General features: G+C 35.1%; 62 protein-coding genes, 3 pseudogenes and 1 riboswitch (2 of these 66 cut by a window edge). Of the genes and pseudogenes, 49 read left to right on the forward strand and 16 right to left on the reverse strand.

Features of this window, described 5'->3' with window-relative positions:
- Together Q0371_RS17295 and Q0371_RS17300 are read right to left on the reverse strand one after the other, a co-directional pair.
- Positions 1-262, reverse strand: the 5' portion of a protein-coding gene (locus Q0371_RS17295) for a glutathione peroxidase (protein ID WP_298473414.1). Its footprint begins 290 nt before the window's first position; 262 of the gene's 552 nt are visible here — the first part of the coding sequence; it begins with the start codon at positions 260-262; the stop codon falls past the left edge of the window.
- Between the two features lie 299 nt (positions 263-561).
- Positions 562-747, reverse strand: coding sequence for a hypothetical protein (locus Q0371_RS17300; RefSeq protein ID WP_298473417.1), 186 nt, complete (start codon positions 745-747; stop codon positions 562-564).
- Between the two features lie 149 nt (positions 748-896).
- On the opposite strand from Q0371_RS17300, the gene Q0371_RS17305 reads away from it, so the two are divergent.
- From Q0371_RS17305 to Q0371_RS17340, 8 genes are all read left to right on the forward strand, one after another.
- Positions 897-1,337, forward strand: coding sequence for a VOC family protein (locus Q0371_RS17305; protein ID WP_298473421.1), 441 nt, complete (start codon positions 897-899; stop codon positions 1,335-1,337).
- 61 nt (positions 1,338-1,398) lie between these two features.
- Positions 1,399-1,914, forward strand: a complete 516-nt coding sequence (locus Q0371_RS17310; protein ID WP_298473424.1) for a shikimate kinase — start codon at positions 1,399-1,401, stop codon at positions 1,912-1,914.
- 20 nt (positions 1,915-1,934) lie between these two features.
- Entirely contained in the window at positions 1,935-2,366 is a 432-nt protein-coding gene (locus Q0371_RS17315; protein WP_298473428.1) for a GNAT family N-acetyltransferase, read from the forward strand.
- Between the two features lie 17 nt (positions 2,367-2,383).
- A complete protein-coding gene (locus tag Q0371_RS17320) occupies positions 2,384-3,208 on the forward strand; it encodes a sugar nucleotide-binding protein (protein ID WP_298473430.1) in 825 nt (274 codons plus the stop codon).
- Between the two features lie 223 nt (positions 3,209-3,431).
- Positions 3,432-4,889 (forward strand): D-alanyl-D-alanine carboxypeptidase/D-alanyl-D-alanine-endopeptidase, encoded by a 1,458-nt coding sequence (gene dacB / locus Q0371_RS17325; RefSeq protein ID WP_298473433.1) that lies wholly within the window; start codon positions 3,432-3,434, stop codon positions 4,887-4,889.
- A 271-nt stretch (positions 4,890-5,160) separates the two neighbouring features.
- The gene (locus Q0371_RS17330; protein WP_298473436.1) at positions 5,161-6,855 is read left to right on the forward strand and encodes a peptide ABC transporter substrate-binding protein; all 1,695 of its coding nucleotides are present in this window, start codon (positions 5,161-5,163) and stop codon (positions 6,853-6,855) included.
- 125 nt (positions 6,856-6,980) lie between these two features.
- A complete protein-coding gene (locus tag Q0371_RS17335; protein ID WP_298473439.1) occupies positions 6,981-7,445 on the forward strand; it encodes a hypothetical protein in 465 nt (154 codons plus the stop codon).
- Between the two features lie 83 nt (positions 7,446-7,528).
- Positions 7,529-8,284 (forward strand): SDR family oxidoreductase, encoded by a 756-nt coding sequence (locus Q0371_RS17340; RefSeq protein ID WP_298473441.1) that lies wholly within the window; start codon positions 7,529-7,531, stop codon positions 8,282-8,284.
- A 464-nt stretch (positions 8,285-8,748) separates the two neighbouring features.
- On the opposite strand, the gene Q0371_RS17345 is transcribed toward Q0371_RS17340, so the two are convergent.
- Complete coding sequence (locus Q0371_RS17345; RefSeq protein ID WP_298473443.1) at positions 8,749-9,642, reverse strand: 3-hydroxyacyl-CoA dehydrogenase; 894 nt, start codon at positions 9,640-9,642, stop codon at positions 8,749-8,751.
- A gap of 221 nt (positions 9,643-9,863) precedes the next feature.
- Between Q0371_RS17345 and Q0371_RS17350 the strand changes: the two genes are divergently transcribed.
- From Q0371_RS17350 to Q0371_RS17360, 3 genes are read left to right on the forward strand one after another with little or no spacing between them, the layout of a single operon-like run.
- On the forward strand, positions 9,864-10,337 hold the full coding sequence (locus Q0371_RS17350) for an Imm30 family immunity protein (protein ID WP_298473446.1): 474 nt from the start codon (positions 9,864-9,866) through the stop codon (positions 10,335-10,337).
- Positions 10,338-10,351: 14 nt separating this feature from the next.
- Complete coding sequence (locus Q0371_RS17355; protein WP_298473449.1) at positions 10,352-10,780, forward strand: GNAT family N-acetyltransferase; 429 nt, start codon at positions 10,352-10,354, stop codon at positions 10,778-10,780.
- 19 nt (positions 10,781-10,799) lie between these two features.
- A complete protein-coding gene (locus Q0371_RS17360; protein WP_298473452.1) occupies positions 10,800-11,582 on the forward strand; it encodes a GNAT family N-acetyltransferase in 783 nt (260 codons plus the stop codon).
- Between the two features lie 309 nt (positions 11,583-11,891).
- Here Q0371_RS17360 and Q0371_RS17365 read toward each other — a convergent pair whose 3' ends face one another.
- Positions 11,892-12,275 carry a hypothetical protein gene (locus Q0371_RS17365; protein WP_298473454.1) on the reverse strand — a complete coding sequence of 128 codons (384 nt, stop codon included), beginning with the start codon at positions 12,273-12,275 and terminating at the stop codon, positions 11,892-11,894.
- Positions 12,276-12,401: 126 nt separating this feature from the next.
- Between Q0371_RS17365 and Q0371_RS17370 the strand changes: the two genes are divergently transcribed.
- The 11 genes from Q0371_RS17370 to Q0371_RS17420 all read left to right on the forward strand — a co-directional run bounded on the left by Q0371_RS17370 (position 12,402) and on the right by Q0371_RS17420 (position 21,277).
- Complete coding sequence (locus tag Q0371_RS17370) at positions 12,402-12,542, forward strand: hypothetical protein (protein WP_298473457.1); 141 nt, start codon at positions 12,402-12,404, stop codon at positions 12,540-12,542.
- Between the two features lie 144 nt (positions 12,543-12,686).
- Positions 12,687-13,463 carry an NUDIX domain-containing protein gene (locus Q0371_RS17375; RefSeq protein WP_298473460.1) on the forward strand — a complete coding sequence of 259 codons (777 nt, stop codon included), beginning with the start codon at positions 12,687-12,689 and terminating at the stop codon, positions 13,461-13,463.
- 54 nt (positions 13,464-13,517) lie between these two features.
- Positions 13,518-14,069, forward strand: coding sequence for an isochorismatase family cysteine hydrolase (locus Q0371_RS17380; RefSeq protein WP_298473464.1), 552 nt, complete (start codon positions 13,518-13,520; stop codon positions 14,067-14,069).
- Between the two features lie 28 nt (positions 14,070-14,097).
- A complete protein-coding gene (locus tag Q0371_RS17385; protein ID WP_251552835.1) occupies positions 14,098-15,570 on the forward strand; it encodes a nicotinate phosphoribosyltransferase in 1,473 nt (490 codons plus the stop codon).
- 18 nt (positions 15,571-15,588) lie between these two features.
- A complete protein-coding gene (nadD, locus tag Q0371_RS17390; RefSeq protein WP_298473467.1) occupies positions 15,589-16,203 on the forward strand; it encodes a nicotinate (nicotinamide) nucleotide adenylyltransferase in 615 nt (204 codons plus the stop codon).
- A gap of 85 nt (positions 16,204-16,288) precedes the next feature.
- The gene (locus tag Q0371_RS17395; protein ID WP_298473469.1) at positions 16,289-16,702 is read left to right on the forward strand and encodes a hypothetical protein; all 414 of its coding nucleotides are present in this window, start codon (positions 16,289-16,291) and stop codon (positions 16,700-16,702) included.
- 343 nt (positions 16,703-17,045) lie between these two features.
- On the forward strand, positions 17,046-17,864 hold the full coding sequence (locus tag Q0371_RS17400) for a hypothetical protein (RefSeq protein WP_298473471.1): 819 nt from the start codon (positions 17,046-17,048) through the stop codon (positions 17,862-17,864).
- 241 nt (positions 17,865-18,105) lie between these two features.
- Positions 18,106-19,659: a histidine kinase N-terminal 7TM domain-containing protein gene (locus Q0371_RS17405; protein WP_298473475.1), complete on the forward strand. Its 1,554-nt coding sequence runs from the start codon at positions 18,106-18,108 to the stop codon at positions 19,657-19,659.
- A 250-nt stretch (positions 19,660-19,909) separates the two neighbouring features.
- A complete protein-coding gene (locus Q0371_RS17410) occupies positions 19,910-20,248 on the forward strand; it encodes a hypothetical protein (protein ID WP_298473477.1) in 339 nt (112 codons plus the stop codon).
- 198 nt (positions 20,249-20,446) lie between these two features.
- Entirely contained in the window at positions 20,447-20,752 is a 306-nt protein-coding gene (locus Q0371_RS17415; protein WP_298473479.1) for a hypothetical protein, read from the forward strand.
- Between the two features lie 168 nt (positions 20,753-20,920).
- A complete protein-coding gene (locus Q0371_RS17420) occupies positions 20,921-21,277 on the forward strand; it encodes a thioredoxin family protein (protein WP_366518621.1) in 357 nt (118 codons plus the stop codon).
- Positions 21,278-21,354: 77 nt separating this feature from the next.
- On the opposite strand, the gene cyoE is transcribed toward Q0371_RS17420, so the two are convergent.
- The 6 genes and pseudogenes from cyoE to Q0371_RS17450 form a co-directional block, all read right to left on the reverse strand.
- Positions 21,355-22,251: a heme o synthase gene (cyoE, locus tag Q0371_RS17425; RefSeq protein ID WP_298473482.1), complete on the reverse strand. Its 897-nt coding sequence runs from the start codon at positions 22,249-22,251 to the stop codon at positions 21,355-21,357.
- A 531-nt stretch (positions 22,252-22,782) separates the two neighbouring features.
- Complete coding sequence (locus Q0371_RS17430) at positions 22,783-24,507, reverse strand: GMC family oxidoreductase (protein ID WP_298473485.1); 1,725 nt, start codon at positions 24,505-24,507, stop codon at positions 22,783-22,785.
- A gap of 24 nt (positions 24,508-24,531) precedes the next feature.
- The gene (locus tag Q0371_RS17435) at positions 24,532-25,299 is read right to left on the reverse strand and encodes a gluconate 2-dehydrogenase subunit 3 family protein (protein WP_298473488.1); all 768 of its coding nucleotides are present in this window, start codon (positions 25,297-25,299) and stop codon (positions 24,532-24,534) included.
- 62 nt (positions 25,300-25,361) lie between these two features.
- The gene (locus Q0371_RS17440) at positions 25,362-25,619 is read right to left on the reverse strand and encodes a hypothetical protein (RefSeq protein ID WP_298473492.1); all 258 of its coding nucleotides are present in this window, start codon (positions 25,617-25,619) and stop codon (positions 25,362-25,364) included.
- Between the two features lie 330 nt (positions 25,620-25,949).
- The gene (locus tag Q0371_RS17445; protein ID WP_298473494.1) at positions 25,950-26,588 is read right to left on the reverse strand and encodes a GntR family transcriptional regulator; all 639 of its coding nucleotides are present in this window, start codon (positions 26,586-26,588) and stop codon (positions 25,950-25,952) included.
- Between the two features lie 298 nt (positions 26,589-26,886).
- Positions 26,887-27,217, reverse strand: a pseudogene (locus Q0371_RS17450) (RidA family protein).
- Positions 27,218-27,330: 113 nt separating this feature from the next.
- Between Q0371_RS17450 and Q0371_RS17455 the strand changes: the two are divergent.
- The 9 genes and pseudogenes from Q0371_RS17455 to Q0371_RS17495 all read left to right on the forward strand — a co-directional run bounded on the left by Q0371_RS17455 (position 27,331) and on the right by Q0371_RS17495 (position 36,351).
- Positions 27,331-27,639 (forward strand): annotated as a pseudogene (locus tag Q0371_RS17455) (helix-turn-helix domain-containing protein).
- Positions 27,640-27,654: 15 nt separating this feature from the next.
- On the forward strand, positions 27,655-28,545 hold the full coding sequence (locus Q0371_RS17460) for a hypothetical protein (RefSeq protein WP_298473497.1): 891 nt from the start codon (positions 27,655-27,657) through the stop codon (positions 28,543-28,545).
- A gap of 227 nt (positions 28,546-28,772) precedes the next feature.
- Positions 28,773-29,297: a hypothetical protein gene (locus tag Q0371_RS17465; protein ID WP_298473500.1), complete on the forward strand. Its 525-nt coding sequence runs from the start codon at positions 28,773-28,775 to the stop codon at positions 29,295-29,297.
- Positions 29,298-29,758: 461 nt separating this feature from the next.
- Positions 29,759-31,057 (forward strand): extracellular solute-binding protein, encoded by a 1,299-nt coding sequence (locus Q0371_RS17470; RefSeq protein ID WP_298473503.1) that lies wholly within the window; start codon positions 29,759-29,761, stop codon positions 31,055-31,057.
- An 81-nt stretch (positions 31,058-31,138) separates the two neighbouring features.
- On the forward strand, positions 31,139-32,083 hold the full coding sequence (locus Q0371_RS17475; RefSeq protein ID WP_251556770.1) for a sugar ABC transporter permease: 945 nt from the start codon (positions 31,139-31,141) through the stop codon (positions 32,081-32,083).
- A complete protein-coding gene (locus Q0371_RS17480; RefSeq protein WP_251556771.1) occupies positions 32,083-32,925 on the forward strand; it encodes a carbohydrate ABC transporter permease in 843 nt (280 codons plus the stop codon). Before Q0371_RS17475 ends, Q0371_RS17480 begins: the two co-directional genes overlap by 1 nt.
- A gap of 27 nt (positions 32,926-32,952) precedes the next feature.
- Positions 32,953-33,981 (forward strand): LacI family DNA-binding transcriptional regulator, encoded by a 1,029-nt coding sequence (locus Q0371_RS17485; protein WP_298473509.1) that lies wholly within the window; start codon positions 32,953-32,955, stop codon positions 33,979-33,981.
- Positions 33,982-33,985: 4 nt separating this feature from the next.
- Entirely contained in the window at positions 33,986-34,894 is a 909-nt protein-coding gene (locus tag Q0371_RS17490) for an ROK family protein (protein WP_298473512.1), read from the forward strand.
- 17 nt (positions 34,895-34,911) lie between these two features.
- On the forward strand, positions 34,912-36,351 hold the full coding sequence (locus Q0371_RS17495; RefSeq protein ID WP_298473515.1) for a glycoside hydrolase family 1 protein: 1,440 nt from the start codon (positions 34,912-34,914) through the stop codon (positions 36,349-36,351).
- 236 nt (positions 36,352-36,587) lie between these two features.
- Here the strand turns inward: Q0371_RS17495 and Q0371_RS17500 are convergent, their stop codons facing one another.
- Positions 36,588-37,265, reverse strand: a complete 678-nt coding sequence (locus Q0371_RS17500) for an ABC transporter ATP-binding protein (protein WP_298473518.1) — start codon at positions 37,263-37,265, stop codon at positions 36,588-36,590.
- Entirely contained in the window at positions 37,266-38,387 is a 1,122-nt protein-coding gene (locus tag Q0371_RS17505) for an ABC transporter permease (RefSeq protein WP_298473521.1), read from the reverse strand.
- Positions 38,388-38,876: 489 nt separating this feature from the next.
- Positions 38,877-38,978, forward strand: a riboswitch (purine riboswitch).
- Between the two features lie 153 nt (positions 38,979-39,131).
- On the opposite strand from Q0371_RS17505, the gene Q0371_RS17510 reads away from it, so the two are divergent.
- From Q0371_RS17510 to Q0371_RS17520, 3 genes are all read left to right on the forward strand, one after another.
- Entirely contained in the window at positions 39,132-40,427 is a 1,296-nt protein-coding gene (locus Q0371_RS17510) for an NCS2 family permease (RefSeq protein WP_298473523.1), read from the forward strand.
- A 280-nt stretch (positions 40,428-40,707) separates the two neighbouring features.
- The gene (locus Q0371_RS17515; RefSeq protein ID WP_298473526.1) at positions 40,708-41,277 is read left to right on the forward strand and encodes a hypothetical protein; all 570 of its coding nucleotides are present in this window, start codon (positions 40,708-40,710) and stop codon (positions 41,275-41,277) included.
- Positions 41,278-41,561: 284 nt separating this feature from the next.
- Entirely contained in the window at positions 41,562-42,500 is a 939-nt protein-coding gene (locus Q0371_RS17520) for a DNA/RNA non-specific endonuclease (RefSeq protein WP_298473529.1), read from the forward strand.
- A gap of 444 nt (positions 42,501-42,944) precedes the next feature.
- Here the strand turns inward: Q0371_RS17520 and Q0371_RS17525 are convergent, their stop codons facing one another.
- From Q0371_RS17525 to Q0371_RS17535, 3 genes are all read right to left on the reverse strand, one after another.
- Positions 42,945-43,298, reverse strand: a complete 354-nt coding sequence (locus Q0371_RS17525; RefSeq protein WP_298473532.1) for a VOC family protein — start codon at positions 43,296-43,298, stop codon at positions 42,945-42,947.
- A 176-nt stretch (positions 43,299-43,474) separates the two neighbouring features.
- The gene (locus tag Q0371_RS17530; protein ID WP_298473535.1) at positions 43,475-43,717 is read right to left on the reverse strand and encodes a hypothetical protein; all 243 of its coding nucleotides are present in this window, start codon (positions 43,715-43,717) and stop codon (positions 43,475-43,477) included.
- Between the two features lie 177 nt (positions 43,718-43,894).
- The gene (locus Q0371_RS17535) at positions 43,895-44,158 is read right to left on the reverse strand and encodes a translation initiation factor 2 (RefSeq protein ID WP_298473538.1); all 264 of its coding nucleotides are present in this window, start codon (positions 44,156-44,158) and stop codon (positions 43,895-43,897) included.
- Positions 44,159-44,511: 353 nt separating this feature from the next.
- Between Q0371_RS17535 and Q0371_RS17540 the strand changes: the two genes are divergently transcribed.
- The 14 genes and pseudogenes from Q0371_RS17540 to Q0371_RS17605 all read left to right on the forward strand — a co-directional run bounded on the left by Q0371_RS17540 (position 44,512) and on the right by Q0371_RS17605 (position 56,744).
- On the forward strand, positions 44,512-44,937 hold the full coding sequence (locus Q0371_RS17540; RefSeq protein ID WP_298473541.1) for a hypothetical protein: 426 nt from the start codon (positions 44,512-44,514) through the stop codon (positions 44,935-44,937).
- Between the two features lie 137 nt (positions 44,938-45,074).
- Positions 45,075-46,358 carry a S41 family peptidase gene (locus Q0371_RS17545; RefSeq protein ID WP_298473544.1) on the forward strand — a complete coding sequence of 428 codons (1,284 nt, stop codon included), beginning with the start codon at positions 45,075-45,077 and terminating at the stop codon, positions 46,356-46,358.
- Between the two features lie 361 nt (positions 46,359-46,719).
- Positions 46,720-47,136 carry an immunity 70 family protein gene (locus tag Q0371_RS17550; protein ID WP_251556786.1) on the forward strand — a complete coding sequence of 139 codons (417 nt, stop codon included), beginning with the start codon at positions 46,720-46,722 and terminating at the stop codon, positions 47,134-47,136.
- A 167-nt stretch (positions 47,137-47,303) separates the two neighbouring features.
- Complete coding sequence (locus Q0371_RS17555; RefSeq protein WP_251556787.1) at positions 47,304-47,915, forward strand: pentapeptide repeat-containing protein; 612 nt, start codon at positions 47,304-47,306, stop codon at positions 47,913-47,915.
- Between the two features lie 278 nt (positions 47,916-48,193).
- The gene (locus Q0371_RS17560; RefSeq protein WP_298473551.1) at positions 48,194-48,652 is read left to right on the forward strand and encodes a hypothetical protein; all 459 of its coding nucleotides are present in this window, start codon (positions 48,194-48,196) and stop codon (positions 48,650-48,652) included.
- A gap of 437 nt (positions 48,653-49,089) precedes the next feature.
- The gene (locus Q0371_RS17565; RefSeq protein WP_298473554.1) at positions 49,090-49,395 is read left to right on the forward strand and encodes a hypothetical protein; all 306 of its coding nucleotides are present in this window, start codon (positions 49,090-49,092) and stop codon (positions 49,393-49,395) included.
- A gap of 86 nt (positions 49,396-49,481) precedes the next feature.
- Positions 49,482-49,673, forward strand: a complete 192-nt coding sequence (locus Q0371_RS17570) for a hypothetical protein (protein WP_298473557.1) — start codon at positions 49,482-49,484, stop codon at positions 49,671-49,673.
- A gap of 696 nt (positions 49,674-50,369) precedes the next feature.
- Positions 50,370-52,352, forward strand: a complete 1,983-nt coding sequence (locus tag Q0371_RS17575) for an LXG domain-containing protein (protein WP_298473560.1) — start codon at positions 50,370-50,372, stop codon at positions 52,350-52,352.
- A 6-nt stretch (positions 52,353-52,358) separates the two neighbouring features.
- The gene (locus Q0371_RS17580) at positions 52,359-52,610 is read left to right on the forward strand and encodes a hypothetical protein (RefSeq protein ID WP_298473563.1); all 252 of its coding nucleotides are present in this window, start codon (positions 52,359-52,361) and stop codon (positions 52,608-52,610) included.
- A 535-nt stretch (positions 52,611-53,145) separates the two neighbouring features.
- Positions 53,146-54,723, forward strand: coding sequence for a T7SS effector LXG polymorphic toxin (locus Q0371_RS17585; protein WP_298473618.1), 1,578 nt, complete (start codon positions 53,146-53,148; stop codon positions 54,721-54,723).
- Between the two features lie 3 nt (positions 54,724-54,726).
- Positions 54,727-55,206 carry a DUF2247 family protein gene (locus Q0371_RS17590; protein WP_298473566.1) on the forward strand — a complete coding sequence of 160 codons (480 nt, stop codon included), beginning with the start codon at positions 54,727-54,729 and terminating at the stop codon, positions 55,204-55,206.
- 312 nt (positions 55,207-55,518) lie between these two features.
- A pseudogene (locus Q0371_RS19255) lies at positions 55,519-55,832 on the forward strand (polymorphic toxin type 50 domain-containing protein); the annotation flags it as partial.
- A gap of 14 nt (positions 55,833-55,846) precedes the next feature.
- The gene (locus tag Q0371_RS17600) at positions 55,847-56,161 is read left to right on the forward strand and encodes a hypothetical protein (protein ID WP_298473571.1); all 315 of its coding nucleotides are present in this window, start codon (positions 55,847-55,849) and stop codon (positions 56,159-56,161) included.
- A 454-nt stretch (positions 56,162-56,615) separates the two neighbouring features.
- The gene (locus Q0371_RS17605) at positions 56,616-56,744 is read left to right on the forward strand and encodes a RusA family crossover junction endodeoxyribonuclease (RefSeq protein ID WP_298473621.1); all 129 of its coding nucleotides are present in this window, start codon (positions 56,616-56,618) and stop codon (positions 56,742-56,744) included.
- Between the two features lie 148 nt (positions 56,745-56,892).
- Here Q0371_RS17605 and Q0371_RS17610 read toward each other — a convergent pair whose 3' ends face one another.
- Positions 56,893-57,333, reverse strand: coding sequence for a YkvA family protein (locus Q0371_RS17610; RefSeq protein WP_298473574.1), 441 nt, complete (start codon positions 57,331-57,333; stop codon positions 56,893-56,895).
- Between the two features lie 172 nt (positions 57,334-57,505).
- Between Q0371_RS17610 and Q0371_RS17615 the strand changes: the two genes are divergently transcribed.
- Positions 57,506-57,671, forward strand: partial view of an XtrA/YqaO family protein gene (locus tag Q0371_RS17615; RefSeq protein WP_298473577.1) — the 5' portion only. The gene runs 35 nt beyond the window's last position; only the first 166 of its 201 coding nucleotides appear in the window; its start codon is at positions 57,506-57,508; its stop codon lies beyond the right edge, outside the window.

Raw genomic sequence — 57,671 nt, forward strand, 5'->3', positions numbered from 1 at the left:
CAAAATTTATCTTACAAAACTGATTAATGTCTGAATTACTACCAGGCTCCTGGTCATCGAAATGATTAGATGGGAATCCTAGGACTACAAATCCCTGCTCCTTATACCGAGCATATAATTTTTGCAAATCTTCATATTGGTATGTAAAGCCACACTTGCTTGCAGTATTGACGATCAACACTACATTCCCCTTAAATTTTTCTAATGAAACCAAGTTACCACTGATATCCGGTAATTTAAAATCAAAATCATAGATACTCATCTTTTCTCCCCTATCCTCAAATAAAAACTTATAATAAGAGTCCTTAGACCTAATTCGTTAGACTCATATAATTGATTGTATTATAGTTCTTAAATAATTGCCAAATTATTGCTTGGTATGTTTATAGAATGATTTAAATCTATATATTTTAACTGCTAACTTACAAAAGGAGGAAGTGGAAGGAGGAAAGAAAAATCTTTTGTAGTATTTATAATAAGACAGTTTCTTGAGTCCCAATTTACTTAGGAAAAATCCATAAAAAAATACTAGAAAGAGATACCATCTAGTATTTGAAAAAATTATAAATTTTCGTTTTGTTGTTTGATCTCGTCGCCAGTTAGAATGATATTGGCCTCTTCGAGTGCTTTATGTTTATCAACAGAGTCACCAGGAACATGGTTACCGTTTGGATAGGTAGATCCGTTTTCAATCGTTATTTTTTCATTTTTAGGTGCTTTTGTATTAAAGTCATCCTGCTTTTTCATTTTTTCACTCCTTGTTTGTTATTAGTATCGTTTACCAATGTACAATTTCTGCTTTACTATTATGGACATCCTTTTAATAGACATACATTTGGCTCAATGAAAGATGGAATATCTCCACAATCTCGAAACTATACCTAGGAGGAATTACAATGAATCGCATAAATATTATTACACTTGGGACAAAGGATATCGTCCGTGCACATGAGTTTTACAAGAAACTAGGATTCGCTACTGCTGTAAGAGGACCAGAATCAAGTCCGCATATTATCTTCTTTAAAAATGAAGGTACTAAAATAGCTTTATATCCATTGGAAGACCTTTCTAAGGACATAGATTCAGCTAATCCACCCACGGTAGCCAATGGATTTACAGGCTTCACACTTGCTTATAATGCAAAAACTAAAGAAGAAGTGGATGAATTAATGAAAAAAGCTCATGTTGCAGGTGCAACTATTCAAAAAACAGCCAAAGCAACCGATTGGGGTGGTTACGGTGGCTACTTTACTGACCTTGACGGCTATTTTTGGGAGGTTACCCACGCAGATTCCTGGGAGTTTGATGAAAATAATATGTTAATTATTGAAGATTAGCAGATAGGAGACTAAAATGGATAAGTTTGTTTTTATATTTGGACCCTAAGCAGTGGGCAAGATGACAGTTGGACAGGAGCTTGCGAGGGAAACAGGTCTAAAGCTGTTTCACAACCATATGACAATAGATTTGCTAGAGCCACTTTTTGGCTTTAGTGAGGAAATGTGGAGACTGACTCACCAGTTTCGAATGGAGATATTTCATTCATTTTTGAAAAGTAATCAGGATGGAATGATCTTTACGAAGATATGGTATTTTGACAAACAAGAGGATTGGGATGATATAGAGAATATCTGTAAAATGATGTCCTCCAAAGGTGTTTCCATTTATTTTATTGAGTTAGAAGCGAATGTAGAAGAAAGGCTCCAGAGAAACAAGGCGCCAAGTCGTTTAGAATGTAAACCAACAAAAAGAAACGTGAAGCTATCTGAACATCATTTACTAACGACAATGGGAAACAATAGATTGAATTCACTGCCTGGGGAAATAGATAGAGAAAATTATATAAGAATCGATAATACTTTTTTGAGTCCAAGTGAAGTGGCACAAATTATAAGAGCTAAGTTTAATTTATAATAAGAAAATGAGGGAACATAATGTTAGAAACAGTAGAAGAGCTAAGTACAAGAGATCAGTGGTCAGAAGCTTTTCCTTTAATGAATCAGCTGAGAACGGATTTAACCTTGGAAACATACATAGATTTATTGCAAGAAATGCAGAAGGATGGGTACAAGTTGTGTGCCCTCTATGTCCAAGAAAAAATGGTTTCTTTAATCGGATATAGCTGGCGAACGAACTTTTACAATAAACGTCATATATTTGTTTACGATTTAATAACTGATACCTCACAACGTTCAGGCGGCTACGGGGAGAAATTATTAAAATACATACATGAATATGCTAAAGAAAATGGAGCAGAGTACGTAGCCTTAGAGTCAGGCCTACAAAGAAAAGAAGCCCACCGTTTTTATGAAAATAAATTTGAATACGACAAATGGTGCTATTCATTTAGAAAAACGTTGAACTAAACAAAAGGAGCAATAAAATGAAAGTACTTATTCTTGGAGCCACTGGTTTTTTAGGATCCACCTTATTTCAAAAGGCTCTTGAGGACGAGTCGCTAACCGTTGTTGGAACATCTAGGTTGTCAAACGTGGCAAAAAAAATCATTCCTTTAGATGTAATGGACAAGCATTTAGTTGCAGAGACAATAGAAAGCATAAAGCCAGATGTCGTCATTTGGTGTCTTATGAGCATGGAGAACGAGGATCAGCTTATTGAAATTGGACTGAAAAATGTCGTAATACATTTGAGTGAGGTCACCAAATTCATATTCATATCTACTGATGCGGTGTTCGTGGATGGTAGGGGTGATTACGATGAGCTTGATCCCACTGGTTTGCTACCTTCCGAAGCTCGTCTTGCTATTTACGTAAATGCAAAAAATGCCGGAGAACAATATTTGATGAAGAACCATCCAAATTATGTGATTGTACGGACAGGACCATTATATGGGGACAATCATTATATAGAAAAACGTACGCTCCAAATCATTGAACATATAAAAGAAAATAAGCAGTATAACGCGTGGGAAAATGTATTTAGGTCTTTTGTGAATGTCCATAATCTATCAGAAGCCTTGATAGAGCTAAGTAAAAATAACGTCATAGGCATTCTTCATGCAGGTCCACCACAAAAAGAAAGCTATTATACTTTTAATAAAAAGAGAGTGGAGCAGCTTGGATTCGACAGTACCTTCATTTGCCCAGTGATTGTTACAAAAGAAGAGAATCCCTACATATCTCTAGATACATCCTTAAGGACAGATAAGATTTCTGAATTGCTGCCAACCGTATTTAGGAATATATAAATTACGGAAAATCGATACATGCAGAGACAATGAATGTTCGACTAAAACAGCAAATACTCTCTCATACTAATTCAATAGACATAATTATCATAGGAATATTGATAGATGCTTTCCTTACCATACCACTCCGAAAATCCTCTTTTTTACTTGTTGGAAGGAAATTTCTTCTTTAAGTGGAATATGTCCCTAAACTATTATTACAAATTGATATGGGGGGAAGATTATGAGGAAAAGGTGGGCAAGCCTTTTGATGGCTTGGGTCTTATTTGTGAGCATGTTTGGAATGGGGCAATTAGCTCAAGCAGAGGTAACAACAGAGGATGCTTTAAGTGAATCCATTTCGACAATCGTTCAAGAAAAACTGTCAGGTGCAAAAGTAAGTATTGCGATTATGGACCGGATGACTGGTGAAGTGGTGTATGACTATAATGGTGATACACCTATTAAACCTGCCTCCAATATGAAGCTGATCACAACTGCTGCAGCACTAGATGTTCTAGGAGAAGATTATCGTTTTAAAACAAGTCTTTATACGAGCGGTAAGCTATCTAATGGAGTATTAAAAGGAGATGTCTATCTACAGGGACAAGGCGACCCAACCTTAATGGAGGAAGATTTACGACAATTTGCTCAAACACTGAAGGCTAAAGGTATTCAAACGATTGATGGAAGAATTGTCGGAGATGACAAGTGGTTTGATGATGATTTGTTAACACCTGGTATATGGGCAAACGATGAATCGTATTACTATGCTGCGCCTATTTCGGCATTGACTACTTCGCCAAATGCTGACTATGATTCTGGAACCATTATTATAGATGTAAATGGTTCTGCAATCGGGAATGCTCCTACCGTAAAGGCAACTCCTCATCTAGGAGATTTAGAGATTGTCAATCAAGCACAAACCGTTGCGGCTGGCCAAAGTAATACAATTACCATTGAAAGATCTTATCGAACAAATCAAGTTGTCATAAGTGGCAATCTACCAATCGATAAGACCAAAAGAGAGTGGGTAACGATGCTTCACCCAACTACTCATACATTAACGATGTTTCAAGCGGTTTTAGAAGATGTTGGGATCGAATATAAGAAACACAAATTCTTTAGAGCAGCTACTCCTAAAAGCGCTGAACTAATATCAGTAAAAGAATCTATGCCACTAAGAGAACTACTCATTCCTTATATGAAGCTAAGTAATAATGGTATTGCGGATATATTGGTTAAGACAATGGGCAAGGTCAAGGGCAATCATGGAAGCACGAAGGCCGGCTTAAAGGTGATGGAGCAGTACGGTAATTCCATTAACTTAGATATGTCTGATTGGAAATTCGAGGATGGCTCTGGTATGTCTCACGCAAACTCCGTGTCCGGCTTGGCTATGAATGATTTACTTCTTAAGATACAACAGGAAGATTGGTTTGACACTTATTTTAATAGTCTACCAGTAGCTGCTCACCCTGACAGAATGGTAGGAGGCACACTAAGAAACCGTCTAAAAGATCCACTTACTTCAGGTAACGTTTTTGCCAAAACCGGTTCATTAACTGGTGTTAGTACGCTAAGTGGTTATATAGAAGGAAGTAGCGGGGAACAATATATTTTTAGTGTGTTGGTACAAGATAAGTCAGGTACAGTAAGCGTGATTGACGAAATTGTGAAGGTGATGGCTAGAGGACTATAAAATATTTAATAACTAATAGAAAGGCCGGTAAACGAAAGTTTACTGGCTATTTCTTGTACTATTGTCAAAATGAAAGTAAAAAGTATCAAGTTAGAGAAGTGGCGCTTAATGAAATATATGGTTTTGATTAATCAAAAGTTATGCTAACATACATATTTATGACGAAGAATGATGAGATAATTCTAAAAAATCTAATTTTTATTTGATTTATTGCGATTAGTGAAATATATTAATAGAGCGCTTAATGTGTTAAAAAAAGGGGATGAATGAAGTGAAAAAGAAATTATTATGGGTGTTTCTACTTATCTTAAGTATTTTGCTAGTTGCTTGCAATGAGGACAAAAATACTGAAGAGAGTTCAACGAAAGAGCCAGAAACTACTGAGGGGAAGGATTCTGCTGAACTTGATGAAATACAAGAATTAAATCTTGTTGCGGGTGCAGAGATTCCATCAATGGACTCAGTTTTGGCCGACGATGCTGTGTCATTTAATTACCTTAATAACGTAATGGAAGGGCTCTATCGATTAAATCAAGAAAACATTCCTGTGCCTGCAATGGCAGAAGGTGAACCAGAAGTTTCAGAAGATGGATTAACCTATACATTCAAATTACGAGATGCTAACTGGTCCAATGGCACTCCAGTAACAGCAAAAGATTTTGTATTTTCTTGGAGAAGAGCAATTGACCCTGAGACAGGTAGTTCCTATGGACCTTATATGATGCAAGGGTTAATAAAAAATGCAACTCAAATTTCAATGGGAGAAATGGCAAAAGAAGAATTGGGCGTTGAAGCCGTGGATGATAAAACATTAAAGGTGACGCTAGAAAGACCAGTTCCTTATTTTATGTCCCTCATGTCATTTGGTACCTTCTATCCTCAAAATGAGGAATATGTAGCTGAAAAAAGTAATTCATATGCATCTAACTCAGATAACCTTATCTACAATGGACCATTTGTGCTAACTGAATGGGACGGGACTGGCTTATCCTGGTCACTAGAAAAAAATGCAACCTACTGGGATGCTGAAGTTGTCCAGTTGGATAAGGTTAATGTGGACGTAGTGAAGGAAACAGCTACATCTGTTAACCTCTATGAGAATGGGGAAAAAGATCGTGTAGGATTATCTGGAGAATTTGCACTTCAATATGCAAATCATGAAGAAGTAATAAAAGAATTAAAACCTACTATCTACTATTTAAAGTTAAACCAAGAACGTGATGGTAAAAAAACAGCCCTTTCAAATGTGAAAATTCGTAAAGCAATTGCTATGTCCTTCAACAAAGAGGATTTGGCATCAGCTATACTGGCAAACGGTTCAATACCAGGTGATTTTCTAGTGCCTAAAGGATTGACATTCGATGAAAATAAAAAAGATTTTCGTGATATCAATGGAGACATGGCGAAGTATAACGCTGAAGAGGCAGCAAAACTATTTCAAGAAGGAATGGAAGAAGAAGGACTGACTGAATTAGAGCTAGAATTAGTTGGCAATGACAGTGAGCTTGCTAAAAATATGGATGAATATTTAAAAGCTCAGATGGAAGGAAATCTTAAAGGGCTTACTATTAAACTGATACCAGTTACATTCAATGTGAAATTGGACAAGGATGCAGCGCAGGATTACGATATACAAAGCACTGGCTGGGCACCTGACTTCCAAGATCCAATTACCTTCCTAGAATTATTTGTTACAGGTTCACCGCAAAATAATATGTCTTATTCAAACCCGGAGTTGGATAAACTGATTGACCAAGCAAAAAATGAACTTGCATTGGAGCCTGAGGCACGCTGGGAAGCACTAGCAAAAGCTGAAAAAATCATTATGGAGGAAGATGCTTCCGTCGCATCGATGTATCAGTCAGGACTCATGTCACTACAAAAACCATATGTTCACGGAATTATCTCTCATCCGTTTACAGGTGATTATAGCTACAAATGGGCTTATATTTCAGGAAAAGAATAATTCATAAATGATTAGTGTATATCCATTAATGGATATACACTTTTTATTTCAGCCATTTTAGACTGCATATTTATTACAAGGGTGGAAAGTATAATAGTATTCGATTAAAGGAGGCCATACATACTTTGAAGCAAGAAAATAATGAAAGTGCTAAATCAGGAAAAAAAGACTTTGCCACGAATACTGCTTATGGAGATCCTATTAAATCTACCAAACCCTCTATAAATCAAGAATATAAGCAAGGTTCCTCCCAAATTGCAGATAGTACACAAAAGCCAATTATGAATGACTATGGAAAACAGAATACTTCCAAGGAATATACAACGGATCGGTCATACGGAGACCCTTTAAGATCAGATGCACCACCTATAAATCATACACACAAAGCAGCAAGCTCTACTATTGCAGAGAGTACGGAGAAGACTAGTACAAAAAAAGCGAAAGAGAAGAAAGACCCCACTAGTTTCACTGCATACGGAGACCCAGTGGTTTCTTCTAGCGAATCTATAAATGAAAACTATAAAAATGCGTCTGCGATTATTGCAAAAGGTACAGAGGATACTGGGCATGATGGGGCTAGAACCAAATAGTATAAATATATAACAGCTTTTAAATTGAGATATAAAGGATTAAGGGGTAGGATGAAATAGAAAAGAGTTAAGGAGGTAATATTATGGACAGACTTAAGGATAAGGTTGTTATTGTTACAGGAGGAGCAGGAGGCATTGGGCTAGGTATGTCCAAGGCGATGGCTAAAGAAGGAGCAATAATAGCAATTGTTGATGTGAACGAAGAAGCTGGTCAAGCAAGTCTAAAAGTACTTCAGGAAATATCACCTAAATCGATGTTTTTAAAGGCAGACTTAATGGATAGAGACAAGCTTCCTACAATTATCACTACAGTAGCAGAAGCGTACGGAAAAATTGATGTTTTAGTCAATAATGCACATGCATCTAAACAGGTGACGATTGAAGAAACAACACAAGCAGATTTAGATTTGTCATTCGGCACAGGATTTTACCCAACCTTCTATTTGATGCAGGCAGCACTTCCATATTTAAAAGAAACAAAAGGGAATGTGATTAACTTTGCATCAGGCGCTGGATTAGCTGGCCACGAAACACAAGGGGCGTACGCTGCAGCAAAAGAAGCAATTCGAGGAATTTCCCGTGTGGCAGCCAATGAATGGGGTCGTTTCGGTATTAACGTAAACATTATTTCTCCTATTGCCGACTCTGAAGGCGTACAAGCATGGGCAAAAGCACAGCCTGAATATTACGAAAATGTTCGCAGCAAAATCCCACTGGGACGTTTCGGTGATGTGGAAGAAGATATCGGTCGTGTAGCTGTTTTCTTAGCAAGCGAGGATTCTAAGTATATAACTGGTCAAACAATCATGGCAGACGGCGGATCAATAATGCTTCGATAAATATATGAAAAAGTCAGGGTGAGTTATTTATCACTCTGACTTTTTAAGTGATTATATTTATTATTCACCGCAAAGTACCACTCCTTTATGCTATTTCGTAAATAAACTAAATACTTTAGACTTACTAGGTGCACTAGACTATGGTAAATCTCCATCTGAACTAACAGTTCCATTTGAATTGTAGTAATTCATCGTGTGATTGTCGTAAAGTAAAGCAACATTGTAGTAAACGAGGACTAGAATGTCGTAAATTTCTTTCCAAATTAACAGTTTGATATGGATTGTAGTAATTCATCGTGGGATTGTCGTAAAGTAGAGCAGCATTGTAGTAAACGAACACTAGATTGTCGTAATTCCCTAGGTAATTGTCGTAAAGCAAAGCATTAATGTAGTAAATGAGCGCTATACCCAGTAGAGATGAAGATGAACAAAAAGAAGACTAATAAATAGCCTTCTTCAGATAGTTATTTCAAGAACTTAGGATCCTCATATTTTGGATTTGGATAATCATAAAATCCTTTTCCGTTTTGGATACCCAATCGTCCTTTGTCGATTAGCTCTGTTTTAAAGTATTCTGCTATTTTTGCCTTTTGCTCATTTCCTGATTTTGCTTTTTCAAGCGCAATGTTATATGGGGTGTTTAGTCCTATAATATCTAGCACTCCGAAGGGACCTCTGTTTACGCCCATACCTGCCATCCATGTTTTATCCACTGTCTCAGGATCCGCAATTCCATTTGCGACTAAATTTTGAGCGGCATCTAAAAATGGTACTAATAAGGAATTTAAAATATAGCCAGGCTGTTCCTTGTGGATAGGTAAAGCAATCATATTAATTGCTTTAGCAAATTCAATTACCTCTTCGAATACCTTGGGATCCGTTCCTTCATGTTTCATAATTTCAGCCGTGTTATTGACCCAAATTCTATTTGCAAAGTGCAAATGTAAGAATTTCTCAGGACGACCGGTAAACTCTACAAGCTGACTGGGAATCATAGTGGAGGAGTTAGATGCAAAAATCGTGTTCTGTGGAGCAACCTTCGACAAATTTTCATAAAATGCTTTCTTAATATCGATCACTTCCGGAACTGCTTCAATTACTAAATCCACATCCTTAACAGCCTCAGCTAAGTCGGTATATAAGGATAAACGATCATAAGCGGTATCTACTGCTTCTTGAGTTGCTCCTAAGTCTTCTTGATAATTTGCTTTCAAACCAGTAAGTCTTTCCTTAGCCTTCTCTAACGCCTCTTCATTAATATCGTATACGGATACTTTAAATCCGTAAAAAGCTGTTTGAAAAGCTATTTGACTTCCCAAAACTCCACTACCAGCTACCAGTACCTTATTAATATCCAAAATAGTTCACTCCTCTATGCTCTAATAACTATTAGTTATTATCTATTTTTTCATTATTATGTATTCAGAAATAAGAAATTTAATTGCAGAATAGCTAGCAATTTAGAGAAAGTTGAACTGACGGGAAATTTCAATTACTAATTGAAAAATAAAGGAAAAAAATTAAATACATGTTAAAATTGAACAAGAAGCACAAATATCTAGTTTTAGAGAGGACGCTAATGGACTATACAGATGTAATTCATAGGTTGAAAGATAATCGCTTGATGCATTCTGAGCAAGAAATTATTTTGTTCGAAGAGGCATTGGAGGAAGTAGCAAATACAAATGATGATCACTTAATCGGTCAGCTGATGGACGTGTTAGACGATGAAACCGAACAGGAAGAAGTCATGTGGGGTCTTATACATATACATACAATAGAATACTTAAGTGGGTTTTCTCCTAAGAGAGGCTTGAAACAAATGATTGCTGCTGTTCCAATGAATATTGAAAAAAGTAGAGAGTGGATGGTGATTCTTCATTATAGAATTTTAAATCATGATGATTATAGAAATTTATTTATTGAAGCACTGAAAGAGGCTGACATAATATGCAAAAGCGTAGTATTGAATCTACTAGAAGATATAAAGGATGATAATCCAAGTGATTTTACAGATAAAGTAGAAGAGGTAAAAAAAGGATTATGCACATAGAAAGGAAGAAAAAAGTGGATTTGAGAATAATACGAGAAGATACCGATGAATCTAAAAAAAATGTTAATGAACGATTGTATTATTTTAATCTGGCACACTTTCCTGAGGACTTGAGAGGGAGATATGAGGAAGTTAACTTATTTATAAAGGATGAAAAGGATCAAGTGTTAGGAGGGATAATGGGTGAAGTATGCTGGAATTGGCTAGAAATTCATGTTTTGATAATGGATGAATCGCTGCGTAAGAACGGGTATGGTTCAAAGTTATTGATGGAGGCAGAGGAAATAGCCAAGGAAAGAAAATGTGATTTCATTAAACTGGATACTTTAAGCTTTCAGGCATTAGAGTTTTATAAAAAACATGGGTATGAAGTGTATGGAACTCTGCCTTACGTTGGTAGGGACTTTGACCATTATTATATGAAAAAAGATTTAATGTATTAAAATAGATAGGGGTAATTTAATGAACATGCAAACTATACATATGCTAGATATAGCATACTGTGAAACATTTACTAGAAGAATTGATACATCATGGGGGATTCTATTTTGTAACGAGAATCAGCCTGACTACTATGATGCTAATCATGCAAGGATAATGACTGCTTGCGACAATTCACATGAGGTAGCTGAAGAAGTCATAAACTTTTTTCAATCCAAAAATATTGTACCGAGGTTCTACATTTATGACCTAGAAAACCAGCAAAACTTACTGACCGAACTAAAATCTAGAAAGTTTAAATATGAAGAATTGATAAGCCCGGTACAACTATGGGATAACAACATCATTAGTATTCCCACTGATCCTATGGTGAAGATTGAAAAAGTGACAAAAGAAAACTACCGAGAAGCGATTGAAATAGAGGGTAGTATCAAAGAGTTCGGTGGCCTGGAAGTAATGGAAAAGGTCTTTGAGGAGCAATTTAATCACCCAGCATTCACTCATTATCTCCTTCGTTATGATGGGGTAGCCTGCTCTACGGCTTGTATTTTTGAAGATGGCAATCAAGCTAGAATGGAAAGTGTAGCAACATTAGAAGCATTTAGAGGAAAAGGATTAATTGGACAAATCATTCATTATATTCAGCAAGAAGTTACAAAAAAGAGAATTGAAAAGCTATGGGTTTTCCCTATAAATGAAGCCATCGAAAAGGTCTATCAAAAATATGGTTTTGAGACAGTACATAAAGCAGTAGCGGGTCACGCATTTCTAAGCGGGAAGAGTATTAAAGAAATTCAAAGTTAATTTTCATAATAGCTTGGTTCGTATTAATCGAACTAAGCTTTTATTTATAAATCTCTTCATCTTTGTAGATTCAATTTATAGCTAGCTATATACCCATAACATTATATAAGTAAAAGAGGTTATTAAAATGAAATATGCCCGATTTTTATATTTTAGTATAGTATTTATATTTATGGTTTTATTTATAAATCTATATATCCTTGCTGAACCATTCCACCATATCGTTTTTATGATTGTCGGTATAACTTTTATTATATCTACCTTTGTATATTATAAATATCAAGAAAAGAGTTAAAATGGCTTAATTAGCTATTCTTCATTTAATTCCTTAAAATAATTCTCTATTGCTTCGGGGAGCACTTCTGCCCGAAGGATCGATAGTTTATTCGTCCCAGGGCTGGTTTCTATAAGAACTGATTCTGTACCATCATCATACTGAATAACAGTGAATTGCCGAATCATTGACGGGCTACCTTTCTCGCTTTTTAATACGTCATATGCCTCTTCAGAAAAATAATTCTCGTAGCCCGGCTCCAACAAATGGTGAACACTCGTGAATTCTTTTGAGAATCTTAACTCTTGATAAAGTTCCAAGGAATCTTCCGGCTTCATGTAGTAGTCATATAACAAGGGACCAAAAGAAATCACAACTATTAATAATATTACGGTTACTTGAATAATTGGTTTCCTCATATCACCTATCCCCCTCTAATTCAGAATTGCTAAAAGAAACACAGTTTGTAGATGTAAATTTATATGATTATACCATGTGAACTATAAGTGGGGTATATTTCCCAAAAAAAGAAGCAGTCGGAATTTGTGGGGATGTATAAGCAAGGAATGGTTTCCATTTTGCTTGGTAATATCAAAAACAAGAGCTTGTTAGATGGGAACGTCGATGTAAGTTATGATGAGGATGCCAAGCGGCGGGAGTTGGAATTCGTAATTACTACTAGGTAGAATAAAAGTAATAAACGATTTGCATTTATTTTGACTTTTCGTTTGACTTTTTTAATTCCAAATATTACAATCAAGTTAAGGTTAACAAAGTGTTAATCAAAATACCTTTGAAAAAGAATTTTTTCTTCAGAAGGAGTGATACACATGTCTAACGAAGAAGCATTAAAGCAGTATGATATCAGAAAATATAAAACACCGGACGGCTATACATCAGATATCGCAGTTTTTACAATAGTTGCAGAGAACAAGGAAGAGCATAAACCACCTATCATGTCTCTGAAGCTAATGCTGATCCAGCGGGCTTTACTAAACGCGGAAGGCGATACAAATATAGAGGCAGGAAAATGGGCGCTACCAGGAGGTTTTGTCCAAGAGGATGAAACAGCATTGGAAGCCGCTAAGAGAGAGCTTGAGGAAGAAACAGGCGTTGAAAATGTGCTGATCAAACATTTCGGAGTGTATGACACACCTGGTAGAGATCCCCGAGGATGGATAATTACGAATGCACATTACGCTATTGTTCCGATGGATTACCTTTCTAAAAGAAAAGCTGCAGATGATGCAGCAGAAGTGGAGTTATTCTCTATTGAGGAAGTATTAAATCTTCCATTAGCATTCGACCATCGGGAAATTATTACAGATGCTATTCACATGATTACAAATGATTTGCTCCAAACGACTGTTGCTAAAAACTTCTTGCCAAAACATTTCACTTATTCAGAGCTGCAAGCAGTGTTAGCAACTGTAACTAATGAACCAGGTATCCTTAGCGAGCAATCCTTTGCTAGGAAAATAAAAACGCTGCCGTTTATTCAAAAAGTTCCGGGAAAGAAAACGCAAAGAACATCTAAGTCTCCTGCTGCATTATACGAATTTTTGGAAATGGATATTGTAAAGTCTATTTACACGGCTAGATATTAATTTTTTATTTTTATTGATTAACAATTTGTTTATTAAAATAATATATAGGAGGAAATGAAAATGAAAGCACTTATTAACATTGATTACACGAATGACTTCGTTGCAACGGATGGTGCATTGACATGCGGAAAGCCCGGGCAAGACATTGAGCAAGAGATCACTCGACTAACAGAATCTTTTATCAAGGAAAATCAGTACGTAGTGTTTGCAATAGACGTCCATCATTTAAATGATCCGTATCATCCAGAAACTAAATTGTTCCCTGCTCACAATTTAGAAGGAACAGAAGGTCGTAAATTATACGGTAGCTTGCAGGAGATATATGAATCGCATAAAGAGAGTAAGCAAGTGTATTGGATGGACAAAACAAGATACTCAGCTTTCGCGGGAACCGATTTAGAGATAAAACTACGCGAAAGAGGAATTAACGAGGTTCATTTAGTTGGAGTATGTACGGATATTTGTGTGCTTCATACTGCAGTGGATGCTTACAATAAAGGTTTTAAGGTCATTGTGCACAAGGATGCAGTCGCAAGTTTCAATCAAGTAGGACATGACTGGGCTCTAGGGCATTTCCAAGGCTCTATAGGGGCAGAGGTTATTTAATCGAAATTTAGACTGGGAGGTTTGTTCAATGGAACGATTATATAAAGACGATAGCTTAGCTCTTCATACGGACCTGTATCAAATTAATATGGCCCAAACGTATTGGAGAGACGGATTTCATAATCAAAAATCGGTGTTCGAAGTTTATTTTCGTAAGCTGCCATTTGGGAATGGCTATGCTATTTTTGCAGGTCTGGAGAGAGTGATCGAATTTATCAACAACTTCCATTTCTCTGAAACGGATATCGATTATTTAAGAGACCAAGGCTATGAAGAGGAATACTTAGATTACTTGAAGGGTATTCGATTTACTGGTACATTACGCAGCCTTAAAGAAGGCGAGCTAGTTTTCCCGAATGAGCCAATTATGCGTATAGAGGCTCCACTAGCAGAGGCACAGCTGATTGAAACACCTATCTTAAATATCATCAACTTCCAAACACTTATTGCTACCAAGGCAGCACGGATCAAACAAGTAGTTGGTGATGATACAACATTGGAATTTGGTACTCGCCGAGCACAAGAAATGGATGCGGCTATTTGGGGTACAAGAGCTGCTTATATTGCAGGGTTCGATGGAACTTCGAATGTGAGAGCTGGAAAACTGTTTGGAATTCCAATTGCAGGCACCCACGCACATTCGTTGGTTCAGGCTTATATCGACGAATATACAGCGTTCACCAAGTATGCAGAGAGCCACAAGGACTGCGTGTTTTTAGTGGATACGTACGACACATTAAGATCTGGTGTGCCCAATGCGATACGAGTAGCGAAGGAGCAAGGAGATAAGATTAATTTTAAGGGTATCCGATTGGATAGCGGAGATTTGGCCTACTTATCTAAAGAGGCTAGAAAGATGCTGGACGAAGCAGGATTTAAAGACACGAAAATATCTGCCTCTAACGATTTAGATGAGGCAACAATTTTAAACCTGAAGGCGCAAGGGGCCAAAATCGATACATGGGGAATCGGGACCAAACTAATAACGGCATTTGACCAACCGGCACTAGGAGCGGTCTACAAAATAGTATCTATTGAAGGAACGGACGGAGAAATGGTAGACACCATCAAAATAAGTGCAAATCCTGAAAAGGTTTCGACACCTGGTTTGAAAAGAGTCTACCGAATCATAAATCGCAACAATGGAAAATCAGAAGGGGACTACATTGCTTTAGAAACCGAAGAGCCACAAAAAGAAGAGCGATTAAAGATGTTCCACCCGGTTCATACATTCATAAGTAAGTTCGTGACCAATTTTGAGGCAAGAGAGCTGCATCATACAATTTTTGAAAACGGCAAGCTTACGTACAAAACTCCTTCTATATTAGAGATTCGAGAAAATGTTCAAGAAAATCTAGAGCTACTATGGGATGAATATAAGCGCCCGTTAAATCCAGAAGAGTATCCGGTCGATCTGAGCCAAAAATGCTGGGATAATAAAATGAATCGCATCGCAGAAATCAAAGAAAAAACGCAGCAAATGATGAAACAGAAAAAATAGTTTGTAGGGGGAGTAAATATGGCTAGGATCGGAATCTATGGATCGTCCTTTGATCCCATTACGAATGTCCATCTGTGGACAGCAAGTACGATTGGGCGCAGATGTCGTTTAGATAAAGTAATCTTTTTACCTTGTTCGCACAAAAGAAGAGATAAAGAGATGAATGTTGCTGACAACCATCGTTGGAATATGATTTTACTCGCAATCGAAAACAATGAAAAATTCGAGGCAGATGATTATGAGATGAATCAGGAAGCCTGGAATGCAAATACGTATCAAACTATGAAGCATTTCAAAGAAAAATACCCGAATGATGAAGTATTCTTCATAATGGGAGCAGATTTACTAGTTGATATAGGTGCAGGTAAATGGAAAAACGGTGAAGATTTAGTGAAGGAAAATAAATTTATTGTCATGGCAAGGGACGGAATTGATATGCTAAAGGTAATCAGCAAGTCCCCTATCTTAAGAAACAACGATGAAGGATTTCATCTCATAGACAAGGGCCTAGCAATGGAAATCAGTTCCTCCTATATTAGAGATGAATTTGCAATGGGTGGAGAGCCGAGATATCTTCTTCCAGATAAATGTTATGAGTACATCCTAGCAAATGCACTTTATCAAAGAAAATAAACGAAGGCGCCTAGTTTAGTACTTAAACATAGGCGCTTCTTTAAACTACTGCTAAGCATTTTGTTGAATGTAAGTGTAGATTGAAATGGTAAAAATGGTATTTATTCATTTAAGTAGTTTAAGTAATTTATCCGAACAGTTGAAAGGAGAACAAGGAATGCGCTCTCATGAGGAATTAGAGGAGCAACTAATAGCATTTATCAAGCAAATGCCAACTATGAAGAATAAAGCAGAATTAATAGAAGCAATAGAAAGTATTTATAATATAGATATAAACACTTTTCAAAATCTACTAGAAAAGAGCTATAAGGAGTTTGAGGATTGGTTAAATACACTGTTAAGTAAAGAAAAAATACCAAAAGAAATAGTAGCTATTAATTTCGGGATATTTGATAAAAAAGAAAGCTTTCAGCTTTATATTTCGGGCTCCACGGAATGGGATGGGCATGATGATGACTGGGCAAGTAATAATGATTATTTTACAAGGCAGATATGCTGAAATAACAGCTTATAAAACGTTGTACCATTTATACGAAGAGCAGTTCTACTTAGGTTTATTTTTAACTCTTGCTTCTACAATCATTTTTACAAATACATATTTACAATCTAATATTTCAAATTTCCCAAGAAACATAGTGTTTGCGACTGGATTTGATGATGGTGATCTATACAATTTTTGTGGAAAACATGATAGTACCATGGTTCCTCTCATTTTTCGGTAAATAAAGATGGAGACATATTTCTCCATCTTTTCTTAGAGAGTTTAAAATACTATGTAAAAGATATTAGGGACCTTATAGTGTTACAAATTATAAACTTATAAAATTAGGAGAAATGAACTCATGATAAGAATGCATAATTTACCTGAAAACATTAAAGAGGCCTTAAAACCTTACTATAATAAAAAGGAAAAACCAGATGTTTTTCCTGCGAAGTTTTCATTTAAAGGAGAGCTTTATTACTATTTTACATTCGCTCCTGCAGCTGAACAGGTGATTTTACGCAACGATGGAAGCGCTCCTTACTTCGAAGAGATAAAGGAAGAAGCGCTACTAGCAAACAATTTTAATGTTTGTATTGAGAAGTTTGTACATATTGGAGCTGGATGGGCAACTGCAAACAGGCTAGGTAACTATGAAAACTATAAAAACATACTTACCCAAATTAAAAGGAAATTAGGTCCATTCCCGGAGGATGTACAAAAAGCATATGATGTAGTCAAGCATGTCCCCGATATAATTATAGAAAATCAACATCAAATAGTAGATGCCGTGAAAAAGGCGGATGAGTTGTGGAAAGTAGCAAGTGATAAAGAGCTGGTTACCGATCAGGATGAAGAAAAAATGGAGTCCTATTTAGTTGAAATGATTCAGGCACAGGTTAGACAAAATGATATTCAAATGAAAACAGATGAGGAAAGAAGGATAATTAGTGAATTTGTTTCCTTAAAAAAATGGGTTAACTTACACGCATTTATATTATCCATCAGGCTAAGACCCTTTGATAAATACATGTTTAGTCGAAATCATGAGGATGCGGGCGAATGGGCTGAGCTTAGAGACATGGCGCTATATAGTAATCGAAAAGCAGAGGAAGTAAAGGATCATCATTTGATTTTCGATAGCCTAAGAAATCCTAGATTAAAGAGTGAAGGTATTTAGATGAGAGGATAATTTGAAAAATTGTGACGTCACCCTATCGTCCTTAGCGTTTTAAACACGTTAAGAACGATAGGGTTTTTTTAACGTTTACAGAGCAACATTGATGGAAGATAAAGTGATTATTCTCGTGCCAGAAATGTGTATTCATGACACAAAATAGCAAAACAGTCTCTAGTACAGGATAATCTACTGCTATATAATATAGGATGCATGAAAGATAAATTGGAACGGAGAAAAATTATTGACGCACATTCTAGTAGTAACATTAGCGGGCATAATAAGCTTGTTTCTTAGTTTATATATACGAGTTAAAGCGAAAGATGCTCCGGGAGTAAAGCCGTATATTTTAGTTACCATATTGTCATCGATTTTCACATTTGCTTATGCCTTTGAATTAGCAAGCTCGACCTTAAAAGAAATGAAGTTTTGGCTTGGAGTTGAGTACCTTGCCATGCCATTCATTCCTGTATTTGTTCTATTTATGTGTATGGAGTATGTAGGACGCAAGATTAAAACATGGAACTATGCTATTTTCATCATTCCCATCACTACGATATTTATGATGCAAACGAATGATCTTCATCATCTTTATTATAAATCGATGAAAATAAATAGAGATGGTCCATTCCCGTTATTAGAGCTAGAATGGGGCCCATGGTTTAATGTTCATGCTATCTTTTTATTTTTATGCTTAACTATATCTGTCTTCCTATTGCTTAAGGAATACCGTAAATCTCTGTTTTTGTTTCGTATGCAAACTTTATTGATGGTGGCAGGTTTTATTACGCCTATCATAGCTAATTATTTTTATTTAAATGATTGGAGTGAAGGGATAGATCTTGGTCCGATTTCTTTAAGTATTGCTTTTACGTTCCACGGGATAGCTCTTATATCCTTGCAAATGTTCAATGTCGCTCCCATTGCTAGGGATAGTGTATTTGAAAGCATGAAGGAGGGAGTGCTTGTTTTAAATCAAAACAAGGTGATCGTTGATTATAATAAAGCAGCACTAATTGTAATTCCGACTTTAAGTAGTCATCATATTGGTAAAGCGATTGCAGAGGTTCTTGATGAAAATCCTAAACTTAAAGAGAGGTTAGATGAAGAAATAGAGTCTGATTATACTAGCTTACTAGATGAGCAAGTTATACACTTCCGAATAAATTTTACAGAAGTGATGAATAAAAGTGGGTTACAGGTCGGTAAAATTATTACCTTTATAAATGTTACGGAAAAAGTACAGATGGAAGAAAAATTAAAACAATTGGCAAGCATAGATGGGCTTACCCAGGTATTAAACCGTACATTCTTTATGAATAAAACGGAAGTAGTATTTGATGATATATCGATAGATGGAGGAAGTATCTCCATAGTAATGTTTGACATTGATCATTTTAAAAGGGTTAATGACACGTATGGGCACGAGGCAGGAGATATAATATTGACCCGTATTACAAGCATAGTAAAGGAAAAATTACGATTTGAAGACTACATGGGTCGCTACGGAGGGGAAGAGTTCATTATTTGTATGCCAGATACTTCTTTGATGGAGGCTGCTAATAGAGCAAATATCATTCGACAAGCAGTTGCAGAAAGCTTAGTCGTTTTTAATAAAGAAGAAATAGAAGTAACATCAAGTTTCGGGATATCTCACGCTCTTCTGGAAGTAGGAGAGGATAGATATTCCATTCAACAGCTAATTAGAGAAGCTGACCAAGCGTTATATGCTGCAAAAAATAAAGGGAGGAACTGTGTGGCATTATATAATGCTGACGAACTATTGCTTCAAATCTAATGGATATCTCTAAAAATAAAGGCAAGTGAGTAAACAGGTGTTCTGTTTACTCTTTTTTTATAAATAAGGATAAAGTCTTAGGTTTACTTAATACAATAGACTTTATTAATCTGGATATTAGTAATCCTTATGAATTGTTTTAATGGTTAAATCCATGTTCATGGAAGGGAGTTATTATGCTAGTACAAGAAGTAACCCTGGTGTGGATGTTCTTACTGGTCTATATGATATATATGGAGGAAATTAATCTATGAGAGAAGAAAAAAGAAAGAATAATACTGTGTGGTATAGGTATGGAGAATACTCATTTAAAGTTAATATATTGGATAGTGGTAATGCTGTAGTTTGGGTTAACTTTAAAGGGTTCAATATAGCTTTTCCAATAATTATAAGAGAATTTTTATATGTTTTAGTAGAATTTAATTTAGATGTAATAGTCAATTCTGAATGGAACGGTCATAAAGGTTTTGAAGTAAGGCAAGAGGAAGTAGATTTTTTAATTGGTGAAATACTAAATTTTTGCCTTGAAAATAATCTTAATACTATGGATTTGGTTGAAGAATATTCAGCCAATGAGTGGTATGAATAATACTAAGTCTTCTGGTAAAAGTAACATATTGAAAAATGTGTAAAGCAAATTAATAAGCAGATGAGTGATTTAACTAAACAAACTAAGGAATCTTTTTTTAATGATCAAGATGGCGCAAAAGATATTTTAAGTTAATGTGGACGAGCTGTCTTAATACTCCATAACCAGGTGGTTTTAGTAAATAGAGGAGGAAAGTGAATGTACGAAAAAATAGATGCAGTATTATCTAAAAATAGCTCAGATAATTATAAAATTAGATTGGCCTACTGTATAGGTGGAGATAACGGGGTATATGGATTTAATATATTATTAGATTTACTTAATGAGAGTGATGAAGTGGCTGAATATGCAATAGATTCTTTACGTTCTTTTGATGGAGAAGAATATAAAAAAATAATTGCTTCGAATAAGCAAATAAAGCCCAAAGTAGAAAAATTAATAAAAAATGCTAGTTTACCTATTGAAAGGATTTTAGAAGCATTTTTACAACAAAACAAATTATAAAAATTCGCATATATTATTAAAGCTAAAAATGTTACAAAATCACTTGATTTCCTAAAATTTAGAGGGAAGAAAGTATATAAACTAAGGATAGGATATTACATCATTACTGAATGTAATGTCCAATGAAAGAAGTATAAATGCTTAACAAATAATTATACATTGAAAAGAGTGATTAAGATTAGAATTTTTGAAGAGTTTCTTACAATTGAGGAAGTTGATCGTTTTATTTCCAGCAATCCATTAAGCTTTATTTACGTATCCCATAGAGAATGCACGGTTTGTCATGCTCTTTTGCCGCAAGTGAAGGTACTTATGGAAAAGTTTCCTGATATACAGCTCGCACACGTTGATTCGGCTGAAGTAGAAGAGGTTGCAGAAAGGTTTATTGTTTTTTCAGTCCCTGCTATGCTTCTGTTCATTGAGGGAAAAGAATATTTGCGGGAAGCACGCATGGTCCATATGAGTCTTTTCGAAGAGAAATTACAAAAAATTTATGAAGGATATAAAAATGAAAGGCTATTCTAGCATGAGCTAGGAATAGCCTTTCATTTTTATCTAATAGGGAAATAAAATTGTTTCGCTGCAAGATAAACAACTCATCATTATAAAGCGTCTAAGAGCAAACCCATACTAGCATATATAATCACCGTAAAGTAAATCACAATCATATGGATTAATGAGAATTTAAACATTTTATTTGCCCAGTCTTTCATATCCATTTTGCGTGTTCCAAATAAGCTTAATCCCAACCAAAATAGACCTAAAACAAGTGAAACTAAAGTGAGACCTAAGCTAAGTGGGTAAAACAAAAAGCTAGATAGCACTAATAAAATTAAATAGAAATTTGTTTGGATATATGTGCGTCTTCCTGCTTTAACAACGGGAAGCATTGGAATGTTTGCAGCAGCATAATCATCCTTTTTTCGAATGGCAATCGCGTAAAAGTGAGGCATTTGCCATATGACCATGATTAAAAACAATGCCCAACATGCTGGGTGCCAAATGTCCGGAGCAACAGCTGCCCAACCGATTAAAGGAGGCATTGCACCTGATATGCTTCCAACTTCCGTATTCCAAATCGTATGGCGTTTCGTCCACATGGTATAAGGAACTACGTAAAAAAATACTCCCAAAAATCCAAGTAGGCTTGCTAATGGCGATGCTAAATATAATAAAATTAATCCAATTACTAATAATAAAATCGCGACTATTAAAACTTTCTTAATCGATATAGCGCCTGTTACGGTTGGACGTACCTTCGTACGAGCCATAATAGCATCGATATCACGATCATAAATGTTATTAAACGAACCAGCGGCAGCAATAACGGCTGCTGTTCCTAAAAATGCAAAAACTACATTCCAAATATTATCTACAAAGCTGTACTCATAAGTATATAAAGCAAGCATTAAACCAGCAATCATTGGAATAAGATTAGACTTAATGATTCCTGTTTTAACTACTTGAGCCCATAACGTTTTTTGTGATTGTTTAGTCATCGTATTTCATAGCTCCTTATTTATCCACTTGAACTAATATAACCTATATGATTAGCTAAAATCTATATATTAACTCTTTTTTATAATCATATTTGAACAATTTAGGTCTATTTCTACATATATAACAAAGGGGACTAGTATTAGACCATCTTTTAAAAAGCCTTATCATTTCGTAAAGAGGTATAAGAGGAGCGGGTGAGTTGATATTTTTATTCATATATAGGGAGTTATTAGAAGAACTACTAAAAAACCATACCAGATCACAAGAGATTTAAACTGTAAAAGGGTTTTCTCCCTTGTTATATAACTCAAGCTAATGTTTAAGGTAATCCATTCAATAAAATAAATTAGACTTATACGTCTCTAGAAAAGATAGTAGTAAAATAAAAGTGATCTGCTGTACATTTTAGGGGATTTTTTGAATAGAAGATAAATAAAAAAGAAGAGGGAGGTTCCGTTAAAGTTTTAAGAAAAAAGCTCTTGCCCACAAAATTAATGCAGACAAGAGCTATTTAATAGACTAGTTGTCGTTTATGCTTTAACTAATAATCCGCCTTCTTTTAAATATTTTTGAATACCTTCTGCAGCACGATAAGAAAGTGCGCCAAGTGTACCAGTTGGATTGAAACAACTATTATGTGGGAATGCAGATGCGCCTACCACAAATACATTTTCAGCTTCCCACATTTGTAGGTATGTGTTTAAGGCAGATGTTGCTGGGTCCGCACCCATAATAACACCACCTGTGTTATGTGTGTTGGAATCTTTGTTCACATTAAACGGAGCTTGCTCTTCATTTGTATCGATAATATCTGCACCAATTTCTTCTGCAATTTGACGAGTAACCGTTGACATGTATTTTCCCATTGCACGGTCGTTGTCTGTATATTCATATGTCATACGTAATAACGGATAACCAAATTCGTCTTTAAATTCCGGATCAAGGTCCAGATAATTTTCTTTGTGAGGTAAAGAAGCACCTTGTGTTTTAACAGGGAAGTTTGAGTTTGCATATTTAATAGATTTTTCCTTAAATTCCGCACCCCAATTTGGAGTTCCAGCAGGTACACGATTCACTGCAATTGGACGGTCACCATATTGTGTGGAGCGAACTCCAGCGCCGTGAATGAAATCTACTTCAGAATGGTCAAAATTGTCTCCCATATATTCTGCAATCTCAATACCTAATGCACCAGCACCACCATAGAGGTTAAACTCTTTGTCCTCGAAGAAAAGCTGAGAACCTCCAGCAGTTATTTGATAACAGTAGTTTTTACCAATTGTCCCTTTACCTGTTTTTGGATCATAAGGAGTTCCGATACCAGAATTGAGAAGTAAACGAGCATTGTTGAATACATAACTTGCGACTACAACTACATCTGCAGGTTGTTCAAATTTTTCTCCTGTTAGCATATCAACATAAATAACACCGGTTGTTTTATTACCATCTTTAGTTAATTCTAAAACATTAGAATGTGTACGAAGTTCTAGATTACCTGTTTGTTTTGCAACCGGAATTACTGTTACAGCAGGATCACCTTTAGCTCCATATTCACATCCAAAGTTTTCGCAATATGCACAGTACTGGCATGCTGCGCGAGAGATACCATCTGGATTTGTATATGCTTCAGAAAGATTGGCAGCAGGCATAACGAAAGGTTTGTATCCTAAGTTTGTTGCTGCTTTTTCGAATTCTTTCATTAATGGTGTTTTCACTAAAGGAGGTGTTGGATATGGATTAGATCGTTTGCCCCATAATTCTACTGTTTCCCCTGAAATACCAGCCATTTTTTCAAATGTGTCATAGTAGGGTTCCATTTCATCATAAGTTAGACCCCAGTCGTTAAGACCTTCCATCCAAGCAGGAATTTTTTCGATTCCGTAACGTTCAATAGTTTTCGTACGAATTTCGAAATCATAAGGTAAGAAACGATAAGTTTGTCCATTCCAGTGACTACCAGCACCACCAACACCGTCACCTACTATGAATGTACCGTAGTGTCGCATTGGTAGGGCTTTGCCTGATAGTGTATTTCTATAAGTAATTGTTTCCTTTGAAAGATCTTGCATTAGCTCTGTTCGATGTTGGTAACGAAGTTCATCATGTCCCATTGCATAATCAGCAGTTGTACGGTCTTTACCACGTTCTAGCCCAACAACACTTATTCCCGCTTTCGTTAGTTCAGCAGAGACGATTCCGCCAGCCCATCCCATTCCTACTACTACAACAGGCACTTTAGGTAATTTTGTAACCATATATATGTCAGTCCCTTTCTATTATTAATGTCCCATATGAGAATTTAAACTTTGTGGTTCAAGTTCGATAAATTTCTCGTCTTGTATTTCTGCTACATATTGCATACGAGATCCTGGATACTTACGCATACTCCAGCCAGTCATTTCATTGTTACCACCATACATCGGGTCTGCATATACACCCTCAATAGTTAATGTGCGTAGTAAATTGAAAAATTGAGAAGAAGAAACTTTTCCGTATAATTCTACTTTACCTTCACTAAAAGTAAGTAGAACTTCATCTTGTTGAGTAGCTTCTAAGTCTATAAAGTCAACTTCATATTGCTCGTTACTATACTTGGTTAAGCTATCTAAACCAGCTAAGAAAAGATCTTTACGAAGAATTTTTGTTTGTGGACCTTGGTTTTCTTCTGCTTTATAAAAAGCACCTAAACGGTAATCTTTTACGTTAGAACCCCATGGACCAGCTAATTGATGATCAATATAAACAGCGGCATTAAGCTCTTTGGCACCAGGTCCATTTGCATCTTCAGGGAAAATTCGTTCCACTGCTGCTTGAGTAACTTGATATTGTTTTGGCGTGAAGAACATAAGCGCTAAATTTGGATTAGCAGTAGGCGTTTTTGCATGATTCTGAATTTCAGTAGTGATCGATTTATCATCTTTTAATAGAAGACTTCCTAAAGCTCCACCTAAAACAACTCCACCTACTGTCAAACCAGAATTTTTGATGAATGTACGTCTAGATGAACGTTTGTCTAAAACGGAATTTTTCTTTTCTTGTTCTGACACATTAAAACCTCCCATAAAATAAATAATTAACTATTTAACTAGTTAAATAGTTAATGCGTTTTTTAATGCACAATAGAGCTCCAATTATAAACAAGTGTATGAAGAGCTGAAAAAACTAGTAATGATGCTATAAAAATAATGTATTTTCTTCCCGACCAACAAAGAACAATGATGGCTAAACCAATTCCAGAACCTAAAAGGGCAAACCATGGGAATGGACTATTATAAAAAAATAGGAAAAGTGCAAAATCGGCTACGATAAAAAGGGCAAATAGCACTTGATTGAGCAACCTCAATTCTTCTAAATTGTACTGCGTCATACTTATTCTCCTTTATTAATCATTTAAAGTTTTTATAAAAGAAGCTCTTTGTATACAAAAATATATTTTTTGTATACAAAACAACATTTTTCATTTTACTACAACCTTTTGTTATTTGTACACATAAAAGTTTAGAATATGTTATGAAAAGGTTAGCGACAGGAGAACACCTTATATGAACAGTCACCAATTGTAGTAAATACTACAAAGTGTATGTATTGGCTAAATATTATAAAATAAGTACAAAAAAACACCAATTCATCCATTTCTGGTAGAATCAGTGCAGAGTTATATAAGTTTGAATTTTCAAAGTTTGAACCGCTAATTATTCTAATACTGTCCATTTCTGGCAATAATCTCAAGAGTGAAATTCATGTCTTTATACAAATGCTTGGCCATTAGGTCACTAGCTAGTTGTTCATCCTTATTTTTAATGGCTTTATAAATTTCTTCATGCTCATCTATTAGATGTGGACGATTATATATATCAAACCTTAAGCTAAATAAATAGAAAATAGTCTGAGCTTCTTCTAATCTTTCAATCATTAACGGATTTTGGCATTCATTTATAATTAAATCATGAAAGTGTTGGGTTTCATTGTATATTTTTTTTGACTGTCCTTCTAAAAGCAAATTACGAGATTTCTTTATGGTATTTTCTAGTTCTATTATCGTTTCTGTTCTCATATAGTTTGCTGCTCTTTTTGCAGCAAAACTTTCTAAAGCTATGCGAATTTCATATATGTATATCAAATCTTGAGCAGTGGGATTGTAGACATGCTTATTTTTTATTAAACCTTCTTGTTCCAACCTTTTAATTGCTTCCCGTATTGGTGTGCGACTCACGCCTATCTCACCTGCAAGACGTTCTTCTACGAGCTTCATTCCACCTTTATATGTTCCATCTAGCATACGTTCTCGAATGTATTCATAAGCCAATTTTTGTGCATTCATTTTGTCTGGAACCATAGCATAACCCCTCAAAATTTTATTATTAGATACTCAGCTATTATACGTTATAAATTATTTTTTTTGAAGAATTATACATGCTCAGGTAAGAATGGAGGAAAATCTTTATTTACAGCAGTCGCTTTGTCAGTTGTTGTCCCCTTTAAAATGAAGAGAAAGAAATGAGAACACTTCAAACAGGACTTTTCAAAAGGCTAAAGATTCTCTGGTAGGGACGGTATACAGTACAAGGTAGTAGTACTACATAATTTTTATAGATAAACAATTATACAAAAAGTGAATCAGGATCCACACGTAGTTAGCTAAAATCGGACCATAATAGTTGCTCAGGGAAAGCCAAATAAGTTACGCCGATACTGCTGCCGGCTGGACGATGTTCTCCGATATATTCCTTAAACATTTCTATGACTTCGCAGAAATGCTCTTGAGGATTCGTTAGATAGAGTTCCACATAAGCGAGATTGGATTTTGTTACACCAAATCCCTCTAGTACACGGTCTAGATTTTCAAGCGTTTGACGGGTCTGAGCCTCGATATCGCCCTGAAATGTAGATAGTGTCGTTGACGCTGTAACCTTGAGTAATACCATGATACCAAAGATTGTGATTGTATGTTTTAACATTATTCATTACTTTCTCTCCTTTATTTCAAAGTAAAGTAAGTATAAAATGAAGAAAAAGAAAAAATAGTATTTTGATAGTTCCTATCAGAATGGATAGTGCCAACATGAGTATGGAGGAATATTCAAGAGAAATCTTTTGGGTTTACATTGTCTGTAATTGTTGGTTAGTGGAAAGTGCTAATTTTTTATCTCCTAGCTGAAAACCAACCCGTTCAAAGACAAATAGGAGCCATTACCTTTAAAACATTTAGTTCACAGCTCAAAGAGCAGGAATAGGATGGTATGGTTTTACGAGAAGAGTACCCATAAATCCCCTCTAAAGTAGAGTACATACTTACGCATCAAGCAGATACTCTATTACCTGTTTTGGAACAGTTATGTGAATGGGGAGATAAAAACGCAATAACTTTTACTAAAAGCTATCAATAAGGCTGGGGGCATTTTATGGAATGGATAGTATTACTGCTTATAGGTTTTATTTGGTTTATTGTATTCGTACGCAAGAAAACCTCATTTAAATTTGGTTTACCCCCAAAAACATTAGAAATAAAACAAATTAAAGGATTAAAAAAGCTAAATGATACACTGGAGCAATCCCTAAATAAAAGTTTTATGGAAAATGTAGAAGTGCGGGTAAGGAAAAATAATAGATTAAAAGACAATGAGTATGAGTGGCGTCTCTTAGATTTGAAACGGTATTTTATAATGACTTCTCTATTAAAAGAGTCACCAATGTTTAGTGAGAAAGTCGATGAGTTGTGGCATGAGATGCTTATGTTTACCCGTGAGTATGATAATTTTTCAACAAATTATTTAGGGGCAAAGCTTCATCACAGTCCAAATGTAAAGATAGAACCCGATCCAGATTTACGTGGTTTTTTTGATTGGGTGTATGCGGAGCTATTTTTCATAAGAAGTGAGAATAACCGACTTTATAAAGGCTTTTTTAGAAACCCTGTATCTCCAAATGTTATGGATGATTTCAAAAATTTATCTGAAAATGAACTAATCGATATTTACTTTAAACGTGATACGAAATATATGAAGACTGTACTTGCGCTTATTTTTTCCATGAAAAATACAGTAAATGGTATAAGAGATTACGAGAAAAAGCTTATACAGCAACAGTTGATAAAAGGAAAAACTCAACAAAATTACAACGCATTGCTCGTTCCTTTTTTGTCAGTTTCTTATTTCCATTATGATGAATTTTCAAGTTACATGAAAATAAGTAATAGCGACAGTTTATCAAATTGTACAAGTTGCGGGTCGGGCAGTTCCTGTAGGTCTTGCTCTTCAGATAGTTCCTGCTCAAGCTGTGGTGGAGGAGATTAATAAGGCTAGTGTAATTAATATTGATTAGATGAAAAGAATTTTTTTATATGTTAAAAGTAAAGTCAAAAAGCTCAAGTTTTATTTGTGAATAACATGCAAGGAGTCATCAGTACAGCAGTTTTTATATTAATCTATTTTACTATAGTGATTAAAAACGATTATTGAGGTTTTGTTTATGATAGGATACTATTTGAGAATAGTTTTTTACGAGATAGGAGTAGAATAGTATGAGAGCGATTAAAATTTATGACCGCACAGATTTACTTGAAATTTCATTTGATGATATTAAAAAATTCCATGGCTACGGTGCATATATGGCAATTGGTGTAGCATTCCGTATTTTAGAAACAGCATTTGAAGAATTATATGGTGAAGAAATTCCAAACCGCGAAGACATTTCTATTGTTTCTGGTCACGGCGGCCCTGGCTTTCGTGATTGCTTCGAGTTTGTGACACGTGCAAAAACACGCGGAGAATACATAGTTGATATAAACTATCCTAAAGCACAATATGATCCACACCGTGCAACCGGTTATGTATATAAGTTTACAAAGAAAAATGGTGAAGCAGTGGAAATTTTACTAAAAGAAAATTTCTTACCACCAGTCTTTTACGATTATTTAAAAATGGGTCGTGATGACAGCTTTACACCAGAAACACACGCAGAAGCTCGAAAACTAATTCTTGAATTAGGCGACAAAGCGTACAATATGTCTAAAGAAGACTTATTAATCGTTAACCGTATTAAATAATGATACAAGGCGTTACTACAACATTTTTGTAGTAACGCTTTTTTTATAGCGCCTGTAGAACATAGCTTAGTTTTCTAAGTCGTAGGATTAATGGTAGGGAGCTTTAGAGAACTCAGTTGGTAACGACGAAGTTAAGAAATAGGGAGAGCCGCTTTATAAATAAAATAGTGTAATTATTATAGTAATTTAGTTTTGGAAAGCGTTTTCGTTAATTTGTAAGAAAATTCTTGATTTTCTATTAATCTAGGGATATAATTCAATTTGAAAGCGGTTTCACCTTCTAATTATTGCTTTTTTTCATATAGTTTAGAAACCGGTTTCCGTAATGCGTCAAGTAGCTTAGTTTTTATGATGAGGACAATATGGGAGGTGCATGATACAAAAATAATAACTTTCATTATTTTTGTTGAAGAATTACAACCTGTAAGACACATTGACCAAAAAAATTAGGGGGAATCAATTTGAGAAGTTTTAAAAAAATAAGTGCTTTGGGCTTGTCGGCTGTTCTTGCACTATCATTGGCAGCTTGTTCTGAAAAGGAATCGTCTGAAGGTGGAAAAAGCGGAGGCTCACAAGACCAAGTTACCTTAAACTTTTGGACTTTTGGTGCTACTAACTATGAAGACTTAGCAAAGGCATATGAAGAGGAAAATCCTAATGTGAAAGTTAAAGTAAGAGCTGCTGAAACTGCAGAGCACCATGATGCATTATTTACCGCATTATCAGCAGGAAGCGGAGCTCCAGATATTACGATGCTAGAGATTGATCAATTAGATCGGTTTAAAGCAGCACAAGACCAGTTTGAAAACCTTTATGATCTTGGGGCAAAAGATATTCAAGATCAATACTTAGATTGGAAATGGAGTACTGGAGAAAATAATGCCGGGGATTTCTTAATCGGCTTACCAACGGATATTGGTCCAAAAGCTTTATACTATCGTACAGATGTCTTTGAAGAAGCTGGTTTACCAACAGATCCTGAAGAAGTAGCTAAACTCATCAGTTCTCCAGAAGCATTTGAAGAAGCAGGTATACAGGTTAAGGAAAAGACTGGAAAACCATTCATTGATAGTATTGAAATGGCATTCAGATCTTATTTAGATGCAGCACAAGAAACGTTCCTAAACCCTGAGGGTGAATTATTAATAGAGCAAGAAGGAAATGCGGTTAAAGAGGCATACGATTATGCAGTAAAGCTTAATGAGCTTGGCATTGTCGGAAAATTTGAAATGTGGTCACCAGAGTGGGCAAATGCGGTAAACAAAGGTGAATTTGCAGCTGAATTAGGAGCTGGCTGGTTAAAAGGTTGGATGGAAGGGAATGCACCAGAAGCAGTAGGTAAATGGAGAGTAGCAACATTGCCAACTGAATTTGCTGCAAACTGGGGCGGTTCGTTTATCTCCATCCCAAAAGAAACTAAACATGCAGCTGAAGCTTATGAATTTGCAGAGTGGTTAATCTCTCCTGACAATCAAATAAAATCATTCCAATCAAAAGGATTATTCCCATCTGCTCCGTCTGTTTACGAAATGGATTCCTTCAAAAACAATGAAGATGAGTTCTTTGGTGGACAATCAACAGCACCAGTATTTGCTCAAGCAGCACAAGATATCAATGGAGCGGTGTATAAAGGAGAAAAATACTTCCCGGTTTATCAGGAAGTACTGAATGCCTTAAAGGATGTTCAAGCTAAAGGGGCAGATCCAGAAAAAGAGTGGGCTGCAGCAGTTAAGCGTGCAAAGGATTTAATGAATCGCTAGTAAAGAGAATAATAGATTTGAAGGTGGATGAGGAGTTGAATGAGCTTCCATTCCACCTTTCATAGGACATGAGGTGAGTATATGAGTGCTGTAAGTAATAAGGAAAAGGTAAGAAAAAAAAGGTACATGTCCGAAGCAAAAAAAGATATGGCTTCAGGTTATTTATATATTGCACCTTTCTTTATTATTTTTGCTATTATTGGGTTATATCCAGCATTATTTAGTATTTATCTAGGATTTCAAAAGTGGAATGGATTAAGTCCTATGACTTTTGTTGGTTTAGCAAATTTTAAAATAGTATTAACAGATCCTCTTTTTTGGAAATCAGTCTACAACACAATTGTCATGGGAATCATGGGAACCGCCCCTCAATTAGTGTTTGGAATCATTTTTGCCTATTTATTAAATCTGGCATTTTTAAAGTTTAGAAATTTCTTTCGGGTAACAATTTTTATGCCGTATATTACTTCCATGGTGGCTGTAGCTCTTATTTTTAGTGTATTGTTTAGCGATCATGAATCTTCTTTAGCCAATTATGTATTAAGTTTGGCGGGGCTGGATCCTGTGAGCTGGAGCAGCTCTGAGTGGGGAACGAAGATTGCCATTTCGATTATGGTATTTTGGCGGTGGGTAGGGTATAACACCATTATCTATCTTGCTGGTATTCAAAGTATCCCAAGCTATTTGTACGAAGCAGCAACGATCGATGGAGCAAATAAATTTCAACAGCTTATATACATTACCATACCGATGCTGAAGCCATTTATCATTTTAACGGTCTTCACTTCAACTGTAGGAGCTTTGCAGTTATTTTCTGAACCAACCATCTTTTTAGGAACTAGTGCTTTTACAAGAGACGAAGCGATGACAATTGTTATGTATTTGTACCGGGACGCTTTTAAACTTCAATCTTTTGGGACGGCATCGGCTACAGCTATCATATTATTAGTATTGATAACCGTTTTTGCTACGATCAATACATTATTAACCTCAGGCATTGGTAGGAAGAAAAGAGGTAGAAACTAGTGAATAAATCGGAAAAAGGAAGAAAACCGTCCTTTAGTAAAATCCTTTCTTATGTACTTTTGTCCATTGCATCCCTACTTTCGTTGTTTCCGTTTTACTGGATGTTTGTAATGGCAACAAGCCCTAGCTCTGCTTACAATTCCATTCCACCAACAATTACACCTGGGAGCTTATTAATAGAGAATTTTAAAAAGGTCTTGGATAAAATTGATTTCTTTCAAGCCATGTGGAACTCACTGATTGTTTGTTCAATTGTCACCGTTGTCGTTTTGTTTATTAGTTCATTAGCTGGCTTTGCCTTTGCGAAGTTTAAGTTTCGAGGTAAAAATATACTTTTTACTGCTATCCTCTTAACGATGATTATACCGCCTCAATTAGGGTTAATTCCGCAATATTTCCTAATTTCTAAGGCAGGATTACTTGATACGTTACCAGGTGTGATGGTATTGTTCTTCCTTAATCCTCTAGGTATCTTCCTGATGAGACAATATATTAGTCAATCTGTCCCAGATGAGCTAATTGAAGCAGCAAAATTAGACGGATGCTCCAACTTTAAAATTTATCGTAGTATTGTACTTCCCATTATACTTCCGGCATTTGCAACATTAGGAATTATTGTATTTTCGGCTGCATGGGGCGAATTTTTATGGCAATTTACCGTTTTAAGAGATCCGGAGATGTATACGATTCAAGTTGCTTTAGCCCAATTAAGTAATACACAAAACGCAGACTTTGGCATGATCTTATCGGGTGTCTTTTGGGCAACTATCCCACTTTTGATTGTTTTCCTATTGTTTAATCGCTTATTTATATCAAGTATTACAGAAGGCTCTGTGAAATAAAGTAACGTGTAATAGAAGGGATAAGAGATGAATTTAACTATAAAAGATATCGCACAAATGGCAGGTGTCTCCCCAGGCACTGTTTCAAAGGTCATCAATAACTATGAAGGCATTAGTGACAAAACAAAGAAACAAGTGATGGATGTCATCAACCAAAAGGGGTATGAACCTAATTTTTCGGCAAGAACTCTGGCAACAAAAAGGTCAAATCTTATTGGGTTGATCTATGCTGGAAAGATTAATGTGGAAATGACACATCCTTATTTTAATGAGGTTATTTCAGCTTTTAAAAAGAACATCGGTTTACTAGGCTATGATATTATCATGTTTTCCAATGAACGCTTTCAAATGGGGCAAGGCAGCTATTTAGCACGATGTCGACATTTTCAAGTGGATGGTTGTATCGTAATTGCCGGTGAGGAAGTGGAAGAGGCTATCTATGATGTGGCGAAGGAAGGAATTCCATGTATCGGTATAGATATTGAGTTAAAAGGTCCGAAATCTAGCTACATCATGACAGATAATGTGGATTTATCAAGAAAAGTAGTAGAATTTTTTTATCTACATTCCGTTAGAAAGATTGGTTATATAGGTGGGAAATGGGATTCTGCGATTTCTCGTTATCGGAAACAGGGTTTCTATGAAGCTATGCATCAATTTGGTCTAGAATTACGCGAAGAGTGGATTGAGTATGGTGACTTTCATGAAGAAAGCGGATATGAGGCGATGAAAAAAATACTGCAATGTAAAGAGCATCCTGAAGCTGTTTTTGCTACATCTGATCTGATGGCTTTAGGTGCTTTAAGAGCGATAAAGGAAGAGGGACTGAATGTTCCACAAGATATACAAATTGTCGGATGTGATGACATTGTGGCTTGTCGCTATAGTGAGCCAAAACTTACGACGGTAAAGCAGGATAAAGAAAAGTTCGGGAAATTATCCGCTTATATGTTGAATGATTTGATAAATGGAGAGACACAATTAAAGCCAGTGTTGATCGACTCCGAGTTGATGATAAGGGAGTCGTGCGGAACGAAAAGGGTTGATAGGAGGTAATTTTGTGAATTACTATGCTGTTTTTGATGTTGGAGGTTCTTCTATCAAATATGCCCTTATGAATGATTTGGGAGAATTTATTGAAAAGTCATTTGCTCCCACTCCTGAAGCTAGTCTAAAGCTGTTTGTGGATACGGTGGAATCTATCGTAAAGGATTTCCAAAAACAATACGAACTAAGGGGAATAGCTATAAGTGTACCTGGTGCAGTCAATGTAGAGACGGGGCATATAGGGGGAGTCACAGCACTACCGTATATCCACGGACCGAGTCTAAAAGAGCTTCTACAGAACCGGACACATATAAGGGTAGAAATTGAAAATGACGCTAATTGCGCGGGGTTAGCAGAAGGATGGATCGGTGCTGCAAAGGATATAAAGGATTACCTATGTATCGTGATCGGGACCGGTATCGGAGGAGCAATAGTTCTTGATAAAAAAATTCGACATGGCAAGAACCGTTTTGCTGGAGAATTTGGTTATATGATCATGGAGGACTATTTAGAGGAACCAATAGGGAAAACGTGGAGTACTTTAGCTGCAACTGGTGGATTGATAAACCAAGTTGCAATGCGCGAAGGAATGGAACCGAATGCCCTTACAGGTGAAAAAGTGTATGAATTGGCTGAAGACGGTAACAAAGAGATACAAAATGAAATAGAAAAATTTGTTAAACGATTAGCAGTAGGAATTTATAATTTACAGTATGTAATTGACCCAGAAAAAATCTTGATAGGTGGAGCCATCAGCACTCGAGAGGGTTTCATTGAACAAATCAATGAAACCTTAAATCAAATGAAACATGATAAGGATAGTTTAACTATTCAAGTAGAAAGATGTCAGTTTGGTAATGATTCTAATTTAATCGGAGCTTTGTATCATTTCATACAGAGACAGTCGATGCATGGAGAATAGCTAGGAGGGTGAAATCGATGATACATCAAACGCTTAAACCGTTTCCAAAGGATTTCCTATGGGGAGCAGCATCTGCAGCCTATCAAGTGGAGGGTGCTTGGAATGAGGATGGAAAAGGTGTTTCAAACTGGGATATGTTTGTTCGTATACCTGGTAAGACATTTAAAGGAACAAACGGTGATGTGGCAGTAGATCACTACCATCGTTATAAGGAAGATGTTCGCTTGATGGCAGAAATGGGAATGAAAACCTATCGATTTTCTGTTGCTTGGACACGTATTTTTCCAAAAGGCAGAGGAGAAGTTAATCAAAAGGGCTTGGAGTTTTATAATCAATTAATTAATGAATTAAAGGTAAATAACATAGAGCCGATTTTGACATTGTATCATTGGGATTTGCCACAGGCCCTTCAGGATGAGTACGGAGGCTGGGAGTCTAGGAGAATTATTGAGGACTTTACGAATTACAGTATAGAATTATTTAAACACTTTGGTGACCGAGTGAAATATTGGGTTAGCTTAAATGAGCAGAATATATTTACAAGCCACGGATACCAAATGGGGACACATCCTCCAGGTATGAATGATGAAAAACTATTTTATCAAGTCAATCACCATGCAAACTTAGCAAATGCTAGTGTGATCAAAGAATTTCATAAATATGTTCCCAATGGGAAAATCGGTCCAAGCTTTGCCTACTCTCCAGCTTATACCGCGTCTTCTAGCCCAAAGGATATTATAGCTGCTGAAAATGCCGAGGAGCTAAATAGTCATTGGTGGATGGATACATATATATGGGGTAGGTATCCAGAGGTAGCTTGGAATTACTTAGAGAAAAAAGGACTCTCACCCACTATTGAAGAAGGTGATCTTGAGTTATTAAAAGAGGGTAAGCCAGACTTTATTGGTTTAAATTACTATCAGACAACAACGTTTGAAGAAAACCCTTTAGTAGGCGGTGTTGGATCATCGGAAATGAATACCACTGGTGAAAAAGGAACGTCGAAAGATACTGGCATACCGGGATTATATAAAACAATTGCCAATCCAAACTTAGAACGCACTAACTGGGATTGGAATATCGATCCGGAAGGGCTGAGAATTGCCCTACGTAGAATGACTAATCGTTATGGTCTTCCTATTCTGATAAGTGAAAATGGGTTAGGAGAATACGATAAGGTAGAAGCGGAAGAAGTGATTCAAGATGATTATCGGATTGAATATTTGCGTTCTCATATCATTGCCATTCAGGAGGCAGTTTCCGATGGAGCCAATGTTCTAGGTTATTGTATTTGGTCCTTCACAGATTTGTTAAGTTGGTTAAATGGCTTCCAAAAACGTTACGGGTTAGTTTATGTAAATCAGCATGAAGAGGGAGAACATGATTTAAAGCGCATTAAGAAGAATAGCTATTATTGGTACAAGAAAGTCATCGAATCGAATGGAACCAACTTGTAGTATGAAGAGTTCTTAAGATTAAGCAAAGTCCGTTTATTTTGAAACACCCCGTAAATGATAGACTTGAAACTAACATTTTCGGGGTGTTTTATATGGCCAGGAGCATATAGTTTACTTGAAACAAAAAAACTGGCTTAAGCTCCATAATGCAGAACTTAAGCCAGCCAATTAGCTGTATAGAGAATCTCTTTATAGTCAATGAATCTACGACGTAGAGATTAGTTATAAACTAAAATCTAACCTTCTAGTGTTAACACGCCATCTTCCATGCGGTACACTTTGTCACAAAACTCTAGCATACGCTCATCATGCGTAACCATTACAGCAGCCTTATTACGTTCTTTGACCTCTTTGCGAATTTGTTTTACTACTTCAAATGCGCGGTTAGAGTCTAAGCTCGCTGTCGGTTCATCTGCCAGGATGATGTTTGAGTTGTTAACAAACGAGCGGGCAATTGCTACACGTTGGCGTTCCCCACCAGATAATTCGTTTGGAAACTTGGATAATTTCGATCCTAAGCCTAAGTCAGTTAACAGTTCTTTAGCAAATGCTTTTTCTGCTGGAGTTACCTTTCCTTTCATTTTACAAACAAGTAGCAACTGATCGAGCACGTTTAAATACGGAATTAAGTTCGATGTTTGTAAGATGAAACCTATATCAGTTAGGCGGAATGCTGAAAGATCTTTTTCTTTCATGTTACCAACGTTTGTACCACCTACTAATACTTCCCCTTTAGTAGGCTGAAGTAGAGCACCGGCAATAGATAATAATGTACTTTTCCCTGAACCAGAAGGGCCGATAATGGCGATGAAGTCACCAGGTGCAACTGTTAACGAAACATTTTTTAAAGCGTCAACAGTTGAATCGCCTTCTTTAAATGATTTTGTTACATTGTTTAATACTAAACCTGTCATTTATTCCACTCTCCCAATCGCTGTTAATGGATCGATTTTCGTTACTTGACGTGCGGAAATAACGGAACCTAAAACAGAAACAATTAAAAGAACTACTCCATAGATCAATACCATATTAAAATCTAAGTTGAATGGCATGTCTTCTGGGAAGACTAATGCTGTCAAATAAGTCAATCCGATACCCGCGATAATGCTAACTAACGAAAAAACAAATACTTGTGTGACGATTGAATTTTTAATAAATCGGTTTGAAGCACCAATTGCTTTCATAACTCCGAACTGTTGCGTTTTTTGTAAAATGAATACATAGAAGAATACGGCAATAATAACTGCAGAGATGGCAAATAAGAAGGCAAGCATCATGTAAATAGTGGCACTTTCTTCTTTATAACCAGGCATTCCCATTACCGCTTCTGATTTCGTGAACGTTTCAATTAAGTCATAGTCTTTAGTGATCTGGTCAGCTTCCATTGAAGTTCCTTGTAAAGCAATCATCGTTACAGGATCTTCTAGACCATTATTTGAACCAGGTGCTGCAAAGGCATAAGATTGCCAAGTTGCAACATCAACAAAGACTGTAGGTAAATGGTTAAATGTTTCGCCAGTTGTAAATCCTACTATGTTTAATTTGATGTCTGAACTAGTTACTACAATCGTATCGCCAATTTCATATCCTTTTTTCTGTAGAGATTCATCAATTAGTACACCAAACGGATCATTTGGATCTAATTGCTTACCTTCTACAACTTTTGGTTCGATAAATTTGCCAGGATCAACCCCGATAAAGGCAACATCATGTTTTTCTTTAGTGTTGGAAGTAGCTTCATTTTGAATAATGATTGTTGATTGTCCAAATTTTGCAGCTTCCTTAACACCGTATTTACCCTCAATGTCTTCTGCTATTGCTCCAGACACCTTCGTTTTCATCATCGTTCCCTCAGAGCCCTCTTCATAAATGAAAAGATCTCCATCAATATTTTTCATCGTTGCAGCAGCTAATGTGGATAATCCATTACCTAAGCCTGATAAAATAAAAACAAGCCATGCAATTAGCATAATGATTGTGCCAATCATTGCAAAACGTGTTTTGGAATGTTTCATTTCTTTTATTGCTAAAAACATTCTATGTTCCTCCTCTTAAATATGTTATTTGACGATAGATTTCTCTATGGTTCTGACTACTTGAAGAACAGATCATAAGAAAACACATTAACTCAATCCAATAAAACTATATTAATATAACAAAAGTTTGCAAAAAAAATAAATATAGCTTTTTTGAGGTTGAATAATATGTCCCTCCTATACGCCTCGATTTACAGTATAAATCACTTATATGAACTTTAGCTAAACTTTTTTAAAATTTTTTTCGGTTGTTTTTTGATAATATATATATTTTATTAGTATCAATTCGTTATATTAATATTATTTTGATGTGAAAGTGTAATTTACTTATATCCTGGAGACCAGACTAGTGGTTTGTTGTTCACTAAGTATTGCACCCTATTAATCTTTTTACTATTTTAAATCTTTTTACATTTTTTGCAGTGAAAATAATTCCCAATATATTCTATTGACCATTTAAATTAATCTTGTTATTATTCTCCTATTGTTTTTAAAAGAATAGATATACCTTGTATAATTTCAAGAATACGGCTTGAAAGTTTCTACTAGCTACCAATAAATAGCTTGTCTACAAGGAATGGGAAATTAATGATGTTTTTTATTCCATTTTTTGTAGAAAAGCTTTGACCTAATAGTGGTCAAAGCTTTTTTTATATCAAATGGATAATAAAATGAATTGGTTGGAAAACTAACTTCTAGTCATTCCCTTTCACTCTTTAATTATAGGAAATAGGAGATTACAACATGAGAAACTTTTTTAAATTCACAGAACGGAACACTTCCTATAAGCAGGAATCACTCGCAGGGATAACGACCTTCCTATCGATCGCTTACATATTAGTCGTGAATCCAATTATTCTAAGCCAGTCTGGTATGGATAGTGGGGCTGTATTCACGGCAACCGCTCTTACTGCAATCATTGGATCACTACTTATTGGTCTACTTGCTAACTATCCAATCGCAATTGCACCGAGTATGGGTTTAAATTCATTTTTTACTTTTTCTGTCTGTATTGGAATGGGAGTAGAATGGCAAGTCGCTTTGACAGGTGTCTTTGTTGCAGGAATCATTTTTATGCTATTAAGTTTAATGAAAATCCGAGAAAAAATTATTAATATCATTCCTTTGGATTTAAAATATGCAATCGCTTCTGGAATTGGATTCTTCATCACATTTATTGGATTAAAAAATGGAGGAATTATTACTGGCAATCCAGATACATTTGTTTCCATAGGAGATTTAACTTCACCGATGACCGTACTAGCCATTATTGGCCTAATCCTTACGATCGTTATGTTAGTTCGTGGAATAAAGGGCGGCATTTTCTACGGAATGGTCATTACAACGATTATTGGTATGATTTTTGGATTAATTAAAGTGCCCTCATCGATGGTTGGAAGTATACCAAGTATTGAGCCAACATTTGGTGTTGTGTTTTATCATTTAGATGAGATTTTTACACCAGAGATACTGACTGTTATTTTCACGTTTTTAATCGTTGCCTTTTTTGATACAGCTGGTGCACTTATTGCACTTACTAGCCAAGCAGGAATGATGAAGGGTAATACAATTCCAAATATCGGAAAAGGTTTACTTGCAGATTCTTCAGCTGGTGCAATTGGCGCTATTTTAGGTACATCGACGCCTGCTACGAGTGTTGAATCTTCCGCTGGTATAGCTGTAGGAGGAAGAACAGGCTTTACGTCTGTCGTTATAGCAGCCTGTTTTGTCATTGCGTTATTCTTTTCACCACTGGTTGCCGTTATTTCAGTCGAAGTAACAGCAGCTGCATTAATCATTGTAGGTGCCCTAATGGCCATGGAGATCAGTAAAATAAACTGGTCTAAATTAGAAATTGTCATTCCATCGTTTTTAACAATTATTATGATGCCTCTTACATCAAGTGTTGCAATCGGGATTGGATTAGGTTTTGTTCTATATCCTATCTGTTTAGTAGCACAAAAGCGTTATAAAGAAGTTCATCCAATTATGTATGTACTTTGCTTGTTATTCATTTTATACTTTGCTTTTATCGTATAGGAAGAGAACCAAAGCTCTGTGAAGAATACAGCATCAGGGTAATTAAATTAATGAGAGTAAACTATAAGAGACGTAGGTTAGTTCAGCTAATCTATGTCTTTTTTATCTTATAAATTACTTAGAAACCTTGCTATAAATATTGTTCACACACTACTATCCGTACCTTACGAATGCTAATCACACTTAAATCTTGTATTAGTTAGGAATGTGTTATTGTATTATAAATAATAAAACTAATGCCTCGATAAAAATTTATACTTTAAAGATGAAGGAGAATTACATGAGCTGGAGCAAATTGAAGAAAAACTTGGAGAGTTATCTCTGCCCTGCATTATATGGAAGGGTTGAATACAGCGCTAGTAGCTATCGTTATTTATCTGACAAATCAGGAACTTGTTATATTACGGTAGATAGAAAGAATGTACTGAATATGAGTGATAAAACAAGTTTAATTAAATGGTATCTAACTGAGCAGGAAATTAAGAATGATGCCACTATCCAAATTCCTATCAGCAATGAGGAAATAGAAGCGGTAAGAAAAGAAAGCAATGGTATGATTCCGGATGATCGTCTACAAGTAATTGCAAGGAGTAGAAAATTATCAGAATATGCAAAGGAACTCTTCTCAACGCAGTCCTCATTGAGTAAATCAAATTTTGTAGTTGTAGCTAATCAATTTTTATCCTCTTCTATAGAGGAAAGCCTAGAGAGTAATGATATATTATTGAATGTTCTTGCTTTGGTAGACAGACGACTTGGCAAAAAACGAATTTTAAACATGTCGGAGAAGATGAAGTTAAAACACCCAATTGTGCAGTATTTTTATGAGCTGCGGCTTAGTACATTATGAGAATAAAGAATGTGACATGCCACCAGCAATGAATAAAACATACCCAAGAAAAATATGCTTACACGAAAGAGTTTCTTACCTTATTAAGTAAGAAGCTCTTTAATATTTATGCGTCGTCTATAATTACTCTAATGGGCACCTGCACATTTCAGACAAACTATCTGCTGAAATACAGTAAATCTTAAAATTTACTATTATCAATAGGCCAACAATAATGTTAGTCTATACTAGTTCGGAATTTTTTTAGAATGAACAATATGAAATTATTATAGGAGAGTCCTAAAATGAAAAAGAAAATGAAGTATTTAATTATACTTTTAACGGCTATCTTCATGGTCGGTTGTACCGACGTAGAAGACGCAGCCATTCCAGATGTAGAAACAATTCCTCAAGAAGAAGTACCCGCAGAATCAAATATAAATAGTGAAAAAGAAGAAACGATCCCTACTGCTGTGGAAGAACCGGTAATTGAAGAAATACCAACACAACCTAATGAGGACCTATTCGCAGGCTACAAACTGGTTGAAGTGGATGGTGGTGATTTGTCCGGATATCGTGAATCTAACGTAGTCGTTGACATAGGTTACGGGGAACGTGAATACTGGGCATTTACGAATGAACACGGGCAGCTAGTACGTGTTATTGCTGAAGAAATCACTCTGCAAGATGACAGTACCGAGCCTGTATTATCGTCTGGCAGATACTACTCTGATGAGGCTAAGGTGCCAGGCGTCGAAAGTGACTTTTTAGATGAAGGACATATCATTGCGGATTCTCTCGGAGGGGTATCCAATGCGTATAATATTACCCCACAAGAACGTACGCTTAATAGACATGGTGATCAAGCATATATGGAAGATGCGATTCGTAAAGCGGGTGGAGCTACTAATTTTGAAGCAATTATCACTTATCCAAACACAGAAACGCAGATTCCCTCAAGCTATCAGTATACCTATACGATAATGGGTAACAAAATCGTTGATACATTTGACAACGTTAACCCTGATGAAGTAAATGCATCCCTCGGTTTAACGGGTAATAAGCCTCCTGCTCCTACTAGTTCAAACACTAACGAAGATATTTCCAGTGTGGATACAAACGGTAATGGACAGGTGACGATTAAAGAAGCTAAAGCAGCAGGTTTTAGTATGCCAATCACGAGTGATCATTGGTTATACCCATACATGCATGATAATGATAAGGACGGTATGGTAGGGGAGTAAGGCTATACGCTAATTAACTTACTGTTTTTGTTTTACACTGAGGGATACGCTTTAATAGGAATCCATTAATTTGTGGCTATATGCAGATTAGTTTTAATATACAATTTGGCACATTCAGTTTTGCAATATAAGCATTATAGTGAAAACCTCGGTAGAAAATACACACTAATTTTTGAATAGTAAATAGCCATCTATCTATAAAAAGCTAGATGGCTATTCGTCGATCGTATAAAAAAACTGTTTATATAATTGTATTCAGGCTTATGTAAAATCCCAAAATTGCTCGACATTTTTAATGTGGACTAACCAGGATCAGTTTAGTTTATTAGTTATTACATAATTGCTACTAAAATATCTATTATCAACCTTCCTTATGGAACATGTAGGTTTTTAAATACCTTTGTTGTCACGAAGTTCTACAATAGTTCCTTCTGGAGCTTTTAGTTAGCATAACCTACCATTCTCGACATGGTAGTATATGAAATCATTGTTTTTTAATAAAAATTCGGTGCCTATTTCCCTTAGACGAGCAACTTCTGCATTCAAATCTTCAACCCAAAGACAAAAATGAGTTAGACCTTGTGAATTGGTGTTTCCATCACTAAGTATTTCATCTTGTTTTCCAGTTTGCAGTTCAATAAAAAAAGTTCCTAATTGTATCCATGTGTTAAAGCTACGCCCATGAAAATTGGGTGATTCTTGTACTAGCTTGAAACCTAGTCCTTCCGTATAAAACTTTAATGTTTCTTCATATGTATTGGTTTGGATGCACAAATGATGAACAAAACTTTCTACCATGAAAACTACCTCTTTCCAATAAGCTATTTACTTTAACTAATTGTACCAATTAAATTATTAAAATAAATACACATTAAATGACTTAAACCAATGCTAGTAATGGATTTCGAGAAACAATTAATGGCCTATGACGCATTACGTAGATATAGTGACACTATATAAACAAAAATAACCTCTCAGAAAGAGGTTATAGCAAACGTTTCATTCATTAAAAGTTGTATGGCTTCCGCGGTTTCTTCTAGGTTATCAATTAAAGTGACAGTATTATTTGTTAGGTTAGTAATCTCGAACGTATTTGTATTTTCTAAGCAACGAACTTTTGCTACTTGTTTTGACTTTGAACTAAACGTCTGTGTAATTTGAACATTATTGAACTCACAAAGAGTTTTCAGTGTTGTTATTAGACTTTCGTCTGACATATAAATGTCTCCTTCCTTATAGTGGAAGTTGACTAAGAGAAGTCGAACGTTTTCCAAGATGAATTATTTTAGTGAGTTTCAAGACTAGCACAGTAGAGAGAGAATTTACATTAATATGTTTTATGTAAAAAGTGTCGTTTCATTGGTTTCATAAATAAAAATAGTAAGAGACTGGCACTATCTCTTACTACGCTCAATTTTATCTAACTTTCTTGTTAATTCATCAAGTTGTTTTTGCATTTGCTCGAGTTGTGCTGATTGACTGCTTTGTTCGATTGAATTTTGGCTTTTTGACTTTTCCAATTCTTGAAGAGCGATACCTGCTGCTAATGCTGCTATACCATCACCTATCGTAGTAAGGGTAGCCCCAAAAAGAGCTAGTTTGGCTACTAAAACATCTACGGGTACTTGATTTTGATCATTTTGCTCGTTATTTTTCATAAATATGCATCCTTGTCTATATAGTGGTTCACATTTTCTTCGATCTATCAAAAATGAGGATAAGAGCTACAGAACTCTATATCATATTATTCATTTTTTAAAAACAGGTAAGGGCGATTACCCTGGCATGGAAAAATTATTAAAAAGTACCCTCTTATATAGATGTCTAAAACAGACGATAAACTAAATGACAGGGTTTAGACAATAGTAATAAAACTATTTGTTCACCACCTTTTATTCGAGTGTTATTTTCTAGTGAAAGAATTTTAAGTATATTAGACGAAATTAAAATAATTGAGTGTGTTAGTTTGATAAAAACAGAGTTAAAAGTTTAAAAGTATGAGGTGTTAAAAATGAAGTTCCATCTGTTAGGTGAAAAAACTAAAGTAGAAATAGATGTCTTGACTCGTGAATATCCAAATAGTTCAAGTTATTGGGATGTAAACTGGGTTATTTCAAATGTGAAAGTCGAAATTCCAGGGTATTATGTCAATTTTACAGCCAGTTTAAGAACAGATGAAATAAGGGATTTTGTTAATGAATTGAAATCAATGAATCGATATTTAACAGGTAAAGCGATACTGAAAAATTTAGATAGTTTTATACATTTTGAAGGTGAAATGGATAAGTTAGGTCACATAGTCTGGTCTGGAGAGACTTGTTATCCAGCAGGAAGTGGTGCAGTACTAAGCTTCGAATTTGTATCAGATCAATCACATTTAATAAATTTAATAAAAGAATTAGAGAATATAATCTATGTATTTCCAGTAATAGGTTAATTATAATTATTTTTAAAATAGGGTGCAATTTTATCGAGAATTGTGTGTTTTCTTATCTTTAGGTCTATAGAATACAGGTGAGTAATAAATTATGTAATATATGGTAAAATGTAACTTAAAGTAAAGGGGGGCTAATAATGTTTAAAGAAATCTTTAACGAGATAATTACAATTACCAATCATGATTATGCTGGATGTGTGGATAAGGAAGGCTGGGATCGACCTGATAAGTATTTAAACAAAATAGAACTCTTAGAAAAAGAAAATACACTAGATGATATGACATTTAGTCAATTGGTTAATGAATACTTATTAGATTTCAATGATAAACATATTTATTTTACTGTCAATCAAGCGTATACATCACATAATAAAACATGTGGTTTTCGAGTAAAATGGTATGATGATGCATTATATGTAATTACAAATATAGAAGAAAAAAGTTTGAAAATAGGCGATAAAATTATTTCAATTGATGGTAAAACAATCAAAGAAACAAGTGAATCTGAAGAAAAAATTCTTCGAGGGTCCATTAAAGAACGCCAACAATGGGAAACTCTATTAAATTATGCTAAATCTATAGAATATGTAAATGGTCAAAATGAAATTAAAACTTTTACATTAGAAAAATATGATATTCAAAAAACAGAAGCAATTTTTGAAAACTATCTAATGGAAGAAAATATATACTATATAAAAATTTCTAATTTAACGGAACAGCAAAAAGTAGAAAATTTATTAAAAGGTTCAATCGAAGATATTAAAAAAAACAAAAATTTAATCGTAGATTTACGGGGGAATGGAGGGGGAAATGCCACCTTGTTGTCTCCTCTAGAACCCATTATGTTTGCGGTTGGTGAAAAACCAAATACAGAATTGCAACCAAGACTTTTCAATTGTACCGAACGAAATGCTGATCTATTTCTTAAAATTTGTAATCAAGTTCGTCATTTAGAAGTGGATTCTAACACAAAAAAGATGCTTGATTTTGCAGAAAATATTTTTAAACATAATACAGGCAAAGGTTTTGTAGAAGTGGACTTTTCTCAAATCCTTGAAACTTTGCAAAAGGACTTTAAGGGAACTTCTAAACCTGAGAAAGTGATTATATTAATGGACGAATATACGGCTAGTGCTGCAGAATCTTTTATTGAAGTATGTGCTGAGTCGTCAAAAGTTACCACAGTTGGCCGATCTACTATGGGGATTAATGATTATAGTGATTTAGTAATGATGGAATGGGAAAATAAATATGCACTTTCATATCCGATATCTAAATTAAAAAGCCAGTCGACTTATCACTCAACTTTTGGTACAGGTATAAAACCCGATATTTATATCAAATGGACACCCGAATTTGTTCTAAAAGATAAGGATATAGAAAAAGCTTTGGAATTAATTCAACAAAAAGTGAATTCATAAAAATTAACAGAAATAAAAAAAGCCTTGTAAGATAGACTCTTTAAAAGTTTATCTTATTTTTTTAGATGATCTAGAAAGTTCATAAAATTAAAGCACTTGATTGTATATAAATATCCATAAATGAAGCTTTACGTCAGATTACACAGTTTTTAGAACAAGCCAAGAAATAATGAAAGCAATGTATATATAGTTTTTGATTAATCTGATGTGTTTCGCCCACGCATCAAGCACTGTCCATTAAGCTGGTGTAAATAACAAACTATTTCAAGAAATATTTAACGGGATGTTAAATAAGTAATAAATGAAAGAACAAATGGTGTATCAAAAATTATTTATAAAATGGATTAGAGGTGTAATTTAGATGGCAGTAGGTATATTAGTAGATTGTTTTTATTACGAATTAGGGCAAAGCGATTTTGTACATACCTTCTTTTCGACAATCTCATATAATCTAGAGAAAGATGGATGGGGAACGAAATACCCATTATTGATGAATGATTTATATCATAACAAATTAAGTTGGAATGATGTCAAGGTTGCAAGAACTAATTTAATTGAAATTGAAAAGCAATTATCAAAGCTCTCGCCAGAACATATTGTATGGGATATTGTTGATATATCAAAAAAACCGCCATGGGGCGAGACAATAAGTCCAAAAGTAACTAATCTAGCTAATTATTTTGCAACAGCTGATGGGGAAACGTTTATTAAAGTAATATTCAAATCGATGGGTGTAGCAGTAGAAGATAAATATGATATGAAACTTAAGAAAATATAACTAAGTTTAAAACATGGGGGAACTTTCTCATGGTTTTTATGATAGGATGGTCGACTAAACAACTACATATTGAATCAAGTCTAGTTACTATTATTATCGAGTGTTATATATCTTTAATATAGAGAGAGTTAGATTGTGGGTCAGAAATCTTCTAGAGAGGGTAAAGTATGAAAACTGATATAAAAGAAATTACTATTCTATTAGAATCACACCGACTTTGGATTGAAACTCTTGGAGAACAGGGAGAGAAACTGGGTATTGATAAAATTGATTTACGGAAATTGAATTTGTCCCATTACCCGCTAGACCAAGCAAATATAACAGATTGCATCTTTGATGGCATGGATTTAAATAACAAGAATCTCTCATCATCTTTATTATGTTCATCAACTTTTATATCTGCAAATTTAGAGGGAGCAGATTTTGGTAAATCTAATGTCTCGTATGTAGATTTCACAAATGCCAATATTAAGGCTTCTAGACTTGCGGATAGTGAATGTATTCAAACAGTATTTATTAAAGCTGATCTATCAGACGCTAATTTGGTAGCTGGACTTTTTGACGAAACTGATTTTCGTAATGCAGTTTTATTAAACGCGGATATACGATTAGCAACATTTGAAAGTGTATTGTTAAACGGAGCAATATTAACTGGAATTCGTGGAATAGAAGAGGCTTTTATAAAAAGTATCAATATAGGAAGCCCAGAACATCCAATAATTCTAACGGATGAAGAAGCTAGGATATGGTTGCGAAATAAAAGTATGAACAATGAGTAAAATTTAAGGAAAGCAATATGTGCGGAGCAGGAATTGACACTTATTGTCCAACTTACCGCTAGTCTAACAAGGCTATTACAAAGTCCAACTCTGTAATTATTTATAATAATATAACGGGCATTATTATTTGCTACTTTATTTTTATACTACCATATAATCCTTCTACTCAAATTAATATAATATATTTTACTTTGCTAATTCCTGTGGGGATTTTTGAATATTATAGAGAACTTAAAAAGCAAGAATAACATCATTCGTTAATAGGGGGCCACTGTTTTATGATAACATTGGATAATTATTCGAAGTGGGAGTCGTACATTATAATCGAGCATAACAATTATTCAATCATCGAAGATCAGGATAGACATAGAGAAAGACAGGGTGTAGGAGGGGTAAGTGAGGATGGTCAGGTGGTTGGTATATATGCAGAAAATGAAGAGTTAAATTTTTTCTATAATAATCATTCATTTTTGACTCGTCCTGACAACATAGTCTGTAAAAATGAATATGTTTCTAGTTTAGAAAGATGTTTTAATGTAACTATAGAAGGTAAAGAGATTTGTAACATAATTTATAAACCTTATATTGATCCAGGTATGATTTATTATGATGCTGATCCAGAAGAATTTGATGTTTTGTTATACTTGAGTAGACTGATGAAGGATAAAGAGTCTTTAAAAGAATTTATGAATGGAATGAAATTAATTAAAGACCGAAAGAATCCTACAAATAATTAGGCTATACGGTGCAATTAAGAAGAGATATTTACTTACAGGGTTATACAAATATTAGTGGACTTAAGCTAATGATAGAAGAGAAACACCATCTTAATACTAAGTGGTACTTGAGTGGCGATTGAAAAATACGTCAACAAGACTTGGGAGATGGGAGAATAGGTATTTGGGTTTCTATTCAAAAATTCAATGTTTGTTTTACGATGATAATGTATGATTTTATTGAATGGTGCTAGGTATTGGATATAGATTTAGAGTTTGATTTAACTTGGAAAAATCATAGAGGGTATTCATAATATAAAATCAAACCTATTTTTCTAATGAGATTCCATTCTATTGGAGAGATATGATAGTATTGCATCAAAGTAAACACAGAAGTGCCTAGAAGGATTTTCTCTCTATTTTGACGAATTGTGGAGGGAAGAGGGAGGGGTTTTTAAATGTTTGATTATATTCTTAGTGTAAAAAATGATAAAGAGTGGGAAATTATTTCAAGTATTCAAACTAACTTATTTGATATGAAAGACCATTGTTTTGTGATTAATGATAATGAAAAAAACATATTGTTAGATTATAAAAATAAGCCTCTTCGTTTAACTACATTAATTACAGATACACAAAACCAGGAAGTTTACGGTTATGACGTAAAGGAATTCGCTGTTTGGACTATAACTGCTAATAGGGTTTACTGTTTGAATCCTAATACAAACTACAAAGAATTTAGATTACCACTTAATGAAAATTAATATCAAAAACTGCACATCCATGTGGATGTGTTTTTATTTATATAAAAAGGATACACAAAAAATGTATCCAGAAATGAGGAAATAAAATGAATGATATTTTTGTTAAATCACTTTATGAGTCTATCATTAAAGAAAATCTTGAAATATACAAAGACTTGTATGAAACTACGAATGTTACTTCTAAAACAGATGATTATTGGAAAAAAGCTATTGGTTTTTACGATAGTTTAAATGACGAAAATAAAGTTACATTAATGAAGATAATTGAACAAACTTGATGGAAGTTCGACTTTAAAAGATTGTTCGTTAGAACCTAAATTACTTCTCGATTCAATTGACACAGAAGGAGAACTGCAAGATTCGTTTTTAGAATTCATAGAAGAAAGAGATAGTACCATCTAATTGTTTTTTTATTTGTATATCGCAACCCAATAGGGAACCATTTGTTAACTGAGCTATTGAGCCAATTAAAAATTAATTATGCGGACAAAAGAGTAAACAGGTGGTCAGTATTACTCGTTGGATAAAACAGGTTGCTACAGTACGGTAATAACTAATGGTTAAAGATGGCTTATTGCTTAAATACTTAGAATGGGCTTCCTAAAAGTATACTCTCTATGTGTATAACAATATATATTCATTAGACCCGACGTCTTAAGTAGAAAGTACCCTCAATCAAAGACAATTTAGTAATGATAATAGTAATAAAATATTATATTCACCACTAGCTATTTAACTGTTATTTTTATTCGTCAGTAGGAAAAGAATATCAGAAGGTTTTATACATACTAATACGTAAGGTTTATTTTAAAGGTTATTGTAGTTAATCTCTTTACCTCTTCGCGTGAAAATGGAATATTATAACTATTGATAGTTTGCTAGAGGGGGAGAAGAATGTTCACCTATGGGGCATTATTGTATACTAAAGGTTATAGTGAAATGAGTTTTTCTAAACATGTGATGAGGACAATCCTATGAAGGTATTGGATGTAGATTTATTACAAGATGGGCTTCAGCGAAACATTACAATGTTAGAAAGATTAAATACTGAAATACAAACAATCCAACGAGGAGTCGAAGGACTAGTTCAGATGGAGGAACAATTAAAAGGAGAAGGAGGAGGTGCCATTCGCTCCTTTTATGAGGAATGTCATTTGCCATTTCTTCAGTTTTTTCAATTGTTTTCCTACGATGCTCAACAAGTGCTTTATCAAATTGGCAAAGCTCTTAACTCTCTCGAACCAGACCTATCAGGTTACATATTAGAAGAGTTTTTAGAGGGCGAACTGGAGCAGGGATTGACACTTATTGGCCAACTTACCGCTAGTCTAACAGACGAAACAAATAGTATCATGGATCAGGTGAGTGACATTGTAGCACTGCCCCATCTAGATGATAGTGCAGTGCAGGAGGGGGTTATTAGTTCTAAGAGAAAACGCGATGATACCCTCTCGCAGCTGTATGAATTTGATGCAACACAGACGACTGCTTTAAACGCCATGGAACAGGATATTCGGACAATGGAAACATGGCTCTCTGATATAGAAGGAATGTTTAAAAGTGGGCTAACGGATGTTCATTTCCAAGCAGATAACTGGGGAGCATTGGCTGCTAAAAATAAGTTGAAGACAGAATTGGCATCTCGTACATCTCCTGTTGCTGTACTTTCTTCCATAGTGAATAGAGAAAATCAGTTGACGACTATGCTGGAAGCATTTATAGCTGGTAACGGTCCTATACGATTTGGCTATGGTGGTTTGATTGAGATACACAATCCTTTTGTGGGTACAGATATGCTTGTCTTATCCTGTGCAAGACCCGAGAGCGGTGGGATTGAACAAGAAAAAATAAATATCCATAAGAACAGCAATATTTTTCAAGACTTCTATGATCTAGGAATAGGTGCGTTAAAATCTGTAGCAACATTAAACCCATTCGATGATAAGTCATTCGGTGAAGCTATGCTAGAAAGAGCGAATGATGTAGGTCAAAGACAGACGGATGATTTTGTCGAGGTACAGCGATTTACCCATCGGACATCTAATACATCTCTTTTAGGTTTACCTTCAGAATTGCACAAGGCTGGAACAGGAGATGAGCATTTATTTTATACTACACGGGAGTTTGGTGAAGGCGGAGGTACTGACCTCATAGCTGATATGCTGGGCTATGGAGTCCCTGGGCTTGGTGCTGTTAAAGCTATTAGAGGTACATCTTTAGGAGCAAAAGGACTAACAACCGGTATCTCTGCACGCAATTTAGGGCAATTTGCCAAAGAGGGTGCATCGATTGGTGGTATTATGTCCATCGGAGAAATTGGAGGTCGGGAGTTACTAAATCCAGAAGACACTAACTGGAAGCAAAATGCTTTAGATTTAGGTCTAAATATTGGTGCAGGTGCTACATTGGATCCCTTATTATCAATGGCAGTACCTATAGCTAAGTCTGTACAAAAGATGGTAAATGAGAAATCAATTGTAGCAGCTGGTAATCCACCATCGATAAATGGTGGAGGAATGCCTAAGGGTACGGGTAATTCTATACAATATGCTGAAACTGGTGGAAGAAATATATCCCCAGAGCAGTTCTTTAAGGAAGAAGCTATTGCAGAAGAAATGTATGAAAAATTTAGAAATATAGGAACAGAAGATGTGAATGCAATTGCTAAAAATACAGGCTTTTCTGTTGCTAGAATACAAAAGATTAAAGATCATGTTTTTAATAATTCTCATATAAAGGATCATGGAGTTGGAAGATTTGATCCGGACTACGAACTAGCTCAAGCATGGCAAAGATTGATAGATGGGAAACAAGTAGATTCTGATATACAATTATTACATCACGAGATTTTCGAGTCAAAATTTGAGGGTATATTCCAGACTAATTATAGAACAGCTCATGAAAAAACTATAGAATCTGGAAGACCATGGAATTGGGAGAAAAACTTTGAGGAGTGAAGATTTATGGCAGTTTTTGTTTTAATGTTGAAGGAATTTGAGGATGAAGAGAGGGTGGTTTATCAATATGGACCGAATGAAGATTTAATGGGACGAATTGAATATGATAAAATAAATGGAGTTATCAACCAACTAGCGCAAATTGATTCACAAGAGTTCGCTGATGAATTCTTCTTTAAGAGAGCAGGAAGACGACTTTCAAGAATGATTATTAAAGAAAATCAAAATTTTGTTGATCGAACAACTATTGAATCTTAATTGCCCGCCTGCTTATGATTTTATAAATTTTTATTAGATATAGGTATTTAAGAGATATAGCACAATATAAGGACCTTGATTGGCTAAATGCCTCTCAAGGTTTTTTACTTTAATTTATATTAAAACAGTTGATAATTGAGTGAGATAATAAGAAAATGTTTTGCTTGAGAATCGAGAGCTCATGATGGTAGTACCCTCATGGAGTTTGGTTTAATTCTCGGATAGAGTGACAAGTACGATAAATAGGTGAGATGACATTTTACAAGGCAGGGGTAGTTATTATATGGAGTGGGTATGTAACGGGAGGGTGAAAAGTTGAACGTTGTTGGGTATATATGAGTCTCAACTTAAGGGCAGGCAAGAGATGGATATAGCTTGAAATATCAAGAAAAGGAAATTAAAGCATAATGTAAGGAACAAGGCTTAAACTTGATACATATTTTTAGAGATGAAGGAATTAGTGGCGCAAAACTAAATAAATGAATGAACTTATAATAACTCCTAATAAGGGAGTAGGTCCAAAGAAGCGACGCTTATTGGCCAACTTACCGCTAGTCTAACTGATGAAGCAAATAGTATCATGGATCAGGTGAGTGACATTGTAGCACTGCCCCATCTAGATGATAGTGCAGTGCAGGAGGGGGTTATTAGTTCTAAGAGAAAACGCGATGATACCCTCTCGCAGCTGTATGAATTTGATGCAACACAGACGACTGCTTTAAACGCCATGGAACAGGATATTCGGACAATGGAAACATGGCTCTCTGATATAGAAGGAATGTTTAAAAGTGGGCTAACGGATGTTCATTTCCAAGCAGATAACTGGGGAGCATTGGCTGCTAAAAATAAGTTGAAGACAGAATTGGCATCTCGTACATCTCCTGTTGCTGTACTTTCTTCCATAGTGAATAGAGAAAATCAGTTGACGACTATGCTGGAAGCATTTATAGCTGGTAACGGTCCTATACGATTTGGCTATGGTGGTTTGATTGAGATACACAATCCTTTTGTGGGTACAGATATGCTTGTCTTATCCTGTGCAAGACCCGAGAGCGGTGGGATTGAACAAGAAAAAATAAATATCCATAAGAACAGCAATATTTTTCAAGACTTCTATGATCTAGGAATAGGTGCGTTAAAATCTGTAGCAACATTAAACCCATTCGATGATAAGTCATTCGGTGAAGCTATGCTAGAAAGAGCGAATGATGTAGGTCAAAGACAGACGGATGATTTTGTCGAGGTACAGCGATTTACCCATCGGACATCTAATACATCTCTTTTAGGTTTACCTTCAGAATTGCACAAGGCTGGAACAGGAGATGAGCATTTATTTTATACTACACGGGAGTTTGGTGAAGGCGGAGGTACTGACCTCATAGCTGATATGCTGGGCTATGGAGTCCCTGGGCTTGGTGCTGTTAAAGCTATTAGAGGTACATCTTTAGGAGCAAAAGGACTAACAACCGGTATCTCTGCACGCAATTTAGGGCAATTTGCCAAAGAGGGTGCATCGATTGGTGGTATTATGTCCATCGGAGAAATTGGAGGTCGGGAGTTACTAAATCCAGAAGACACTAACTGGAAGCAAAATGCTTTAGATTTAGGTCTTAATATTGGAGCAGGTGCTACATTGGATCCCTTATTATCAATGGCAGTACCTATTGCTAAGTCTGTAAAGAAGATGGTAAGTGACGGATCTATTGTAGAAGCAGGTAATACACCGTTGAAAAATGGTGAAGGAATGCCTAAGGGTACGGTTTTACTTAAGCATCCAATTTTAGATAGTCCACGAGTAGGTAGTGCACTAAAAGATGATTTTTATCATAACTTCAATGATATAATTGATAATTATGCAAAGGATGCTCAAAGATTTGATTTGCCAAATAAAAAAGGACATATGGATTCACTGTATCAGATAGAAGGTTCAGTGGTTAAGTATGAATCGAAGTATGTAAAGGTTAAGAATAATGCCCCTGAACTATTACAGACGAAAGAAACAAAAGATGGAGTGTTTGAATGGGTGGTAGATCCTACAGCTAACACAGTAACCCATAGAACATTTATACCTGGTGGCAAAGTTACAGGAAAAATAAATCAGTGGGGGAAATAGTAAATGTATAAAATTGAATTAGTTGAGAAATATGGATTTGACTGTAATTGGAAGACTTTGTTTATTGGTAGACAGTTTAAATTAATATCTTCCTTAGAAGTAACAAATTACGCTATTGAATATCTAAAAAATAATCCTCACGTAAATAATGAGTTCATCCTTGAATTAGCATGGGAACAAGTAGAAGATAAAGTAGATGATATACTTGACAGAATAATCGCTGACAGTTCTTCGGAAGACATGACTAAAGAGTATCATAAGTGGTTATACAGCATTATAAGAGAGGTATATAATAATTCTTCAGATGAAAATATCTTTGAAGAAATTGAAAATATTTTTTCAATGTTTGATACTCCCCCAAATATGTATGACTTTTTTAGAGAAGTATCGAATGCATTTTATTATCCAGCTGATTCAAAACTAACAATTAAAGAACTTGTTGAGGATTTTTTGGAAGCAGAGAAGCGACTAATATTCAAATAACTAGAGTGTTTAAAGAGAACGATGTACTAAAATGCCATCGTTCTTTTTTAAGTAGAGCTCGACACTCAAGAAAGACGAGTCTCTTAAATAAAGAGTTACAAACAAAAGGTCTACAGCTTGAAACCATGCCAGGAATTTATACAGTTACTTCAATTGGTAACGTTCATGGGTTCCCTAACTCTGACAAACTAGCATTATATGCAGAAAGTTGGCCTATTAGAATGTGGTCGAGGTGGTAAAGAGTCATCGAAGAAAACAAAACCGTAATAGAAAGCTATATGATATTTTTTGAAACTTAGCCGTCAAACAAGTGAAGTTAATAGATTCTCTCTTAAAGTAAAGACAGGCGCTCATGAAAAGCATATTCTTAATACGCCAAATTTCAAAAAAGAAATAGCAAATGGAAAAAACAAAAGTATTTTCAATTGCAGGATAAGTTTGCAGGGAAAGGTCAACTACTGCCAAACGGTAAAAAAGAAAGAGTAGACTTTGGTAAAACTATTGGGAAGTACTATGATCGAAATATCGGTGAATATCTTGAGACTACTAATGGATTGATACATTATGGCAAAGATGGAGCTCATATAGTAACTAAGTTTAAACCATGGGGAAATTTTCTCATATAGTGTGGAGGATGAATATGGATACTGTAAATAAAATGAGAGTTATATTAAATAAAAGGAAGAAATTAAATATAAATGATGACTATGGGATACAAAGTAGTTGGGATGAAATAGTACAAGTTCTCGGAGAGAACGAGGAAAATACTTTAAACTATTTAGATAATTGTAGTGCTGAAGATTTGTATTGGATAAGTGAAGTTTTTGAGGATATAGCAGAAATAATACAAAGTAAAGAACTAATTAATTGCCTAAGAAATTTAGATGAAAAATTTCCGGAATTAGAGATGACAAATGATATAGATATAGCAGAAAGTTTTATAGAAAATCCTTAAAAGCATCTCTTTCAGAGGTGCTTTTTTCTTACTAAAATTTTCAACTTGTAAAATAGATATTTATTCGTGTCTAAAAACCATTAGAGAAGAAAAAGTACCTGGATAGTTTGGTAAAGATGCTGATGAACCAGCACCAAAAATAAACGATGTAGTGATTGATATAGAAGCAGAGCGTAGGAGAGAGGATGTTAACATGAACTATATCAGCTTTGAGAAACTAGGTGAACCAATAGCACAAGGAATACCAAGGTCAGGGAAATTATGGGCAGGTAAAAGGTCCCCTATGATTCTGATAAGTCTAGGGACTTTAAACAATACATAAAATTGGTATATGGTCAATACACTTCAAAAGAACTTATAACAGGACCGATTGATTTAGCTATAGATATTTTTATAGGGCAACTCCTAAAAAGTATCAGACATAGTCAAAACAGGCTCTCATAGAACAAGATGAATTAAGGTTACCAATAAGCCAGATGTAGATAATTATGTTAAGGGTGTTGAGGACGGTTTGAACAAGACTATATGGCAGGATGATAGCCAAGTAGTGAAATTAACAGTTCAGAAATTTTATAGCATGTAGCCGGGGGTGGTAGTGATGGTGGCTTTTTGACAGTGGGATACTATAGACAAAATACAAAACAAGAAGTATAGAAAATATGGTTAGTAGAAGTTCTTATTGATTATTAATCTATAAAAATAAAAAAGCCTGAATTCACAGGCTCATAAATTTAGTCTTCAGTATTTTCTTTACCTTCATCATTTTGTCGCTTTTTTTCAATATCTTTATCTATCGAGCTAACATCCTCTAAAGCATTTTCTCCAAACCAATCTACAATTTTATCTTTTGCTAGTTGTTTTGTTTCGGAGTCTATATAAGCAGCTACAATTAATAAAGCTACAAGTAGAGCGCTTAAATCGTCAGTATATCCGATGACTGGCGTAAAGTCCGGTATGAGGTCTATTGGAAGAATGAAATATCCTAAGGCGCCAAAGATAGTAGTTTTAGCTTTTAACGGAGTTGTTGGTTTTTTGGCTGTGTAAAAGAGTAGTAATGTGGCATAAGTAACTTTAACCCCAGCTTTTTTTCCGTACTTTAGAACCTTTTTCCAAAAACCATCTTCCGAAAAGTGTTTTGAATAATCTTCCTCTACGTTAGTAATAGTAATCACCTATTTTCGATTATTTGTTATTTATTTAGTATTAATTGTTTTATTCGACAAAATGTTTGGAAATTCCTTTTTAATTATGCACAGCACCTAGATAAGCGCTCCTAAACATAAAAATAAGACAAGATTCCTCCTGTCTCTCACAAGAAAATTATAACACATTGGAGGGAACTTGTTGAGCATGGAAAATTTAGAAATAGATACTAGAACAATGCAACTAACTGTCGATATAATGGATATACCTACCAGTTGTGTGATTGTAATCTGTGACGGAAAAGCAAAACTCAGAGAGCTTCCAACGCATGGGGAATATAAGATTGTTACGCATCAAGGAAAAGTTA

This window comes from uncultured Psychrobacillus sp., from assembly GCF_938022135.1.
In the GTDB taxonomy this organism is placed as follows: Bacteria; Bacillota; Bacilli; order Bacillales_A; family Planococcaceae; genus Psychrobacillus.

Bases quoted from the DNA above. Each gene is read 5' to 3' on its own strand.
- Q0371_RS17380 (WP_298473464.1), top strand. From the start codon at position 13,518: ATGAAAATGAAAGCACTTATTAACATTGATTACACGAATGACTTCGTT.
- Q0371_RS17445 (WP_298473494.1), bottom strand. From the start codon at position 26,588: ATGGTTCCAGACAAAATGAATGCACAAAAATTGGCTTATGAATACATT.
- Q0371_RS17580 (WP_298473563.1), top strand. From the start codon at position 52,359: ATGGCAGTTTTTGTTTTAATGTTGAAGGAATTTGAGGATGAAGAGAGG.
- Q0371_RS17375 (WP_298473460.1), top strand. From the start codon at position 12,687: ATGTCTAACGAAGAAGCATTAAAGCAGTATGATATCAGAAAATATAAA.
- Q0371_RS17510 (WP_298473523.1), top strand. From the start codon at position 39,132: ATGAGAAACTTTTTTAAATTCACAGAACGGAACACTTCCTATAAGCAG.
- Q0371_RS17430 (WP_298473485.1), bottom strand. From the start codon at position 24,507: ATGGTTACAAAATTACCTAAAGTGCCTGTTGTAGTAGTAGGAATGGGA.
- Q0371_RS17485 (WP_298473509.1), top strand. From the start codon at position 32,953: ATGAATTTAACTATAAAAGATATCGCACAAATGGCAGGTGTCTCCCCA.
- Q0371_RS17505 (WP_298473521.1), bottom strand. From the start codon at position 38,387: ATGTTTTTAGCAATAAAAGAAATGAAACATTCCAAAACACGTTTTGCA.
- Q0371_RS17495 (WP_298473515.1), top strand. From the start codon at position 34,912: ATGATACATCAAACGCTTAAACCGTTTCCAAAGGATTTCCTATGGGGA.
- Q0371_RS17555 (WP_251556787.1), top strand. From the start codon at position 47,304: ATGAAAACTGATATAAAAGAAATTACTATTCTATTAGAATCACACCGA.
- Q0371_RS17400 (WP_298473471.1), top strand. From the start codon at position 17,046: ATGATAAGAATGCATAATTTACCTGAAAACATTAAAGAGGCCTTAAAA.
- Q0371_RS17540 (WP_298473541.1), top strand. From the start codon at position 44,512: ATGAAGTTCCATCTGTTAGGTGAAAAAACTAAAGTAGAAATAGATGTC.
- Q0371_RS17360 (WP_298473452.1), top strand. From the start codon at position 10,800: ATGAACATGCAAACTATACATATGCTAGATATAGCATACTGTGAAACA.
- Q0371_RS17305 (WP_298473421.1), top strand. From the start codon at position 897: ATGAATCGCATAAATATTATTACACTTGGGACAAAGGATATCGTCCGT.
- Q0371_RS17395 (WP_298473469.1), top strand. From the start codon at position 16,289: ATGGTAAAAATGGTATTTATTCATTTAAGTAGTTTAAGTAATTTATCC.
- Q0371_RS17475 (WP_251556770.1), top strand. From the start codon at position 31,139: ATGAGTGCTGTAAGTAATAAGGAAAAGGTAAGAAAAAAAAGGTACATG.
- Q0371_RS17515 (WP_298473526.1), top strand. From the start codon at position 40,708: ATGAGCTGGAGCAAATTGAAGAAAAACTTGGAGAGTTATCTCTGCCCT.
- Q0371_RS17590 (WP_298473566.1), top strand. From the start codon at position 54,727: ATGTATAAAATTGAATTAGTTGAGAAATATGGATTTGACTGTAATTGG.
- Q0371_RS17575 (WP_298473560.1), top strand. From the start codon at position 50,370: ATGAAGGTATTGGATGTAGATTTATTACAAGATGGGCTTCAGCGAAAC.
- cyoE (WP_298473482.1), bottom strand. From the start codon at position 22,251: ATGACTAAACAATCACAAAAAACGTTATGGGCTCAAGTAGTTAAAACA.
- Q0371_RS17600 (WP_298473571.1), top strand. From the start codon at position 55,847: ATGGATACTGTAAATAAAATGAGAGTTATATTAAATAAAAGGAAGAAA.
- Q0371_RS17565 (WP_298473554.1), top strand. From the start codon at position 49,090: ATGTTTGATTATATTCTTAGTGTAAAAAATGATAAAGAGTGGGAAATT.
- nadD (WP_298473467.1), top strand. From the start codon at position 15,589: ATGGCTAGGATCGGAATCTATGGATCGTCCTTTGATCCCATTACGAAT.
- Q0371_RS17560 (WP_298473551.1), top strand. From the start codon at position 48,194: ATGATAACATTGGATAATTATTCGAAGTGGGAGTCGTACATTATAATC.
- Q0371_RS17320 (WP_298473430.1), top strand. From the start codon at position 2,384: ATGAAAGTACTTATTCTTGGAGCCACTGGTTTTTTAGGATCCACCTTA.
- Q0371_RS17315 (WP_298473428.1), top strand. From the start codon at position 1,935: ATGTTAGAAACAGTAGAAGAGCTAAGTACAAGAGATCAGTGGTCAGAA.
- Q0371_RS17520 (WP_298473529.1), top strand. From the start codon at position 41,562: ATGAAAAAGAAAATGAAGTATTTAATTATACTTTTAACGGCTATCTTC.
- Q0371_RS17530 (WP_298473535.1), bottom strand. From the start codon at position 43,717: ATGTCAGACGAAAGTCTAATAACAACACTGAAAACTCTTTGTGAGTTC.
- Q0371_RS17525 (WP_298473532.1), bottom strand. From the start codon at position 43,298: ATGGTAGAAAGTTTTGTTCATCATTTGTGCATCCAAACCAATACATAT.
- Q0371_RS17535 (WP_298473538.1), bottom strand. From the start codon at position 44,158: ATGAAAAATAACGAGCAAAATGATCAAAATCAAGTACCCGTAGATGTT.
- Q0371_RS17385 (WP_251552835.1), top strand. From the start codon at position 14,098: ATGGAACGATTATATAAAGACGATAGCTTAGCTCTTCATACGGACCTG.
- Q0371_RS17545 (WP_298473544.1), top strand. From the start codon at position 45,075: ATGTTTAAAGAAATCTTTAACGAGATAATTACAATTACCAATCATGAT.
- Q0371_RS17440 (WP_298473492.1), bottom strand. From the start codon at position 25,619: ATGACGCAGTACAATTTAGAAGAATTGAGGTTGCTCAATCAAGTGCTA.
- Q0371_RS17300 (WP_298473417.1), bottom strand. From the start codon at position 747: ATGAAAAAGCAGGATGACTTTAATACAAAAGCACCTAAAAATGAAAAA.
- dacB (WP_298473433.1), top strand. From the start codon at position 3,432: ATGAGGAAAAGGTGGGCAAGCCTTTTGATGGCTTGGGTCTTATTTGTG.
- Q0371_RS17415 (WP_298473479.1), top strand. From the start codon at position 20,447: ATGTACGAAAAAATAGATGCAGTATTATCTAAAAATAGCTCAGATAAT.
- Q0371_RS17350 (WP_298473446.1), top strand. From the start codon at position 9,864: ATGGACTATACAGATGTAATTCATAGGTTGAAAGATAATCGCTTGATG.
- Q0371_RS17340 (WP_298473441.1), top strand. From the start codon at position 7,529: ATGGACAGACTTAAGGATAAGGTTGTTATTGTTACAGGAGGAGCAGGA.
- Q0371_RS17500 (WP_298473518.1), bottom strand. From the start codon at position 37,265: ATGACAGGTTTAGTATTAAACAATGTAACAAAATCATTTAAAGAAGGC.
- Q0371_RS17550 (WP_251556786.1), top strand. From the start codon at position 46,720: ATGGCAGTAGGTATATTAGTAGATTGTTTTTATTACGAATTAGGGCAA.
- Q0371_RS17310 (WP_298473424.1), top strand. From the start codon at position 1,399: ATGACAGTTGGACAGGAGCTTGCGAGGGAAACAGGTCTAAAGCTGTTT.
- Q0371_RS17570 (WP_298473557.1), top strand. From the start codon at position 49,482: ATGAATGATATTTTTGTTAAATCACTTTATGAGTCTATCATTAAAGAA.
- Q0371_RS17460 (WP_298473497.1), top strand. From the start codon at position 27,655: ATGGAATGGATAGTATTACTGCTTATAGGTTTTATTTGGTTTATTGTA.
- Q0371_RS17365 (WP_298473454.1), bottom strand. From the start codon at position 12,275: ATGAGGAAACCAATTATTCAAGTAACCGTAATATTATTAATAGTTGTG.
- Q0371_RS17465 (WP_298473500.1), top strand. From the start codon at position 28,773: ATGAGAGCGATTAAAATTTATGACCGCACAGATTTACTTGAAATTTCA.
- Q0371_RS17410 (WP_298473477.1), top strand. From the start codon at position 19,910: ATGAGAGAAGAAAAAAGAAAGAATAATACTGTGTGGTATAGGTATGGA.